The sequence below is a fragment of the Neisseria sp. P0016.S008 genome (genome assembly GCF_051957775.1).
In the GTDB taxonomy this organism is placed as follows: Bacteria; Pseudomonadota; Gammaproteobacteria; order Burkholderiales; family Neisseriaceae; genus Neisseria; species Neisseria flavescens_B.
In genome coordinates this window covers 57672-112811 of record NZ_JBQCWB010000001.1, presented here as the reverse complement: position 1 = coordinate 112811, position 55140 = coordinate 57672, and the positions used below count along the sequence as shown (strand labels likewise).

Below are 55140 nucleotides of genomic sequence, written 5' to 3'. Positions count from 1 at the left end.
CAATGCCTTAAAAGCCTTAGTCAAATCTGATTTGTTCCGACACAAAGTAGAACGAAAAAGAAAAGGCAAGGGTAGCTATAATAGGCAAGAAGCCAGAAAATGGCGGGATGGTTTTGATACTGTCCCGCCATTTTTATGTCTCAAACGTGGAAACTTTCACCACAGCCGCAGGAGTCTTTAACGTTTGGGTTTTCAAATTTGAAACCTTCCTGTAAGCCTTCTTTGGTGTAATCGACTTGTGTGCCGTCTAGATAAACCAAGCTTTTCGGGTCGATATAAACGCGCGCGCCGTGTTCTTCAAAAATCAGGTCATCCTCGTTCACTTCATCGACAAATTCAAGGTTGTATGCCATGCCTGAGCAGCCACTGGTTTTCACACCCAAGCGCACGCCTAAGCCTTTGCCGCGTTTGGTTAGGTAGCCGTTGATGTGTTTGGCTGCGTTTTCTGTGATGGTAATCATGCTTTTTTCCTCATTTCGCAATTATTTTCTGTTTTGCCTACTTTTTTATTTCAGACGGCCTCTTGACGCTCAGGCCGTCTGAAAACGCTGTCTTGCCCACTCTATTGCGGCGGCAATGGCAGCTTTTCCCTGGGGACTATTTTTCCAACAGGTAGAGCCGGTCAATTGTACGCCCTGTTCCAAAATATCGTCCAAATCTGCCGCCGCCAGTGTGGCAACATCATCCAAACCCATTTGCTGCAAACGCTGCAATATGGTTTTACCTATGCCTTTGACAGCAAGTAGGGATTGGACTTCTTCATCAGTAAAAGGCATATCGTCTTCTTTGATTTTGCAGGTGTAACGACTGAATATAAGCAGCAGCTTATTGCCCTCTCCCTAACCCTCTCCCGCGGGGAGAGGGGATAGATTGGTAGGTGGTCCCAAACTTGGTAGCAACTTCAAAACGATTAAGTTTCTGCATACTTGGTTTTGCCCCCACAAAAGAAGAGAGGAATAAACCACCAGATTTGCTTTTCTCGAAGACTTGCCAGGAATCTTGGGAGTACCTGCTGACAAAGGTTCGCTGAATCCGGTTATTTATTTTCCTGACGTTTGCGATAGTCGGCAACGGCTGCTTTTACTGCATCTTCAGCTAAAATGGAACAGTGGATTTTAACTGGAGGCAATTCCAATTCTTCAGCGATTTCACTGTTTTTGATTGCCAGCGCATCATCCAGGCTTTTGCCTTTGACCCACTCGGTAATCAGGCTGGACGAAGCGATGGCAGAACCGCAACCGTAAGTTTTGAATTTTGCATCTTCGATAATACCCTCATCGTTTACTTTGATTTGCAAACGCATTACGTCACCGCAGGCCGGTGCGCCGACCATGCCGGTACCGACAGATTCGTCGTTTTTGTCGAAAGTACCGACGTTGCGGGGATTTTCGTAGTGGTCGATTACTTTATCGCTGTATGCCATGATGTGGTTTCCTTTGTGTTTTTAGTGGTGTAAATGGTTTGTTTACGAATATTCAGACGGCCTGAAGTTTAGATTTTGCACGCGCCGCCTTCGCAGCCGTCATCATTCTCTGAATCAACGCCGCCTTCTACGGTAACGCCGTCAAAATCTTCGAGCAGGTTGTCGAGATTGTCGAGGTCGAGATCTTGTTCGTCCATAGTTTATGTCTTTAATTTGAAAGTTATGCCTTAGTGAGCTAGGAGATTAAATGAGATCTCTATATATAGGTCGTCTGAAAGGTTTTATTGATTTTCAGACGGCCTTTTATAAATGCGGATTAATGCGCCGCCCATTCAATCGAGTTCAAATCGATACCTTCTTTAAACATTTCCCACAGCGGCGACAGTTCGCGCAGTTTGCCGATTTTGGATTTAATCAGTTCGGCTGCGAATTGCACTTCTTCTTCGGTGGTCATGCGGCCGAAGGTGATGCGCAGGGAGGAATGTGCCAATTCGTCGTTGCGGCCGAGTGCGCGTAAAACGTAGCTTGGTTCAAGGCTTGCGGAAGTACAGGCGGAGCCGCTGGATACGGCGAGTTCTTTGACCGCCATAATCAGGCTTTCGCCTTCGACGAAGTTGAAGCTGACGTTCAGGTTGTTTGGAGCGCGGTGTTCGAGGTCGCCGTTGATGTAGACTTCTTCGATGCCTTCGATACCTTTGAGGAAGATATCGCGCAGTTTCAGGTAGTGCGCAGTGTCTTGTGCCAATTCTTCTTTGGCAATGCGGAAGGCTTCGCCCATGCCGACGATTTGATGGGTCGGCAATGTGCCGGAACGGAAACCGCGTTCGTGGCCGCCGCCGTGCATTTGGGCTTCGAGGCGGACGCGTGGTTTACGGCGTACATACAGGGCGCCGATGCCTTTAGGGCCGTATACTTTGTGGCCGGACATAGACAGCAAATCAACTTTGGCGGCTTCAACGTCGACAGGCACTTTGCCGCATGCTTGTGCTGCGTCAACGTGGAAAATGATTTTGCGTTCGCGGCAGATTTCGCCGATGGCAGGAATATCTTGAACCACGCCGATTTCGTTGTTTACCCACATGACGGAAACGAGGATGGTGTCTTCGCGGATGGCGGCTTTCAGTACCTCTAAATCAACCAAACCGTTTTCTTGTACGTCCAGATAAGTTACTTCATAACCTTGGCGTTCGAGTTCGCGCATGGTATCGAGTACGGCTTTGTGCTCGGTTTTCACGGTGATGAGGTGGTTGCCTTTAGATTTGTAGAAATGCGCTGCGCCTTTGATGGCGAGGTTGTTGGACTCGGTTGCGCCGCTGGTAAAAACGATTTCTTTAGAGTCGGCGTTAATCAGGGCGGCTATGTCTGAACGTGCTTTTTCTACAGCTTCTTCTGCTTCCCAGCCGAAGCTGTGGCTGTTGGAGGCTGGGTTGCCGAAAATATCGGACAGGTAGGGAATCATTTTTTCGGCAACGCGGCGGTCGACGGGAGTAGTGGCGGCGTAGTCGAGGTATACGGGGGTTTTGACGGTCATGGTTTGCTCTTTCGTTTGGTCATCTGCCTGCGGTCTTTGCCGCAAGTCGGTTTAATGAATGTGTGTAAAGGTAACGACATGACTGCTGTCGCTGCAGTTTTTTTGTTCAATGATGCTTTGCAGCGTAACGCCGCTGAGGTAATCATTGATGGTTTTGTTTAAGTTTTCCCAAAGGTCGTGGGTCAGGCAGGGGGCGCCGTGGTTGCAGTTTGCTTTGCTGCCGCACTGCGTGGCATCCAGTCGGTCTTCGGCTGCGGAGATGATTTGTGCAATATTGATTTGCTCGGCGGGAGCGGCAAGGATATAGCCTCCGCCGGGGCCGCGTAGGCTTTCAACCAATCCGGCACGGCGCAGTTTGCTGAATAATTGTTCGAGGTAGGAAAGCGATATGCTTTGTCGTTCGCTGATGGCACTGAGTTTGACAGCGCCGGTTTGCGCGTTCATCGCCAAATCTATCATGGCGGTTACTGCAAATCGCCCTTTGGTAGTCAGTCTCATGGTGTGGTTGCCTGTGTGGGGCGTTTTTATTAGTGGGGAGAATTGTCTAATATCTGAGTGTTTCAGTCAAGTATGTGGCGGTTCGGTTTGATTGTTTGTTTAAATGGTGGCATTGGCTGATTTTTAAATCGGAAAATATTTTCTTTATTTTTCTGTAATTTGGATTTGAGGTCGTCTGAAAAAAGGCTATCAACCCTACAAATTTCAGGGTTAAAATGTTTTGATTTAATATTGATAGTAATATAGATTATCAAAATTATTCTTAAAATTTAGTTGTTTTGATGGAGTAAAATAATGAGGTGTTTGAAATGTTCAGACGGCCTTGATCGTCCATCTTTACCTTAACAGAGGCAATCAACAATGAAATCTGATTTAAGCAAAATAACCTGTATCGAAGACTTGCGCCTTGTTGCCAAACGTAAAATGCCGCGTATGTTTTATGACTATATTGACTCAGGCTCTTGGACGGAAACCACTTATCGTGAAAATACTTCGGATTTTAAAGACATCCGTTTCCGCCAAAAAGTATTGGTTGATATGGAGGGACGCAGCCTTGAGACCAAAATGATCGGTCAGGATGTGAAAATGCCGGTGGCGATTGCGCCGACAGGTTTCACGGGCATGGCGCACGCCGACGGTGAAATCTTGGCGGCGCGGGCGGCGGAAAAATTCGGTATCCCGTTTACGCTGTCGACCATGTCCATTTGTTCGATTGAAGATGTGGCTGAAAACACCAGCTCGCCGTTTTGGTTTCAGCTTTATGTGATGCGTGACCGCGAGTTTATGGAGAACCTGATTAAGCGTGCAAAAGATGCTAATTGTTCGGCTTTGGTATTGACCGCTGATTTGCAGGTTTTGGGTCAGCGCCATAAAGACATTAAAAACGGCCTGTCTGCGCCGCCGAAACCAACCATTGCCAATTTAATCAATTTGGCGACTAAACCGGAATGGTGTATGAAAATGTTGAACACGGAACGCCGCACCTTCCGCAATATTGTTGGTCATGCGAAAAACGTGGGTGATTTGTCTTCGCTGTCTTCATGGACTTCCGAACAATTCGACCCGCGCCTGAGCTGGGACGATGTGGCACGCATTAAGGATTTGTGGGGCGGCAAGCTGATTATCAAAGGCATTATGGAACCTGAAGATGCGGAAAAAGCAGCGAAAAGCGGCGCGGACGCATTGGTTGTTTCCAATCATGGCGGCCGTCAGCTTGACGATACTGTGTCTGCCATTAAGGCTTTGCCTGATGTGGTCAGCGCGGTGGGTAGCGACATCGAGGTTTGGATGGACAGCGGTATCCGCAGCGGTCAGGATATTTTGAAGGCTTGGGCTTTGGGTGCGAAAGGTACGATGATTGGCCGGGCATTCCTGTATGGTTTGGGTGCGTATGGTGAAGAAGGCGTAACCCGTGCGCTGGAAATCCTGTATAAAGAAATGGATATTTCCATGGCGTTTACCGGTCATCGCAATATTCAAGATGTGGATTCCAGCATTTTGCGTTCTACACATTGGGCTCAAGATGAATTTTAATTTCTGAACATAAGATAAGGCCGTCTGAAAATCTGTTTTCAGACGGCCTTTTTATAGACGGCTATTTCTCGTTTTTGCGATACCATTCAATGAAGGCATCGGGCTTGACAAAGCCTAATAAGGCTTCGCTATGACTGCCGTCGGCGCGGACAACAAACACACCCGGAGGGCCGAAGAGGCCGTATTCTTTCAGTAAGGCCTGATGTTCGGGAGTATTGGCGGTCACGTCGATTTGGAAGAAGCGCTGCATATCGACTGCTTCATGTACCTGCGGTTGGTTGAGCGTGTAGGCGGCCATTTCTTTGCAGGATACGCACCAGTCGGCGTAGAAATCAATCAGCACGGGCTTGCTTGGATCGGCTTTCAAGGCGGCATCCATAGCGGCTTTGAGTTCGGCAACGTCGGTAAACATCTTGCCGTGGTCGGTTTCTTGGCCGGCTTCGGATGGTGGAACCAGCGTTAAGAAGTGGTGCAGGGTGGTGGTTTGTTTATTGAAGCTTTGCCAGCCAAACCATGAGCCGCCAATCAGCAGTAAAAAGCCCAATACGGCGGCAACTGTTTTCAGACGGCCTTTTTGTTTGCCGGATTTCGCCAAAAGCATAAGGGCGGGAACAATCATCAGCAAGGTGTAGAGGCTGACTACTGCGAAATAAGGCAGATGCGGTGTGGCAAGGTATACGGCAACGGCCAGCAGAATGAAGCCGAATGCGTATTTGATGCCGTTCATCCAGTCGCCTGCTTTAGGTAGGATATGGCCGCCGAATGTGCCGATGATGATGAGCGGTACGCCGGTACCGAGTGCCAAGACATAAAGGGCAAGACCGCCCAGTACGGCATCGCCGGTTTGGCCGATATAGCCCAAAGCAAATGCCAGCGGAGGCGCAACGCAAGGGCCGACAATCAGAGCGGACAAAATACCCATGATGAAGACGGAAATGATTTTGCCGCCGGAGAGTTTGTTGCTTTGGTTTTGGAAATAGGATTGGACGGAGTTTGGCAGCTGGATATTGAAGAGGCCGAACATGGACATCGCCAGTACCACCATCAACGCGGCGGCGGCAAGTACGACCCACGGCTGTTGCAGCCATACGGTCAACAGCGCGCCGGTCAAACCGGCAATCACGCCGACCAAGGTATAGGTCAATGCCAAACCTTGTACATACACCATAGACAAGGTGAACGCGCGGCCTTTACCGGCTTTTTTATCGCCCACGACAATGCTGGAAACAATCGGCAGGAGCGGATACATACAGGCGGTAAAGCTTAAGCCCAAACCTGCGACAAAAAACGCCAACAGGTTGGCGTTTAAAGTATCCCAAGAGAGCTTGAAGCGGCTGCTGTCGGGATTGTTTGTACTGGGTTGCGTGGGCATTTGGCCGTCTGAAGAGGCGGACGGTTGCAAGAATCGGTCTTTGGCAGAAACCGGCTCGTCGCTTTGCGGCTGGTAAACCCCGTTGCCTTTTACGTCAAACTCGGTGTCCACAGGCGGATAACACACACCCACTTCGGCACAGCCTTGATAAGTCAGCGTCAGTTTGTATTGCGGCGCGGCTTGTTTGTAAGGCAGGTCAACCTGTGCGGTATGGTGGTAAACCGTTTGTTTGCCGAAGAATTCGTCTTCTTTTTCTTCGCCTTTACTGAATTTGGGTTCGCCCAAGACTTTGTCAGGATTGGTCGCTGCAACGATTTTGGACTGGTACATATAGTAGCCGTCAGCGATCTTGAACTGAACGCTGATGCCTTGATCAGTTACATTGACTTGAGGCACAAAGGCTTGCTCTGGAGGCAGCAAATCATTGGCATCTACTGCGAATGCGAAGCTGCTCAAGCCTAAAAATGCAATGAGGAAATAAAGGAATTTTTTCATAGTATCTACGGAGATGCCGTTGAGGAACCGTCATTATAAATGATGGACAAAACAAGCGGCTTAATTTATGTTAAATATTGCGAGAGAAATCTAATGCTTTTGAATTATATCGAAATAGGGTTGGCCATATATGACCGATAGTCTCATGTTATCGTTCAATCTATGCCAAAGGCCGTCTGAAATTTTCAGACGGCCTTTGTTTCTCTTAGGCTCGGCTTTAAGGATAAGCGATATAAGCGTAAGCGGAATGGTTGTGTATCGATTCAAAGTTTTCGCTTTCGACGACGAACGACTCGATGCGTTTGTCGGCAATCAGTACAGTAGCCACATCGCGAACCATGTCTTCGACAAACTTTGGATTTTCGTATGCTTTTTCCGTTACATACTTCTCGTCAGGGCGTTTGAGCAAACCGTAGAGCTGGCAGCTTGCCTGTGCTTCGACGTAATCGATGATTTCTTCGATGCCTACATCCGCGTTTGCAATCAGGCTGACGGTCACATGAGAACGTTGGTTATGCGCGCCGTATTGGGAAATTTCTTTGGAACACGGACACAATGAAGTAACCGGAACCATTACTTTCAGACTGTGGCTGTATGTACCGTTTTTGATTTCGCCGGTCAGGGTGACATCATAGTCGAGCAGCGATTGGATACCGGAGACAGGCGCACTTTTCTTGCGAAAAAATGGGAAGGAAACGCTGATTTTGCCGGAATGCGAATCCAACAGGGCAACCATATCGGCTGTCAGCTTGTGCAGCGTATCGAAATCCAAAGCATCGGTTTGTTTTTCCATCAGGGCGACAAAGCGCGACATATGCGTGCCTTTTTGGTCGGCAGGCAGGAAAACCGTCATGGTCAGGCGGGCGACGGTGGATTGTTCGCCTTCTTTGCTTTTGAGGGAGATTGGAAAGCGCAGGTCTTTGATGCCGACCTGATTAATCGGCAGGTTGCGTAAATCGCGGCTGGATTGCACGTCTGCAATGGCGTTCATGCGTGGTATGTCCTTCATGATAGGATTGTTGAGATGCGTGTGGAGGGAATCGGCTCGTGTCGGCCGATTTGCAAATGCGAGATTATATCACTTGCTTTATCCGCCTGCATTGATTGTTTCTATTTTTCAGATAGTGATAAAATCTTCGGTTATTCACATCTACATAGGCAGAGACCAAATGAAATTCGCCACGAAAGCCATTCATTCCAGCTACGATTGCGACGAACACAACCGCGCGCTGATGCCGCCGATTTATCAAAACAGTATGTTTGCATTGCACGAGATTGGCGAAAATGTGCCTTACCGCTACTCGCGCCTGAGCAACCCGACCCGTCAGGTATTGGAAGATACCGTTGCCGATTTGGAGCACGGTGCGGCCGGCTTTGCGTTTTCCAGCGGTATGGCGGGGATTGATGCCGTATGGCGTACTTTCCTGCGCCCGGGAGATACCATTGTTGCTGTCGCCGATATTTACGGCGGCGCTTATGATTTATTGGTCGATGTTTATCAAAAATGGGGTGTGAACGTTGTTTTTGCCGATTTGGGCAATCCGGATAATCTGGACGAGCTGCTCAAAGCGCACAATGTCAAACTGGTTTGGCTGGAAACGCCGTCCAATCCGCTTTTGAGATTGGTAGACATTAAAGCCCTTGCAGCGAAAGCCAAAGCAGCCGGTGCGCTGGTCGGCATCGACAACACCTTTGCTACGCCGTATCTTCAACAGCCGTTGGATATGGGTTGCGATTTTGTGTTCCATTCCGCTACCAAATATTTGTGCGGCCATTCCGACGTACTGATGGGCGTAGTCGTTGCCAAAACCAAAGAGCTGGCTCAGCCTTTGCACGACATGATGGTGCATACCGGCGCGATTGCAGGGCCGATGGACTGCTGGCTGGTGTTGCGCGGTATCAAAACGCTGGCTCTGCGCATGAACGCCCATTGCCAAAACGCACTCGAAATCGCACGCCGTTTGGAAGCTCATCCTGCCATAGAAAAAGTGTTCTACCCCGGCCTGCCGTCGCACGAACATTATGAACTCGCCCAAGCACAAATGCCCAAAGGCATCGGCGGCGTGGTGACGGTTTATCTCAAAAACGACACGCGTGAAGCAGCCAATAGCGTGATTAAAAACATGAAACTGGTCAAAATGGCTTCCAGCCTCGGCGGAGTTGAAAGTTTGGTCAATCATTGCTATTCCCAATCCCACAGCGGCGTGCCGCATGATGTGAAAATGGAAATGGGCATCAAAGTCGGCCTGCTGCGTTTCTCTGTAGGTATTGAAGACGTTGACGATATTTGGAACGATATTTCCAAAGCATTGGATACGACTTTGTAAATAAGGCTTATTGGTAGCTGAAATGCTAGCAATCATTATGGAGTGCAAATTGAAAACAAAATCTAAAAAACTTTTTAGGCTTGTTACCTTATTTGTAGCGGCATTCTCCATCTCTACGCCTACGGTAATGTACTTCAGTACAGGCGAAGCGACATTAAATCTTTTTGTTGAGGGTTTTTGGATAATTGGATTACTCCAATCACTCGTTTTTGTTACCATTGTAGACTATTACACCGAATCTAAACACGCAAGTAAGTATTTTTCTGCTACAGTTAAAACAAACATGAGACAAACCAATGGCAAATGGCGGCCTGTTGATATGCCTATTGGTGGTTGGAATTCCAAGATTCAAGGTAATGATCCATTTGCGGAATTTCATGACGAATTTTTTGAAAAAGAAATGAGACAAAACGATCCATTTTACGCTCATGAAGTTGATAACATTTGGCATGGAACGCACTTAGACTCGAGTTCTGAGGAGTATTGGAAATAAAAAAATGGTTAAATTATCTATGTCTCTAATACCTTACCAATTGAAAGGCCGTCTGAAAGTGAATGGTTTTTCAGACGGCCTTTAGTAATACATAAGGAATAGATATGAAAACATTATTCGGTGCATTGATGAGTATGGTGGCTTTGGTAGCTTGTACATCTCCTTCAGTATCTCAGCCTGAACAAGCCTCTAGAGCTCAGGTGCAAACTCAACAAACGGCGCAACCGACTCTAGCCGCCAAATGGCGTGTTGTCGCTTTCAATAAATTCACCGAAAAAGATTTGTCCGGTACTGATGCCTATCTGGATTTGAGCGAGATGCCTAAGGCGTATGGCAAGATGGGGTGTAACGGTATGATGTTCCAAGCCAATACGATTGGTTCGGACAAAATTGATTTTGGCCATATTGCGGTAAGCATGATGCTGTGTGAAGACATGAAGCTGGAAGATGCGTTTTTACGTCGGCAAGGTATTTGGAACTATCGTTTTGATGGTAACGATTTGATTTTAGAGCAAAAAGGCATCAGTATCCGTTTACGCCGTGAATAATCTTAAAGGCCGTCTGAAAATAAATATTTCAGACGGCCTTTTGAATCTTTATAATAAGCCCTATTTGAAACTGATATCGAATATCAAGGAAACCTATTATGGCAGCTTCTCCAGAAGCCAAGTTTACCGAAGAAAAAGTCTTGTGGATCAAACACCATACGCCTAAGTTGATGACTTTTGCCATCAGCCGCCCCGAGTCCTACCGTTTTTCGGCAGGGCAGTTTTCTCGCCTTGGTTTCCGTGACGGCGAGGGCTTTATTTGGCGCGCGTATTCTGTCGTGTCTGCCGAATACGCCGATACGCTTGAGTATTTCGCGGTGTTAATCGAAGGTGGTCCGATGTCGGCGCGTTTTGCCGCGATGAAAGAAGGCGATACTATTTTGCTGGATAAAACGGCTACCGGTTTCCTCTTGCCCGAGCGTTTCCCCGACGGCAAAGATTTGGTCATGCTCTGCACGGGTTCCGGCATTGCGCCTTTCCTCTCCATTATCGAGCAGCCTGAAATTTGGCAGCGTTTCGACCGTTTGGTTTTGGCGCATTCCGTCTCTTACGCCGACGAGTTGATTTTCAACCAGCGCCTTGCCGATTTGAAAGAGCATCCGCTGATTGAAGAATATTTCCATAAATTCACTTTTGTTCCGGTTACCACGCGTGAGGAAACGGAAGGTGCATTGAGCGGTAAACGGATTCCCGAATTGCTGAAGAATGGCGGCTTGGAAGAGAAAGTCGGCTTCAAATTCACCAAAGCCGATACGCGCTTTATGGTCTGCGGCAATCCGGCAATGGTTAAAGACACTTTCCAAGCCCTGATGGATTTGGGCTACGCCATGCACCGCAACCGCATCCCTGGCGAAATCATGATGGAAAATGGTTTTTAACAGATAAATGGTCAAAGGCCGTCTGAAAGTTTCAGACGGCCTTCAATATTAAATATAAACCGAAAATCAGAGAAAATATGAATATCAAACAATTTATCCAAGCCTTGCCCAAAGCCGAGCTGCACGTCCATATCGAAGGGACGTTCGAGCCGGAGTTGATGTTTGAAATCGCCAAACGCAACCACATAGCGATTCCTTATGAAAATGTCGATGCGGTACGGCAGGCTTATGATTTTCATAATTTGCAGTCGTTTTTGGATATTTATTATGCCGGTGCCGGCGTATTGCTGCACGAGGCGGATTTTTACGATTTGACCCGCGCGTATCTTGAGCGTTGCCACGAAGACAATGTCGTGCATACGGAAATATTTTTCGATCCGCAAACCCATACTGCGCGTGGCGTGGCGTTTGAAACCGTGATTAACGGCATTGTCCGAGCCTACCGTGAAGCCGGGCAGCAATGGGGCATAAGTACGCGTTTGATTATGTGTTTCCTGCGGCATTTGTCGGAAGAAAGCGCATTTGAAACCTTAAATCAGGCTTTGCCTTATAAAGAACACATTATCGGTGTAGGCTTGGATTCGAGTGAGTTGGGGCATCCGCCGTCCAAGTTTGAGCGTGTGTTTGCGCAGGCGCGGGCAGAGGGTTTATTGACGGTGGCACATGCCGGAGAAGAAGGCCCGCCGGAATATGTTTATGAGGCTTTGGACTTGCTGCATGTCCGCCGTATCGATCATGGCGTACGGGCGGAAGAAGATGAAGCATTGATGGCGCGTTTGATTGCAGAGCAAATGCCGTTGACCGTTTGCCCGTTGAGTAATTTGAAATTGAAAGTATTTCCGGAGATGGCAAAACACAATTTGCGTCGTATGTTGCAACGCGGCGTGTTGGTAACCGTCAATTCCGATGATCCAGCATATTTCGGCGGCTATATGAACCGCAATTTTGAAGCGCTTGTCGAGGCTTTGGATTTGAGTGCGGAAGAAATCAAAACCTTGTGCGCCAATTCGTTCCGCGCTTCGTTTTTGAGCGAGGCGGAAAAGAAAGAATGGATACGGAAGATTGAAAGTTTTGATGTTGAATAACGATAAAAGGCCGTCTGAAAAAGTTTCAGACGGCCTTTTATGATGGCGGTTAATAGTCGACTTTGATTTTAGGCGTTTCCTGCGCGGCTTTGTATTCTTCTTCCAATTCAAAGCGCAGTGGATATAAATTCAATTTTTCCATCAGCAGGCGGTCGCCGTCTTCGTCCGGATTGCCCGTGGTCAGCAGCTTGTCGCCGTAGAAAATCGAGTTTGCGCCAGCCATGAAACACATGGCCTGCATGGATTCCGGCATATTGCTGCGCCCTGCGGACAGGCGGACGTAGCTGTGCGGCATAGTAATCCGCGCCACAGCGATGGTGCGGACAAATTCCGTCCAGTCCAAATCTTCGGCATCGGCCAGCGGCGTGCCTTCTACTTTAACCAACTGGTTAATCGGCACGCTTTCAGGCTGCGGGTCGAGGTTGGCAAGGCTGGCAATCAGGCCTGCGCGTTCGGCACGGGTTTCGTTCATGCCGACGATGCCGCCGCAGCAGACTTTCAAACCGGCATTGCGGACTTTGCCCAAAGTATCCATGCGGTCTTCGTGTTTTCGCGTGTGAATGATGTCGTTGTAGCGTTCGGGGTCGGTGTCGAGGTTGTGGTTGTAGTAGTCCAGGCCGGCTTTTTTGAAGTCTTCAGCCATGCCGTCCTCGAGCATGCCGAAGGTGCCGCACACTTCCATGCCTAAGCCTTTTACCGCGCTGATGATTTCGGAAACGACAGCCACGTCTTTGGGTTTGGGGCCGCGCCATGCCGCGCCCATACAGAAACGGCTGGCGCCGCGCGATTGGGCAATTTTGGCTTTTTCGACGATTTCGTCCACATCCATCATCTGCTCTTTGCCCAGATTGGTGTTGTGGTGTGCCGATTGCGGGCAGTAGGCGCAGTCTTCGGGACAACCGCCGGTTTTGATGGAGAGCAGGGTAGAGAGTTGAATTTCGCGCGGGTTGAAGTTTTGGCGGTGGATTTCGGCGGCTTGGAAAACGAGGTCGAGGAAAGGCAGTCCAAACAAAGCCTCGACATCGCATTTTTTCCAATAACGCGCAGTCGGATGCGGCTTGCGCTCGGTTTGACGGCGCAAGGCTACGGGAGATACGGTCATAGTGTGTTCTTTCGTGTTTACAGCGACGCAGTGTCGCTGACGGCTTGACTGCCGGCGCAATGACGGCAGCAGCAGGTTTGAAATCAATATAAAAGGCCGTCTGAAACGGCGCAGCAAGTGTAACGCTTTTGATAATGTAGAGCAAATGTTTCAGACGGCCTGAAATATGGTTTGCCCGGGTTTGCTATAATCGCATTTTTAATTTTTCCGTTTTCTTATGAACGCGCCCAAAGCCTTCGCCGTACTCGGCCCGACCGCCGGCGGTAAAACCGCACTGGCCTTAAATATTGCCCAATCGTTGCCGGTGGAAATCATCAGTTTGGATTCCGCGCTGGTGTATCGCGGCATGGACATCGGCACGGCCAAGCCGACTGCCGAAGAGCTTGCCGCCGTACCGCATCATCTGATTGATATTATCTCGCCGCTGGAAAGTTACAGCGCGGCGGATTTTGTCGGCGATTGCGTGCGCTTGGTGAACGAAATACATGCGCGCGGTCGCTATCCGCTGATTGTCGGCGGTACGATGATGTATTTCCACGCGCTGACGGAAGGTTTGAACGATTTGCCCAGTGCGGATGCGGCGGTGCGCGCACAGCTTCAGGCGGAAAAGAACGAACACGGTCTGGCAGGCCTGTATCGCCGTTTGCAGGAAGTTGACCCGATGACGGCAGGCCGTCTGAAAGCCAATGACAGCCAGCGTATTGAGCGCGCTTTGGAAGTCTATCTTTTGACCGGCAAGCCTTTGAGCGAACATTTCACGGAGCAGAAGCAGGCTGCGCCTTTATTGGGTTTATGCACGGTTGCCCTGATTCCTGAAGACCGTCATTTGTTACACCGCCAAATCGAAAAACGCTTTTTAAATATGCTGGAACACGGTTTCCTAGATGAAATGCACGGCTTACGCCGTGATTATCCGCAGCTGCATGCCAATATGCCGTCCATGCGCTGCGTGGGCTACCGTCAGGCTTGGGATTATCTCGAAGGCGAAACCGATTATAACACCTTTGTCGAAAAAGGCATTGTCGCCACACGCCAGCTTGCGAAACGCCAGTTGACCTGGTTGCGAAAAATTCCTTTGGCGCATACGTTAGATCCTTACGCAGACAGTGATTATGTTCAGACGGCCTTAGCCTTGGCGCGTCAGCATTTTCAGGAATAATCCATGCTGACCACGCCACCACTTGCGCCTAAAACATTGGCCGTGCTAAAAGAATTGGGTATTTGTATACTGGAAGATTTACAGGAAATCGGCGCAGTCCGCGCATTTCTATTGCTGAAAGCGTCGGGTTTGACCGTAACCAAAAGCACTTTGTGGCAACTGGATGCGTTGGTTTCAGGTGTGGACGTCCGGCATATTTCCGAGGAGAGAAAAACGGAGCTGGGCGAGGCTTTGAAAAACCATCCGCCTGTTGCCGTTTTCCCTTCGCAAAGCGATATGGAAGCCTTTATGCGGCTGGCGATAGAACAGGCCAGACAATCGGCGGCATTGAGCGAAGTGCCCGTTGGCGCGGTCATCGTATATCAAGGCAAGGCAATTGCAGCGGCACACAATACCTGCATTGGCGACCATAATGTCAGCCACCATGCCGAAATCAACGCGCTTGCTGCCGCCGGCAAAGCCTTGCAAAACTACCGCTTGGAAGATTGCGATGTGTACATCACCCTAGAACCTTGCACCATGTGCGCCTCTGCCTTGATACAGGCACGGGTCGGGCGCGTGATTTATGGTGCGGCCGAACCCAAAACCGGTGCGGCAGGCAGCGTGGTTGATTTGTTTGCCGACAAACGTCTGAACAAGCATACCGCAATTTTGGGCGGCATATTGGCAGAAGAATGCCAAAGCGTATTGCAGGATTTCTTTGCGGCCAAACGGAAGGCTGTCTGAATTTCAGACGGCCTGTCAGCAAAAATACTTTATTTTAAATTTTTGGATTTCCCATGTCAGTCAATCATTACGAAAATTTCCCAGTCGGCTCCATTGTGCTACCGCGCCGTTTGCGCAAGCCGGTTCACGCCGTTTACGCTTTTGCACGGACGGCGGACGATATTGCCGACGAAGGCAATGCCGAAGCAGCCGAACGCTTGCACCAACTGGACGAACTGAAGGCAGAGTTAGACCGCATTGCACAAGGCGGAAAACCGCAAACGGCTTTGATGCAGCGTTTATATAACGAAGCTATTGTGCCGTTTCAATTGCCGTTGCAGCCGTTTTATGATTTGCTGGCGGCGTTCAGTCAGGATGTGGTCAAAACCCGTTATGAAAACTTTGGCGAATTGATTGCCTATTGCCGTTTGTCCGCCAATCCGGTGGGGCGCATTATGCTGCATTTGTACGGGCAAACCGATGAAGTAAGCATGGCGCAAAGCGACGGCATTTGCACTGCTTTGCAGCTGATTAATTTCTGGCAGGACGTTGCGGTAGATTGGCAGAAAGGTCGCGTGTACATCCCTCAGGAAGATTTGCAGAAGTTTAAAGTTAGTGAAGAGCAGATTGCGGCCGGCAAAGCCGACTTTGCTTTTCAACGGCTGATGGCGCATGAGTGCCAACGTGCTTTTCAAATGCTGAAGGCCGGATCGCCGTTGGGCAAAACCCTCAAAGGACGAATCGGTTTTGAGCTACGCATGATTATTGTCGGCGGCCAGTTGATTTTGCAGAAGCTGGACGGTTGTAAATATGATGTGTTTAACCAGCGGCCGCTATTGGATAAAAAAGACTGGATGATTATCATCAAACGGGCTTTGCTGAAGAAATAAAAAAAGGCCGTCTGAACTTAATGTTTCAGACGGCCTTGATGTTTTCGATTAGCGGTTTTTCAAACGGCTGATGCGGTTGTCCAAAGAAGGATGGGTGCTGAACCAAGAGTCTTTGGCATCGCTGGCAATGCCCATTGCCGTCATGGTTTGCGGCAAATCGCTGGGGTTGCCTTTCAAGCGTTGCAGGGCGGCAATCATTTTCGGCGCGCCCACCAGTTTTGCAGCACCCGCATCGGCACGGTATTCGCGTTGGCGGCTGAACCACATCACAATAATGCTGGCAAGGAAGCCGAATACAACCTGCAAGACCATGCTGACCATGAAATATGTGCTTTGAGAAGTGCTGCCGTCATTGTTTCGCGCCACCATGCTGGAAACGATACGCGCCAAGAAGACGACAAAAGTATTCACAATACCTTGAATCAGCGTCAGCGTCACCATATCGCCGTTGCCGACGTGCGCCATTTCATGCGCCAAAACGGCTTCGACTTCATCGCGGGTCATGTGGTCGAGCAGGCCGGTGCTGACAGCGACGAGCGAGCTGTTTTTGGTGGCTCCGGTTGCAAAGGCGTTAGGCTCGGGCGAGTTGTAAATGGCGACTTCCGGCGTTTTCAGATTCCATTGGCGGGCTTGCGCTTCAACGGTTGCCAACAGCCAAGCTTCTTCTTCGCTTTGGGGCTGGTCGATGACGACGGCCCCAACCGAATGTTTGGCAATGGTTTTCGACATCAGCAGGGAGACAATTGAGCCGCTGAAGCCGACGACTGCGGAATAAGCCAACAGGCTGCCGACTTGGTCGGTACTGTTGATGCCCAAGATGGCCAAAATAACTCGGATTACAACCAGAACTGCGATATTGGTTGCGATAAATAAGAAAATGCGTTTCACCGATTATTCCTTTTTAGTGTGGTTTGTGAGGTAATTTTTATATGGGCGCATTGTCTCAAAAACTCTATGGAGATGAAACAGCGCAATAGGCAAAGGTATGCAAATTCAAAGCAATTGAAGCAAAGGCCGTCTGAAAAAGCAGTATTTATGATTAAAAACAGCTTTTCAGACGGCCTGATTGCAAACAGATATTATTTTCCGAATTCTTTCAGCCAGTCTCGCGCTACTAAAAATTGATTTAGTGCGGCTTCTGGAGAACCTTCCTCCGGCACATATTGATACTCAAAGCGTACCAAAGGCGGCATGGACATCAAAATACTTTCCGTACGGCCGCCGCTTTGCAGGCCGAACAGCGTGCCTCTGTCCCAAACCAAGTTAAATTCGACATAGCGTCCGCGACGGTAGAGTTGGAAATCGCGTTCACGTTCTCCATAAGGCGTGTTTTTACGTTTGGCCACAATTGGCAGATACGCTGCGATATAGCCTTCCCCGACTGCCTTGATAAAATTCAAGCAGGTATCGAAATCCCAGCGGTTTAAATCGTCAAAAAACAGGCCACCCACGCCGCGTGTTTCATTACGGTGTTTCAAATAGAAATATTTGTCACACCATTGTTTGAATTCAGTATAAACCGATTCTCCAAATGGCGCGCATACGTCCCGCGCCACTGTGTGCCAATGCACGATATCTTCTTCAAAAGGATAAAACGGCGTCAAATCAAAGCCGCCGCCAAACCACCAAACCGGCTCGGCATTTTCAGGATAGGCAATAAAAAAGCGCACATTGGCATGGCTGGTCGGGACATAAGGATTTTTCGGATGAATGACCAGCGACACGCCCATGGCTTCAAACGCAGCGCCTGCCAATTCAGGACGATGGGCCGTGGCAGAAGCCGGCATTTTTGTTCCCTTTACATGCGAAAAATTCACACCTGCCTGTTCGAATACTGCGCCGTTTTTCAATACGCGGGTTTCGCCGATACCCAGTTTTCCCGTCCATGCTTCATGCACAAATTTGGCTTCGCCATCTTCTTGCTCCAGCGCGGCGCAGATTTGGTTTTGTAGGGTTTTGAGGAGGGTTAGAACGGATTCTGTGTGCATGATATTTCCTTGAAGGTGTTTTGTTATGGACAAATTTTTGCACAGGCCTATCTTGTAACCAAGCTTCATTCATCAGCAATAGATTGAAAGGTATCGATGATGTGGCGATACCTTTCAGACGGCCTTGATTTATTCAGTAAAAAAGGTATGTGCGCCCAAATAATTTTTGGCGTAGAACGGGGTGGAAAGTTTTTCGGTTTTGATGGTTTTGCCGCTGCTAGGGGCGTGGATGAATTCGCCGTTGCCGATGTAGAGGCCGACATGGGAATATTTGTGTGCGCCGCCGGTATTGAAAAAGACCAGATCGCCGGCTTTTAATTTGTCATCGGAAATTTTACGGCTGGCTGCGGCCATATCGCGCGCGGTGCGTGGCAGATTGACGTTGAGGGCGTTTTTATAGACGAATTGGATCATGCCGCTGCAGTCAAAGCCTGTGGCTGTGGTGCTGCCGCCCCATTTGTAGGGCGTGCCGATCAGGCCTAGGCTGTGAAGCATCAATTCCTGCGAACCTTGGGTGCGGTCGATATGGGAAATACGGACGGGTTGGACTTTTCTGGCGGTTGTTTGCGGCTTGTGGGATTTGTGTTTGCCGGTGGTGCCGCAAGAGGCCAACAATAGGCAGGCGGTACAAACAAATAGGGTTTTGCAGATGAGTCGAGACATGATGAATTCCTCCGGCCGCATGATTTATGTTTTCAGACGGCCTCTATAATAATCCTTCTATGGGCAGGATGGACAGGATTTTTGAAGTAACTCGTTTCCAGAACTTGGCTTCGGGCTCGTGTGCGTAAGTTCGTTTTTCGCTTGGGTCATACCAGTATAGTTTGTTGTAATTGCCAAGCGTTACCTGATAGGCGTAGCTTGGGGTGGTCGTTACGAGGGTGCGCTGCATTTGGCCTGCGATTTCGGGACTTTCGATGACGACACCCATTTCGGTATTGAGGCGTGCGGAGCGTGGGTCGAGGTTGAATGAGCCGATGAAAATGCGTTTCTCGTCCACGATGAATGTTTTGGCGTGCAAGCTGGTAGCTGAGCTACCGGTTAAGCCGCGGTCTTTGGAGGTCGGAACGGCGTGGTTGGGCTGGAGCTCATAGAGTTTGACCCCAGCTTTAAGCAAGGGCTTGCGGTATTTGACGTAGCCGGAATGGACGGCGGCAACGTCGGTTGCTTGGAGCGAATTGGTCAAAACGGTAACGTCCACGCCGTTGTGAATCAGCTTTTCTATGGCCTTAACGCCCGATTTTGTGGGCACAAAATAGGGGGAGACAAGGTAAACGCTTTTTTCGGGTTGCTTGAGGGCGTCTTGCAGGCGTTCAGAAATAGGCGGTTTGTGCCGGTCGCGGTCTAAGCCTTTGGCCGGGTCATCGCTGATCAGGCGTGTGCTGACGCTTTGCCACTCCATAAGGTTGCTCTGCATTTTTTGATAGAGGTTGGAGTGTTCGATGCTTTGACGGTAGCGGATGAGCGTTTGATTTTTATCTTGGTCGGTGTAATCAAGCTCTGCCAATCCTTTTTGCAGGTTTCCTCGTTTGATGATGCTTGTTGCGTTATAAGCGGAATGGCTTGCCCAATAGCGGTCGAAGTCTTGGGAAACTTCGGTTACGACGCGGCCTGTGGCGAGGATATCGAGGTCGGCAAAGATGGTATCGTCGTTGACCTTAAAATATTCGTCGCCGATATTGCGTCCACCCAAAATGGTGGCACGGTTGTCGGCGGTAAACGATTTGTTGTGCATTCGGCGGTTAAGTCGCGGAAAGTCGGCAACGTAGCCGAGTGCACGCCATTTTCTGAAAATAAAGGGATTAAACAGACGGACTTCGATATTGGGATGATTGTCGAGTGCCAGCAGGAGATCATCCATGCCGTTGGTGTTGTTGTCGTCCAGAAGCAAACGCACACGGACACCGCGTTCGGCCGCGCGATGAATCAGGTTGAACAGAAGCTTGCCGGAGATGTCGTTATGCCAGATATAGTACTGCAAATCGAGGGTATGGTCGGCGGATTCAATCAGGGCGGCACGGGCGACAAAGGCTTCATGGGCATCGTTCAGCAGATAGATATGGGAAACATCAGTCTTGGGGGATATAGAAGGAATGCCTAATGCGCTGTCCAGCCGCGGCGTTGCAGGTATGTCAAGATAACTGCTTTGGGTGCGTTCGTCCAATGATGGCAAAAACGCGGCGCAACCGCCCAATAGCAGGGTATAAAGAAAGGGAAGATGAAATTTCATGAGAAACCGGTACAAACAATCCCTACCTAAATGAAATTTAGGCAGGGATTGAATTGAAATTAGGTTGCTTGAATCAGCTTAGAAGGCAACATAATTTGCCGGATTGACCGGTTTGCCGTTTTGACGGATTTCAAAGTGCAACTGGGTGCGAGATGCATCGGTATTACCCATGTGCGCAATGGTTTGACCGCGTTTAACGGTTTGGTTTTCATTAACCAGTAGGCGTTGGTTGTGGCCGTATGCGCTCAAGAATGAGGAGTTGTGTTGGATGATGACCAAGTTGCCGTAACCGCGCAAGCCTGAGCCTGCATAAACGACTTTACCGTCTGCCGCTGCAACAACAGGCTGGCCTTGCGTACCGGCGATATCCACACCTTTGTTGCTGCCGCCGAAGTTGGTAATAACGTTACCGGTAGTCGGACGCTGCCATGTGATGCCGCTTACGTTGCGGCTGCTGCCGGTAGATACGGTTGGTGTATTGGCAGGAGTGCTTGGGGTTGGAGCAGTGGTTGTCGTTGTTGGAGTAGAAGGTTTGCTTGCAGAAGCTGCAGGTGCAACGTAGCCTTCAGGTTTCACACGCAGGGTTTGACCAATGCTGATGGTGTTGTCGGCCAAGTTATTCCATGCACGCAGATTGTCTTGGGTAATGTTGTAGCGTTTGGAGATGTTGTAAACGGTATCGCCACGAACAACAGTATGTGTCGCTGCATTAATATCAACAGGTGCATAAGAAGGCGTGTAAGTGCCGGTGCTGCCGCTGTTGTACGTTGGAGCAGGTGTACTTGCCGGCGGAGTGTATGGAGCATCTGCCGCTGGGCTGGTGTTGGTATTGTAAGGCGCTGCACCGTAAGGATTGTCAGCGGTAGAGCTTGTTGTTGAACCACCGCTTTGTGTGCCGACGACTACAGGAGCTGGTTGTTGGCTGGCACAGGCTGCAAGTAATAAAACCAAAGCTGCCGATCCGGCATAAGATACACTTTTTTTCAACATGTTAATGACTTTCGTATTCGGGTAATTGTTCTCGTCGGGGCATATCATAATAAAAATATGCTTGTTTCTCAAGTGTTCGGCTGTTAGGGACTGTTAAGGCACAGGGATTTCTGACCAAAAGGAAGCGATTTGCTCCATTTGTCCGTAGGCAGTCAAATCGACTTGCAGGGGGGTAATCGTAATGAAGCCGGACGCGCATTCGCCAAAGTCGGTACCTTCTTCGCTGTCGGAAACATCGCCGACCGGCCCAATCCAATAAATTTGTTCGCCACGTGGATTATACATGGGAACAATGCTTTGTTCATGATGGCGACGACCAAGCCGTGTAATTTTTATGCCTTGGATATCCTCAGGTGCGACGGCAGGGATATTGATGTTCCATAAGATGGGTTCGGAAATAGGGCGTTTGAGAAAGTAGGAAAGCAGTATCCAAGCGGCCTTCTCCGCGGTTTCCCAATAACGGCCGCTGGAGTCGGCAAGCGAGAAAGCAATGGCAGGGATGCCCATCAGGTAGGCTTCCGTCGCGGCGGCAACCGTACCGGAATAAAGCGTATCATCACCCATGTTTGCGCCGTTGTTAATGCCGGACAAGACTAAGTTGGGTTTGAAATCGGCAAGGGCGTGTTGGCCGACATGAATGCAGTCAGTGGGCGTACCATTCACATAGTAAAACCCGTTTTCCGCCTGTTTCAGTTGTAAAGGACGGTCTAAAGTCAGGGAATTGCTGACGCCGCTGCGATCGCGTTCGGGCGCAACCACCCTGACATTGGCAAATTCTGCACACACTCTTGCCAAAACTGCCAAACCGGGCGCAAGATAACCATCGTCGTTTGAGATTAATATGTTCATGTGACAATATTGTGTCTATCGGTAAGATGGGCGGTATTGTACTGGTTTGCTTGAGCGATTGTCCACGAATCGGCAACGTTTGGGCGGAAAGGATAATAATGAAACATTATGAGTTAGACCCTAAAGCTTTATTGGGCGGCGTGATTGCTTCAGACGGCAATCAGGAGATTGTTCAGCTTTCACTGCAGAAAAATAATGAAATTCCGGCCTATGAGGCGGATGCGATTATTTTGCTTTTGGTTTTAAACGGCAAAGCCGAAATCAAAACGGTGGACGAAGTTTTGCAGACTGAAGGCTTGCAAGTTATCCGTCTTGAACCGATGGAAGCACACAGCATTCGTGCGTTGGCCGATAACACCAATATTTTGGTTATCAAACAATTGATTCATGAAACCGGTCTCAGCAAACGTTTGAGATTTGGAAGTTGCTGCCTGTAATGCAATAAAGGCCGTCTGAAAAGTTTCAGACGGCCTTTTTAAAATCAACCAGATTTATTTCAAACCTTTTTTCACCAAGTCTTCATAACCGCCATGGTTGGTTACGTTGGTGTAGCCGGCTTTTTTCAGCTCAGTCAGCGCGGCTTCTGCACGGCGACCGCTGCGGCAGTAGAGGTTTACCGGTGCATTTTTATCCGGGCTCACGGATTTGATGCGGTCAACGATTTGGTCATGTGGAATATTGAGTGCACCTTGCAAATGGCCTTCTTGAAATTCTTCGGCAGAGCGGACATCAATCCAAACGCCTTTTGCTTTTGCAGGCTGTGCCGCGCTTTTTTCAACTTTAGGCATAGAGGCAGCGGAAGCAGCCAAAGGAGTGGCAACAGCGGCGGCAAAAAGTACGGCGGTCAGCAGTTTCTTCATGGTTCAATCTCCTATTAGACAGAAAACAATATGATAACTTTATCAGTTTAGCATTTCATCAGGCCGTCTGAAAGGGGAGTCGGCTTTCAGACGGCCTGATTTTACAAACCGATTAGCGTTGGGTTTCTACTGCTTCCAAAGCGCGTAAAGCGTATGTATAAGCGGCACCTGCATTCAGGGCGATAGCGGTGGCCAATGCGCCGGCGATTTCGCTTTCGGTTGCACCCGCTTTAGCTGCAGCGGCCGCATGCACGCTGATGCAGCTTTCGCAACGTGTGGTAATGGCAACGGCAATGGCGATCAGTTCGCGTGTTTTGGCATCCAATGCTTCGGCAGCGGCTGCTTGATCCAGTGCGCCGTAGGCTTGCAGCATTTTAGGATGGTTTTTACCCAGTTCGCCGAATGATTTTTTTACCAAGGCGGTATGTTCAGGCCAGTCTTTAAACATGATATGTCCTTTCTTAATGTGAGTGAATAAGATAAAAAATCCTATCCGTTTGTGTTTGGTGTGTGTATTATTGCAATAATTGGAAGATTTTAATCGTCAAAACATCTCATTTATTGGTAAAAAACACTATGGATATTTTGGATAGGCTAGTCGAATTGGCGCAGGTAAAAGGCAGCGTGGATGTTCAATGTCTGTTTCGTGGGGAGTGGTATGTGCGGCATGAACCAAAGCGCGCGCATGGTTTGGTGCATATCGTAACTGCCGGTTCGGGTTATATCCGAATTGATGGGGAGCAAGAGGCCAGGCTGCTGAGTGCGGGGGATATCATTTTTTTCCCGCGCAGCGTAGGGCATACTTTGAGCAGTGACAGCAGTTGTGAAAATCTTGGCGTCAACGTGCTGACGAGTGAAAAAGGCGCATTTAAAGTCAAGCAGAGTCATGCAGGAGGCAATGCGGCTTTGCATCTTTTCTGCGCGCGGTTTGAATATGAAGCGCAGGCGGATATTATGGCAGGGCTGCCTGATATGGTTTTGCTGAATATCAACCATCCATCTTTGCAGTATTTGGTGGCATTGTTGCAATATGAGAGCGGTCAGGCTTTGTCCGGCTCGGTAGCGGTTGTGAATGCATTGGCTTCGGTGTTGTTGGTATTTCTACTTCGAGCCAGCCTGGAGAAAAATGGGGAAGCGCAATTAAGCGGTTTGCTGAATGGTTGGCAGGATAAACGCTTGCGGAATCTGCTTCAGGCAGTAGTGGATAAGCCGGAAGAAGAATGGAATATCGAGAAAATGACCGCGATTGCCAACTTATCTCGCGCCCAGTTAATGCGGGTATTTAAGCAGCAGACAGGAACAAGCCCGCACGCCTTTGTTAACAGTATCCGCTTGCAACAGGGGGCATTATTGTTGAAACAGACGGCGGATTCGGTTTTATCGGTTGCGCTCTCGGTGGGTTTTCAATCGGAAACGCATTTTGGCAAGGCATTTAAAAAGCAATATGGGATATCGCCGGGACAATATCGTAAGAATGATCGTACTGATGAAGCGGCAGTACAAGCGGAAGAAATGCCGATTTACTTTATTTGAACAGATGATAAAAGGCCGTCTGAAAGTGTAAAAATGAAATCTAAGATTTCCGAAACACTTTTCAGACGGCCTTAATTTTAAAACGTATCAATCAAACAGAATTAGTCCAGTTTTTTGAAATGACGGCGACGTTCCAATTCGCTCAGATAACGTTTACGCAGGCGGATGGATTGTGGCGTAATTTCAACCAGTTCGTCATCGTCGATGAACTCAACCGCACCTTCCAAAGTCAATTTGATTGGCGTAGTCAGGCGCACGGCTTCATCTGTACCGCTGGCACGGACGTTGGTCAGTTTTTTACCTTTCAGAGGGTTTACCACCAAGTCGTTGTCGCGGCTGTGAATACCAATAATCATGCCTTCGTAGACTTTATCGTTTGGAGAAACGAACATACGGCCGCGGTCTTCCAAGTTCCACAGGGCGTAAGCAACGGCTTCACCTTGCTCTTGAGAAACCAGTACGCCGTTGTGACGGCCGGGCATATCGGGTTTAACCGGTGCGTAGTCGTCAAAAACGTGGCTCATCAAGCCAGTACCGCGGGTCAAGGTCAGGAATTCGCCTTGGAAACCGATCAGGCCTCGTGCTGGAATGTGGTACTCCAAGCGGGTACGGCCATTGCCGTCGCTTTCCATATTGGTCAATTCGCCACGGCGGCGGCCAAGCTCTTCCATAACGGCACCTTGGTTTTCATCAGGTACGTCCACGGTCAGATTTTCGTAAGGCTCGCATTTTTGACCATTGATTTCACGGAATACCACGCGCGGTTTGCCGACTGCCAATTCAAAGCCTTCGCGGCGCATGTTTTCCAACAAAATGGTCAGGTGCAATTCGCCACGGCCGGAAACGCGGAATACATCAGCGTCGGCAGTATCTTCAACACGCAGGGCAACGTTGGTCAGCAATTCTTTTTGCAGACGGTCGCGGATTTGGCGAGAAGTCACGAATTTGCCTTCAGTACCGGCCAAAGGAGAAGTGTTGACCATAAAGTCCATGGTCAGGGTCGGCTCGTCCACACTCAACATAGGTAAGCCTTTAGGATTGTCTTTGTCGGTAATGGTTACGCCGATACCGATGTCTTCGATACCGGAAATAATCACGATGTCGCCGGCTTCGGCTTCTTCCAAAGGTACGCGTTCCAAGCCTTGGAAACCTAACAGTTGGTTGATACGGCCCTGGGCAACTTGTTCTTCATGATTCATGACGGCAACGACTTGGCCGGGTTTGATGCGGCCGTTCAGGATGCGGCCGATACCAAGGCGGCCGGTGTAGTTGTCGTAGTCCAGTTGGGAAATTTGAAGTTGCAGCGTTGCGTCTGCGTTACCGCTTGGAGGAGGCGTGTATTTCAAAATGGTCTCGAACAGAGGGCGCATATCGCTGCTCTCGTCGTTTTCATCCAATTTGGCAAAGCCGGACAGACCTGAAGCATAGACGATAGGGAAGTCCAATTGTTCGTCGGTTGCGCCCAAGTTGTCGAACAATTCGAATGTTTGGTCGATAACCCAGCTTGGACGGGCAGACGGTTTGTCGATTTTGTTGATGACAACGATAGGTTTCAGACCCAAAGCCAAGGCTTTTTTGGTCACGAAACGGGTTTGCGGCATAGGGCCTTCTTGTGCGTCAACCAACAGTACGACGCAGTCAACCATGCCCAATACACGTTCCACTTCGCCACCAAAATCGGCGTGTCCCGGGGTATCTACGATGTTGATGTGGTAGCCTTCGTATTCGATGGCGGTATTTTTAGCGAGAATGGTAATGCCGCGTTCTTTTTCAAGATCGTTGCTGTCCATTACGCGCTCTTCTACTTGCTGGTTGGAACGGAATGTACCGGACTGACGCAGCAATTGGTCAACTAATGTGGTTTTGCCATGGTCGACGTGGGCGATGATGGCAATATTGCGGATTTGTTTCATGATGATTTATGTGTTTCAGCTAGGTGCTTAAAAAAAAGATAACTGGTAATTATAACACGATTCCTAAATGTTGACGGAGCAGAAGATTCAAAAAAAATGAGGCAAAAGCAGTTGAGAATAATTCATAATTAAATTTGATTGATTTTGTTGGATTATTTGCTTTTATTTATGGTTAACGAATGTAAATGTTTTTGAATGATGCAATGGATTCTTAATACCAATGTCAAAAAATTGTTATTAAAAACAGGGAGTTAATTTTTCAGACGGCCTTTTAGACGGGTTAAATTTTTTGATAATTGTTTGTATTTTAAATAGAAAATTTGTCAAAAGTGCTACTTATGCATACAATTACCTCATTCCATAACAACACACGAATCTTCATTTCGTGATCGTCAACTTTTAAAAGAAAGAGAAAGAATTATGCAAGGCAACCAAGCAGTTATTGATTACATGAACGAATTATTGTCTGGCGAGTTGGCTGCTCGCGACCAATATTTTATCCACTCTCGCATGTACTCTGAATGGGGTTACACCAAACTGTTCGAACGTTTGAACCACGAGATGGAAGAAGAAACCACTCACGCCGAAGACTTCATCCGTCGTATCCTGATGTTGGGCGGTACTCCTAAAATGACTCGTGCCGAACTGAACATCGGTACTGACGTAATCTCTTGTCTGAAAGCAGACTTGAACACTGAATACGAAGTACGCGATGCGTTGAAAAAAGGCATCAAATTGTGCGAAGAAGCTCAAGACTACGTTACCCGCGATTTGATGGTTGCCCAACTGAAAGACACTGAAGAAGATCACGCTCACTGGTTGGAACAACAACTGCGTCTGATCGAATTGGTCGGCGAAGGCAACTACTACCAAAGCCAACTGTAATCTAGCGTATAACATATAAGGAGCTGAATATGAAAGGCGATCGCTTAGTTATTCGCGAGCTGAACAAAAACTTGGGCTTGCTTTTGGTTACCATCAACCAATACTTCCTGCATGCCCGCATTTTGAAAAACTGGGGCTTTGAAGAATTGGGCGAACATTTCTTCAAACAGTCCATCCGTGAAATGAAATCCGCAGACGATTTGATCGAGCGTATTTTATTCTTGGAAGGCCTGCCTAATCTGCAAGAGTTGGGTAAACTGTTGATCGGTGAATCTACCGAAGAAATCATTGCCTGCGATCTGAAAAAAGAGTATGAAAAACATGATGCTCTGGTTGCAGCCATCGCTCTTGCAGAAGAGCAACAAGACTATGTCAGCCGTGATTTGTTGGAAAAACAAAAAGACATCAACGAAGAACACATCGACTGGCTTGAAACTCAGCAGGAATTGATTGGCAAAGTTGGTTTGCCAAACTACCTGCAAACAGCGGCGCAAGAGGACTAAAACACAAACCACTGCCAAATATAGCAGTCCCTGCTCCCATCAACGGCATATCTTTACGGATATGCCGTTTTCTTTTATGGAAATACTTAAAGGCCGTCTGAATGTTCAGACGGCCTTGATTTTATATCGTTTTCAAACGGTATAGATAAGTAGTTTCCTTGTTTCTGGCAAACGCCAAAGGATCGGATTCATCTATTGCTTTTTTGTGTTGCGGTTTGGTTTTCAAAATATCGACTACATTGAGTGAGGCCGTCTGAAAGCATTGGTTTAGAAAGTCTTTATCGCGCAAATGCAAGTGTTCTGCCAAGTCGGAAATAATCAGCCAAGCTTCGCCGTTTGGATTTAAGTGCTTGCGTACGCCGTTGAGGAATGCAGTCAGCATGGCATGATTGGGGTCGTAAAGGGCGGTCTCAATAGCGGAGGTCGGTTTTGCCGGCAGCCAAGGCGGATTGCAGACGATAAGGTCGGCGCAACTTTCTGGAAATAAATCAATCGATTGGATGTTGACGGCTTTATTCAAGCTTAGGCGTTCGAGGTTTGCTGTGGCGCAGGTAATTGCTTTGGGGTTGGTGTCTGTGGCAATGATGTCGGGTATACCTCGCTTGGCCAAAATTGCGGCAATAACACCTGAGCCGGTGCCGATGTCAAAGGCCGTCTGAATATTGGGAGCGAGTGGTGCTTGGGCGATTAAATCCAAATATTCGCCACGCAGTGGAGAGAATACGCCGAAAGGAACATGGATTTTTCCGTCTAGCTGTGGAATGTCTATGCCTTTTTTGTGCCACTCGTGTGCACCGATAAAACCCAGTAATTGATTCAGCGGTAAGAGAAACGGTTTGTCGTTTGGTGTGTCGTAAACATCGTACAGGGCGGCGTAGATGTCGGGTGCGCGTGCATTGTCCAGTTGAAAATTCGGTTGGATTTCAACGGCAAGCATATTGAGCAAACGGCTTTGCTGAGCCTGTTTCATACGGTGGGCGTGAAAGGCCGTCTGAATATCGGTAGGCGTGTCTTTCTTTTTTTCAGACGGCCTGCGGATACGTTTTTTCATTGCGGCCAAGACTTGTTTGGCATTGTGAAAATCGCCAGTCCAAACAGTTGCAGTTTGTGCGTGGGCATTTTTTAAAATTTCTGCAGCGCCTGCTTCTTGTATGTAAACCGCCTGCTTGGGCGGCTTTTGTGTGCTTTCGTTGCGCCATTCGATGTCGGAGCGGTTGGTTGGGATGGTGTGGGGCATAATGTGTTTCAAATCGGGGAAATAGGGGATTAGTTTACTATATTTAGGGTGTATTCGGTTTGAGAGGAGCTTTTAATAGCCTAAATTAGACAAAATGTATAAAAATTTCTCAATTTTCAAAATTTATACCAATATTTTGATAAAAATAGATTGTCGTTTTGTCTAAAATGAGTATAATGCAAAACTAGAACACAATAATCTTAATCAGATTTGGACAAGGAACATCATGCAATTAGACATTGACCGTTTGGTTGCCTATTTTGGCGGCGTAAACGCGCTGGCCGAAGCCCTGAAACAGCACGACCCGGAAAATGCTGCAACCACAGCGGCTATCTACAAATGGCGTACACGCGGTTCCCTGCCTCTGGCTCAGTTGCAAAAACTGACTGCTTTGGCGGAAGCGCAAGGCAGACCGCTTGATTTGAATGCTTTTTTACAAAAAAACGAATCTCTGGAGAGAACAGAAATGACACAGACCAATCGTGTAATTATTTTTGACACTACCATGCGCGATGGCGAGCAGTCGCCCGGTGCATCCATGACCAAAGAGGAGAAAATCCGTATTGCCCGCCAGTTGGAAAAGATGGGTGTCGATGTGATTGAGGCAGGTTTTGCAGCAGCCAGTCCGGGCGATTTTGAATCGGTTAATGCGATTGCCAAAATCATTACCAAATCTACAGTTTGCTCATTGGCGCGTGCCGTTGAAAACGATGTGCGTAAGGCAGGCGAAGCCGTTTCCCCCGCTCCGAAAAAACGCATCCATACCTTCATTGCCACCAGCCCCATCCATATGGAGCACAAACTGAAAATGAAGCCGCAGCAGGTCATCGATGCGGCGGTCAAAGCGGTGAAAATTGCCAAAGAATACACTGACGATGTGGAGTTTTCTGCCGAAGACGCAGTGCGTTCGGATTTGGACTTCCTTGCCAAAATCTTTACGGCGGTTATCGAAGCGGGGGCGACTACTATCAACATTCCTGATACTGTCGGCTACTCCATCCCTTCCGTATGGTACGAGCGTATCAGCAACATCATCAAAAGCGTTCCCAATGGCGACAAAGTAGTTTGGTCGACCCACTGCCATAATGACTTGGGTATGGCGGTTGCTAACTCATTAGCTGCTGTTCAGGCAGGTGTGCGTCAGGTGGAATGTACCATCAACGGTTTGGGAGAACGCGCAGGCAATGCCAGCCTTGAAGAAATCGTGATGGCGTTGAAAGTGCGTCATGATTTGTTTGGCTTGGAAACCGGCATCGATACCACGCAAATCGTGCCGGTTTCCAAACTGGTATCTACTATCACCGGCTATCCGATTCAGCCAAACAAAGCAGTAGTCGGCGCAAACGCCTTTGCGCACGAATCAGGCATCCACCAAGACGGCGTGTTGAAACACCCTGAAACCTATGAAATCATGACTGCCGAATCAGTCGGCTGGTCAACCAACCGCTTGACTTTGGGCAAATTGTCCGGCCGTAATGCTTTCAAAACCAAGCTGGCAGATTTGGGCATCGAGTTGGAAAGCGAAGAGGCGTTGAATGCGGCATTCGCACGCTTCAAAGAGCTGGCGGATAAGAAACGCGAAATCTTTGATGAAGACTTGCACGCTTTGGTGTCTGATGAAATGGGCAGCCTGAATGCTGAAAGCTACAAATTCATCTCTCAAAAAATCAGCACTGAAACTGGTGAAGAGCCTCGTGCCAATATCGTGTTCAGTATTCGCGGCGAAGAAAAACACGCTACCGCTACCGGTTCCGGCCCTGTTGACGCGATCTTTAAAGCCATTGAAAGCGTGGCTCAAAGTGGCGCGACCTTGCAGATTTACTCTGTTAACGCGGTGACGCAAGGTACCGAAAGTCAAGGTGAAACTTCTGTTCGCCTGCAACGTGGCGATCGTGTGGTCAACGGTCAAGGCGCAGATACCGACGTGTTGGTGGCGACTGCCAAAGCTTATTTGTCTGCACTGAGTAAATTGGAATTTGGTCAAGCCAAGCCTAAAGCGCAAGGTAGCGGCATGATTTGATTTATTGAAAAATAAAGGCCGTCTGAAATCGTAGTGATGCGTTTCAGACGGCCTTTTTTATTTGGTCAAAAAATAGTTTGTTTATTGAAGTTTAAGCAGTCGGTCTCGTTCGACAGACAATACGCCGTTTACTTTCTTGAAATAGGCAATAGCATCTTCAATATTGGTCTTAGAAGATGGACGGATAGCAATGCTGTTCAGGTTTTTGTATTCGTAAACCAAAGTTGCGCCCGAGGTTTTCACTGCTTTTAGCAATGGCGCAGAACCGATTTGGGCATCATAGAAGATAATCAGATTACCGGTTGTATCTTGGGCTTGCTGTTGAGATAGGGTGGCAGTTGATTGAGCAGAAGTGCTTGGACTTTGGCAGGCACAAAGCAGGGTGGAGAGTAGGACGAATGCTAGGGTTTTCATGGCATTAATTCAATTTGATAAAAGAAAAAAGGCCGTCTGAACAATCGTAAAACGAAATCAAATTTTCTCTTTACAACTTTCAGACGGCCTTAGTTCCTTATGCTTCAGGCAATTCCATGGCTAGAACGGTTTGTTCTTGTTTGGCACGGAAAGCGGCCAATTTTTCAGCCAATTCAGGGTTTTCGTTGGCCAAAAGTGAAATGGCAAACAGCGCTGCATTGGCTGCACCGGCTTCGCCAATGGCAAATGTAGCAACAGGGACGCCTTTGGGCATTTGCACAATCGAAAGCAGGGAGTCTTCGCCGCGCAGATATTTGCTGGGAACGGGAACGCCCAAGACGGGAACCGTGGTTTTGGCAGCGACCATGCCCGGCAAATGCGCCGCGCCGCCTGCGCCGGCAATGATGGCTTTGATGCCGCGTTCGCGTGCGGTTTCGGCGTATCCAAACATCAAATCAGGTGTACGGTGTGCAGAGACGACACGCGCTTCGTATTCAACGCCGAATTCTTTGAGAAATTGTGCTGCCTGCTGCATCACCGGCCAATCGCTGTTGCTGCCCATAATAATGCCGACTTGGATCATGAGGAGTTCCTTTTGCTTAAATGGATTAAGGGTAAAAAATATTCAGACGGCCTTGGGGATGACAAGGCCGTCTGAACGTTTATCTTTGTTTAATGCTGATGGAAGCGCGTTTTGCCGCTTCGCTGTTGGGGAAGCTTTGTATCAGTTTGCGCCATGTGCTGCGGGCGATGTCTTTTTGTTGCAGTTTGTATTGGCACTGGCCGATGCTGTACATGGCATCAGGAGCTTGCGGGCTGTTGCGGAATCGGTTGGCGTAGCGGTTGCCGATTTCGATAACAGATTCGCAGTTGCCCAGACGTTGTTGGCTTTGTAGAAGCAGATACATATTGCGGCGGGCAATTTCGCTACCGTTGCCGCCGTCAGCCTCTTTCAAAATGGCCACTGCGGCAGAGAAGTTATTGCGCTGATAGTATTTTTGCGCCTGATTATAAAGGCGCAATTCGTTTTGCGAAGCCGAGTCTGTTTCAGACGGCACGCTGCCACCATTGGCCAAATAGTTCATTTTTAGCTTGCGGTCGTCCAATCGCTGGGCTTTGGGGTTGGAAGCCGAAGTAGTCGGACGCTTGATGGTTCGTTGTTGTTCCAATGTGTGCAAGCGTTGATTTAATTCTTCAACCGTACGTTCCAGTCGGGCAATTTGTATACCTAAGTGGTCAATCTGGGTTTGTTCGTCTAAACGCGGATAAGGAATATTTTTCTCATGTAAAGGCTCACGCGGAATATCCGGCAGGACAAAGTTGGGATTGTCGGCAGGTTGGGGAGGATGGGAAACGGCGCATGATGCGGTCAATAGAGTAAGCGGCAAAAGAAACAGGGAATGTGATAATGTTTTCATCGGATTGTGTCGTTTTATTTTTTTAGTAGCAGTGTCAAACCGTCGCCGATAGGCAGGGTAATGGGAATAATGCGTGTATCGTGCGGCAGATTTTGGTTGAAATGGCGCAGGATATCCAAGCTGGGCGGATCGTTTTCGGCAGCTTCATTCATGACGCGTCCTCCCAACAAGATATTGTCGATGGCAATCACGCCGCCGCTTCGTACCAGTTGCAAACAGCGTTCAAAATATTGCGGCGTAGGCGGTTTGTCGGCATCGATAAGTGCCAAGTCGTAGCTTTCCGATTCTCCTTGCGCAATCAAATCGTCCAAAGTCAGCAAAGCCGGTTGCAGATGAAGCGAGATTTTATGCGCTACGCCTGCTGCCTGCCATGTTTCGCGGGCAATATCGGTAAAGGTTATATTGATGTCGCAAGCCGTGATTTTGCCGTCTTTGGGGAGGGCAAGCGCCATGGCGGTGCTGCTGTAACCGGTAAAGACGCCAACTTCCAAATATTTTTTGGCATTCAATAATTTGGCTAACCACACTAACATGGCTGCCTGCTCTTGGGCGATAGCCATCTTTCCCAGACGATGTGATTGGGTACGCTCGCGCAATGCGGTCAAAACGGGATGTTCGGATTGACCGATGCTGTTGAGGTAATGTTGTAATGCCGGATCGGTATTGTGCGTGTTGGTCGTCATGCCGATGCGGGATTAGTCTTGATAGTAGGTGTATGGTTTTTTGTTGACTTTGGCCGCTTCAAATTCGGCCTGTTCAGTCGGATTGAGGGTAACATCCCACAGCAAATGGCGGTTTTCGAGGCGTTGCGCTTCCATTTCGGGATTGTCTTCCATGAGCTTGTCGAGGAATTGGGTAGCTTCGGATTTGTAGTGGTACATGATGTTCTGCCTGAATCGTTGTCAGACCGTCATTATAGCCGATATTTTTTGCCAATACGCTAATTAATCGAACTTCCATAAGGTATAATGGCACGTCTTTTTTAGGCCGTCTGAAGCCTTTGCACAATGTTTTGCCCCTTCTGCGGCAGAATATTGTGCAAAGGCTTAAGCCAGACAAGTTTCAGACGGCCTTTTTTATTGTGAAAAGAGCTGCTTATGTTAAAAAAATGGCTGCATAAAGTGTTGCCTAAAAAACACGTCAAATCGTTGCCCGAAAAGGAAATTATCCCGCTTGAGCAACACGGTATCCGCGCGGATATGTTGAGCTTTGCCGCGGAGAAAATTGCCAAACGCCTGCATGAAGCCGGTTTTCAGGCTTATGTTGTGGGCGGTGCCGTTCGGGATTTGTTGCTCGGGGTCGAGCCCAAAGACTTTGATATTGCAACCGATGCCACGCCGGAGCAAATCTGCAAAGTATTCCGCCGCAGTCGCATTATTGGCCGCCGTTTCCAAATCGTTCATGTGATGATCGGCCCTGAAACCATTGAAGTCACGACGTTCCGTGGTGGCGATAAGGTTCAGCAAAATGCGCAAGGCCGCATTATGAAGGACAATACTTACGGCAGCATTGAAGAAGATGCCATGCGCCGCGACTTTACTTGTAATGCGTTGTATTACGACCCGATTAAAGAGGAGATTTGGGACTTCCATCAGGGTGTGGCTGATGTTGCTGATAAAAAATTGGTGATGATAGGCGATCCTGCCGAACGCTATCAGGAAGATCCTGTCCGTATTCTTCGTGCCGTACGTTTATCGGGCAAGTTGGGCTTTGAAGTGGAAGAGCAAACGGCGTTGCCGATTGCCGAATATGCAGGCCGTCTGAAAAATGAGCCGGTGGCCCGTCTTTTTGATGAAATTCTGAAAATCCTGTTTTCCGGTCATTCCCGCGCCTGTTTGAAACGGTTAAACGAGTTGGGTATTCCCGAAGGCATCCATCCGCTTTTAGATGCCTTGAAAACTGCCGAAGCGGCCGACAAACGTATGATTATGTTGGCCTTGAAAAATACCGACGAGCGTATTCGTGCGGATAAGTCCGTTTCCGTTGGTTTCGTATTGGCGGCGGTATTGTGGCCGACACTAAATGCTATGTGGCAACGCAATCTAAGCTATGGACAAAAACCTGTCCCAGCATTGATGGATGCGATGAACACGATGCGTGATACAGTAGAGAAAGGTTGGGGCGTACCGCAACGATTTTCTGCGACCATGCGTGAAATCTGGCAATTTCAGCCGCAATTCGACAATATGCGCGGCGCACGCCCGTATCGCCTGCTATCACAAGCACGTTTCCGAGCCGCTTATGATTTCCTAATTTTACGTAGCGAGGTTGGCGAGGTTGATAAAGAGATGGCTTCTTGGTGGACAACTTTCCAACATGCCGATGAGGAAACACGCCAGCAAATGACTGCGGCCAATGATCACAAACGTCAGAAACAAAGTGGATCAACTGATGGCAAACCCAAACGTCGTCGTCGCCGTCCGAAAAAGAAAACCACTGAGGCCGAATAAATTATCAAAATGAATTTAAGGCCGTCTGAAAACATTAAATCTTTTGAGATTTGGTTTTCAGACGGCCTTTTTGTATTCCAATAAAAAACCGCAGGTCTTTCAACCTGCGGTTTACTTTTACGATTTGTTTTCTTCGCTGTCGAGGAAGCTGCGGAGGCGGTCGCTACGAGTTGGGTGGCGCAGCTTGCGCAGGGCCTTGGCTTCGATTTGACGGATACGTTCACGGGTTACGTCAAATTGTTTGCCGACTTCTTCCAAAGTGTGGTCGGTATTCATATCGATACCGAAACGCATACGCAAAACTTTGGCTTCACGCGGCGTCAGGCTCTCGAGGATTTCTTTGGTTACTTCGTGCAGGCTGGTGTACATCGCAGCTTCTGCCGGCGCAACGTTGTTGGCATCCTCGATGAAGTCGCCCAAGTGCGAATCGTCATCATCGCCAATCGGCGTTTCCATGGAAATCGGCTCTTTGGCGATTTTCATGATTTTGCGGATTTTGTCTTCCGGCATTTCCATCAGCTCGGCCAGTTTGGCAGAATCAGGCTCTTCACCGGTTTCTTGCAGGTATTGGCGCGAGATACGGTTCATTTTGTTGATGGTTTCAATCATGTGAACCGGAATACGGATGGTACGCGCTTGGTCGGCGATAGAACGGGTAATCGCTTGACGAATCCACCATGTGGCGTAAGTTGAGAACTTGTAGCCGCGGCGGTATTCGAATTTGTCCACCGCTTTCATCAGACCGATATTGCCTTCTTGAATCAAATCAAGGAACTGCAAGCCGCGGTTGGTATATTTTTTGGCAATGGAAATAACCAAACGCAAGTTAGCCTGAATCATTTCCTGTTTGGCGGCTGAGGTTTCTTTCTCACTCAACACCATGTTTTTGTTGATTTCTTTCAACTCTTCGATGGAAATGCGGGTTTCGGCTTCCATATTTGCCAACTCGGTTTGTTTTTCGAGGATGGCGTGGCGGAAACGATCCAACGCGTTTGCCCATACACGGCCTTTGGCTACTTCTTCTTCTACCCATTTCAAATCAGTAATGGCGGGCAGGAAGTTTTTGATGAAGTAGTCGCGTTCCATGCGGACGCGGTCGATACAGATGTCGCGGATTTCACGCTCGAGTTTGCGGATGTTTTCAACGCGGCTGCGCAGGCTGCTACTCAGGTTTTCGATTTGACGTGTGGCAAAACGGACTTCCAACAGTTTGTTGGCAATGGCATCGCGGTGTTTCAGGTAGTTGGCGTGCTGACTACCGTGTTTTTCCAACTGCTTGATCATTTTGCCGTATTCGCTCTCGATAAAGGCGAAGTGTTCCAAAACTTTTTGTTTCAGTTCGGCCAAATGGGCGGCGGATATGGCTTCAGAGTCACTACCTGAATCGTCTTCATCTTCATCGTCGCCATCTTCATCATCGCTAACGGCTTCGCCTTCTTCGTCATCTGGTTTGGCATTTTCCAAGTGACCTAAGCCCAATTCGTTCAATAAGACTTCATTAGGGTCGATGATGGCTTCAACGACTTCATCCACACGGATTTCATCGTTGCGGACTTGCTCGATCAACGCCAGAATTTCGGCAATCGAACCTGGGCAGGCGGAGATTGCCTGCACCATGTTTTTCAGTGCATTTTCGATTTTTTTGGCGATGATGATTTCGTCTTCGCGTGTCAACAAATCGACTTGGCCCATTTCACGCATATACATACGCACAGGGTCGGTTGTGCGGCCGAATTCTGAATCTGCGCTGGAGAGTGCTGCTTCGGCTTCTTCAACGGCATCGTCGTCGGTTATGGCGGCGGCATTGTCGCTCAAGAGGATATCTTCAGCATCAGGAGCCTGCTCGGTTACCTGGATACCCAAACCGGAAATCATGCTGACGATGTTGTCGATTTGCTCGGCGTCGGACATATCGTCGGGTAGCGCGTCGTTAATTTCGGAATAAGTGATGTAGCCGCGTTCTTTACCCATAATAATGAGTTGACGCAGACGGGCGCGCTGTTCTTCGATACTCAAGGGACGGTTGTCATCTTGGTCTTGGTATTCTTCGTAGTTTTGGTTTTTAGACATGGATTGCTCTCTAGGTTGATAGGATGCCGACGGTTTACGGTGATGTGGCCGTACCTGAAGGCGGAGCAGAGCTTTTTGTTGTGAAATCAGATTTCACTTTAATACTCTGATGTCGTCTGAAAATATTACAGATGGAGTGTTCTGCGTGTCATGTTTCGCAGCGTGTGTTTAGATTGTTCAGACGGCCTGAGGGGTTAGTTTTGCTTTGCCGTCAAAAGTGACAGCAAGAGTCTTTTTTCATTTTCGGTCAAACCGGTTTGAATACTTTTTTGCTTTAAAGTTTCGATTTGACTGTATTTTAATTCATTTAACAACTTTTTCATGCCGATTTGGAAACTTTCGCAATCTTCTTCGTTATCCCCTTCCATTTCTTCAGAATGAAGGGTCGATAAAAAGATTTGATTGACGGTTTCCTCATAGGGCGAACCGCGCATATATTCCAGTACTTGTGCAGTTGCTGGAGTCGTATCGTGATGCTTGATGGTTTCGGCCAAATTGGCAAGGCAGGCAAAGTCGCCGCTTAAAGCCAGATAATCGGGCAGGTCTATATATGAAGCCCAAGCCGGATTTATCAAGAGGCTACGTATCTGTCTTTGAACCAGTGTCAGCATGGTTGGCTGTTTGACAGAAATAGGCGGCAGTTTGTAACTTTTCTGTTTGACGTGCCGCTTTGGCGCTTCTTGTCCGAGTAACTGGGCGAGGTTGTCCGGGTCAATGCCCACCAGTTCGCTGAGTTTTTGTTTCAGAAGATAGCCCAATGCCGGCGCAGTAATCTGAGCCAAAAGCGGAGAACTGGTTTTGACTAATTCTGCTTTGCCTTCTTGCGTATTGAGGTTGAGGCCGTCTGAAAGATGTTCCCAAAAGTATTCGGATAGGGGCTTGCTTTGGTTTAACAAGGCATCTTCAAATTGGGTCTTGCCATAGGCGCGGATGTAGCTGTCTGGGTCGTGTTCTTCGGGTAAGAATAAAAAATGCAGCGATTTATCGTCTTTTAATTGTGGCAACGCATTTTCCAGCGCGCGCCAAGCCGCTTTACGTCCCGCGCTGTCGCCATCAAAACAAAAATAAATACTGTCTGCCTGACGCATTAGGATTTTAACGTGTTCCGCCGTGGTTGCCGTACCCAAAGCCGCTACGCCATAGCCGACGCCGAACTGTGCCAGCGCGACCACGTCCATATAGCCTTCGACCACCAAAATCCGTCCGGCCTCTTTTACGGCGGCACGCCCTTCATATAGTCCGTAAAGGTTTTTCCCTTTGTCGAACAAAGGCGTATCAGGCGAGTTTAAATATTTCGGTTTCGAGTCGTCCAACACCCTACCGCCAAAACCAATTACCTGCCCACGCGGATTACGGATAGGGAACATAATCCGATGACGGAAGCGGTCGTAATGTTTGCCTTCGTTGTCGATGACCATGCCCGTATCCACCAACGCAGTATTCGGATAGGGTTGGAACACTTGTGCCAAAGGTTGCCAACCGTCAGGCGCATAGCCCAAACCATAATGCGCGATGACTTCCGCACTCAAGCCGCGCTTGTCCAAATAAGCCTTCGCCGCCGGATTGAATTTCAATTGTTGCGCATAAAAATCCGCTGCCGCCGCTGTTGTTTCTTCCAAAGTTTGTTGCTTTTTTTTACGTTCGGCACGGATTTCGGGATTGTCTTCCTGCCCGCGAACTTTAGGTACCGTCATACCGACGCGATCAGCCAAAAACTGCACCGCCTCCGGAAACGACAGCCCCTGATGTTCCATCACAAAACCAATCGCCGAACCATGAGCCCCGCAACTGAAGCAATGGTAAAACTGCTTGGTCGGGCTAACCGAAAACGACGGCGTTTTTTCCTTGTGAAACGGACAGCAGGCCATATAGTTCGCCCCACCTTTCTTCAGCGGAACCTGCTCGTCGATAATATCGACAATATCGACTTTGGACAAAAGCTCGTCAATGAAATCAGATGGAATCATGGCTCGGCAGAAGAGGATGGACGAAAAATATTTCAGACGGCCTTATAAACAGACAAAGGCCGTCTGAAAATGGAATTTTGGATGAGGGTTGAGATGAATTTCGTATTATAGCAAATTGTTGTAATACATGTGTCTTATCCTTTTGAGGTAGAGTATTAATAATCGTATTTCATTCGTTATTAAGATAGATATGATTTAGCTAAAGCAAAGGCCGTCTGTAAGATATTCAGACGGCCTTTGCTATTGGCTTATTTTGCGATTTAGTTGCGCTTTCATGGTATGAATATGATAATGAACGTATATCCTCGGTTTTAGAAAGGTCGTTTCTCATGAAAGATTTTGCCCGTTTGCTCAATCATCCCGATATTTCCTTTTCTCCGATTCCAGATGCCATTAGAGTTGATAACCCTGCAACAGGTGAGGTTTTGGCGTTTGTCCGTAAAACTGATTCAGACGGCCTGAAGCTTTTGATTCAAAAGGCGGAGGCGGTACAAAAATTATGGGCGGCAAAAACTGCGTTGGAACGCGCTGATGTGTTGTGGCGTTGGTATTTTTTGATTAAAGAAAATAAAGAAGAGCTGGCGCGTATCATGACGATGGAGCAGGGTAAAAGTCTGACTGAGGCGCGTGGCGAGATTGATTATGCGGCTTCGTTTGTGCGCTGGTTTGCGGAAGAGGCGCGACGGATTGACGGCGATGTGCTGACGAGTGTGAAAGCGTCGCAAAAACTGGTTGTATTGAAACAGCCTGTCGGCGTTACCGCCGCGATTACGCCGTGGAATTTCCCATCTGCGATGATTGCACGCAAGGCTGCGCCTGCTTTGGCAGTGGGCTGCGCGATGATTGTCAAACCTGCATCGCTCACGCCTTTGAGTGCGTATGCGTTGGCCGTACTGGCTTATGAAGCGGGCGTGCCACAGGATTTGTTGCCTGTTGTCAGTGGTAGCGCTTCGGAAATCAGTCATGAATTTGCCACAAATCCGACCGTGCGCAAAATCAGCTTTACCGGCTCAACCGAAGTCGGTGCGAAAATTTTTGCCGACAGCGCGGCGGACATTAAAAAACTCAGCTTGGAACTGGGCGGCAATGCGCCGTTTATCGTGTTTGACGATGCCGATTTGGACAAAGCTGTCGAAGGCGCGCTTGCCAGCAAGTTCCGTAACAGCGGCCAGACCTGCGTCTGCACCAACCGCGTTTACGCTCAGTCCGGCATTTACGACGAATTTTGCCGCAAATTAAGCGAAAAAGTAGCCGCGCTCAAATTGGGCAACGGCTTGGATGAAGGCGTCAACCAAGGGCCGCTGATTGAGGAAAAAGCGGTGGAGAAAGTCGAGCAGCACATCGCCGACGCGCTCTCAAAAGGCGCGGTCTGCCTGACCGGCGGCAAACGCAGCGCGTTGGGCGGAACGTTTTTCGAACCGACCGTCTTAAGCGGCGTAACGGCACAAATGGCGGTGGCGCGCGAAGAAACCTTCGGGCCGTTGTGTCCCGTGTTCTGCTTTGAAACCGAAGCCGAGGTCATCGAGGCTGCGAACAATACGGAATACGGTCTGGCAGCTTACCTTTATACGACTGATACCGCCCGCCAGTGGCGCGTCGGCGAAGCCTTGGAATACGGCATGGTCGGCATCAATACGGGCTTAATCAGTAATGAAGTGGCACCGTTTGGCGGCGTGAAACGCAGCGGTTTGGGACGTGAAGGCAGCAAATATGGTGCGGATGAATATTTGGAACTGAAATATTTGTGCATTGATGTAGCGGAATAAGGCTGCACGGTAAAGGTTGTCTGAAATTTGATTTCAGACGGCCTTTTTCAAACGCAGAAAACTTACTAATCAATCTTATATCATTATTAATTATTTGCATAAAAAACAAAAATTAAAGAACTATATTAAAAAACAAAAGTCATAGTTCTATGATTGGTATTACTTCCACAAAAAAATGGTAATGTGAATGTTTAAGAAAATTTTAGTTCTGTTTTGCGTAGCTTTCATCGGCGCATGCAGTTCCTTTGATGGGAACGGTTTGACAAATGGCTCATATTCTCAAGGGAAACGGCTTGACCCGAATTGTGATCATTATGCTGTCGGCGGTAGTGGTGGCGGTTGTAAACCGTCAGGTCAATGGCATCTTAAAGATAAACAAGGGCAAAGAGTGCCATTCTAGTTTTTAAAAATGATTGTAGAACGGGCATTTAATTATTTAGGCCGTCTGAAATTTGGTTTTCAGACGGCCTTTGTTTTAGAGTAAATCCTGGATGGCTGAACGTTCTTCTTCCAATTCGGCCAGCGTAGCGGCAATACGTTTTTGGCTGAATTCGTCCGACAAATCTAAGCCTTGGACGATGCGGTAGCTGCCTTCGTCACAAATGACGGGGAAGCCGAAAATCAAACCTTCGGGAATGCCGTAAGAGCCATCGGATGGAACGCCCATGGTTATCCATTTGCCACTGCTGCCAAGCAACCAGTCGCGCAGGTGGTAGATGGCGGCATTGGCGGCAGAGGCTGCAGATGATGAACCGCGCGCAGCGATAATGGCGGCACCGCGTCCGGCGATTTTCGGCATGAAGAGTTCGGTATTCCAGTCGGGTTCGGTAATCATGTCTTGGACGGACTCGCCGTTGCTGGTGGCGTAGCGGTAGTCGGCGTACATGGTTGGGCTGTGGTTGCCCCAAACGCACATTTGCTCGATGGAAGTAATCGGGCGGTTGATTTTTTCGGCAATTTGGCTGACGGCGCGATGGTGGTCGAGACGCATCAGCGCGGTGAAATTTTCCGGCGGGATGTCGGGTGCGGATTTCATGGCGATGTAGGCGTTGGTATTGGCCGGGTTGCCGACGACGAGGACTTTAACGTTGCGATTGGCAACTTTGTTCAACGCCGCGCCTTGTACTTTGAAAATTTCGCCATTGGCGTGCAGCAAATCGGCGCGCTCCATGCCTTGGGTACGCGGGCGCGCACCAATCAAGAGGGCGATGTCGGCATCTTTGAAGGCGACTTCGGGGTCGTCTGTGGCGAAGATGTCGGCAAGGAGCGGGAAGGCACAATCCTGCATTTCCATAATCACGCCGCGCAATGCCTGTTGCGCCTGCGGCAGGTCGAGCAACTGCAGGATAACGGGTTGGTCGCGTCCGAGCATGATGCCGCCGGCGATACGGAAGAGGGTGGCGTAGGCGATTTGGCCTGCCGCGCCGGTAACGGCGATTCGGACGGGTGGCTTGAGAGTCATATTTTTCCTTTTGAAGTCGTTGTTTTACTTGATTTTCGGATTATAGCAGTATTATGCGGAGAATGATGTAGTAAGGCCGTCTGAAATTTGATTTTCAGACGGCCTGAAGTGTTTGAAAAAATTATTCGCCGTTTTTCTTTTCAGCTTGTTCTTCTGCTGCTTCATAGGCTTCGACGATTTTCTGCACCAAAGGATGGCGGACAACGTCTTCGCTGGTGAAGGTGTGGAAATACAGGCCTTCTACATCGCGCAGTTTTTCGCGTGCATCTTTTAAGCCGGATTTGATGTTGCGCGGCAGGTCGATTTGGCTGATGTCGCCGGTAATGACTGCTTTGGCACCGAAGCCGATACGGGTCAGAAACATTTTCATTTGTTCGGGCGTGGTGTTTTGCGCTTCGTCCAAAATGACATACGCGCCATTTAAGGTGCGGCCGCGCATATAGGCCAGCGGCGCAATTTCAATCAAACCTTTTTCCATCAGTTTGGTTACGCGGTCGAAGCCCATTAAATCGTAAAGCGCATCGTAAAGCGGTCGCAGGTAGGGATCGACTTTTTGTGCCAAATCGCCCGGCAGGAAGCCTAATTTTTCGCCTGCTTCGACTGCAGGGCGAACCAAAACAATGCGTTCGATTTGATGTTTTTCCATGGCATCGACTGCGGCGGCAACGGCAAGATAGGTCTTACCCGTACCGGCAGGGCCTAAGCCGAACACGACATCGTGGTTGAGCAAGGCGCGGATATAGCCGTTTTGGCGCGGGGTGCGGCCGCCGATGCTGCCGCGTTTGGTGCGGAAATAGTATTGTTGGTCATGGTGTTTTTCTTCGTGTTTTTCATCTGCGGTTTTTGCTTCAACGGCCGCGAGGCTGATAGCGTTGTCGTCCAAGTCGCCTTTTTCTGCGGCTTCGGCAAGCGACAGCAAGGCACGACGGCCGGCGTGTGCCAGTTCGCCCATGAAGGTGAAATGTTCGAAGCGGCGGCTGATTTGGATATCAAGGGCTTTGCCTAAGGCTTCGAGATTGCTGTCGAGCGCGCCGCACAGGCGTTGCAACACGGTATTGTCAATTTCTTCAAACTGCAGATGGACGGTGTGGGTCATATCGGTTTCCGTAAATAAATCTAATTTTTCCGTATTATACCCTTGTTCAGACGGCCTGCTTTATAATACGTCGCTTCTTTTTAATAAACCGTTTCAATCAAAATGAATCACACTGCTACTCCTCAATCGGAATTTCTGCGCGGTATCAAAGAATGCTCCCCCATGTTGATCGGCTTGTTGCCGTGGGCGCTGATTTTGGGCATGCAGGGTGGGCAGAAAGGCATGAGTTGGCTGGAAATGCTGCTGATGACGGGCATGAACTTTGCCGGCGGCTCGGAGTTTGCCGCGGTCAATCTGTGGGCAGACCCGTTGCCGATTCTGCTGATTGCAACGGTTACGTTTATGATTAATTCGCGCCATATCCTGATGGGTGCGGCGATTGCGCCGTATATGAGGGATATGCCGCTGAAAAAGGCGATGCCTGCGCTGTTTGTAATGTGCGATGAAAGCTGGGCGATGGCCTTGTCTGAAATTCAAAAACGCAAGGCGCTTGGTTTGCCTGCATTCAATATGCCGTTTTATGCGGGCGTGTGTTTTATTTTGTATGTAACGTGGATTGGTTTTGCAGCATTTGGCGCGGCAGTCGGCCCGATGTTCGGCGATGTGGCGGCATGGGGCTTCGGCATGGCGTTTCCTGCGGTGTTTTTGGTGTTGCTGCGCGGGATGTGGAAGAGCTTTGCGGCTTCACGCCCTTGGTTTGTCAGCCTGATTGTGGCGTGTGTAACCTATTTGACCGTGGATGGCGCATGGTATGTTCCGGCTGGAACGTTGTCAGGCTTGTTGGCGGCGTATTTGTGGGGAGAGCAAAAATGAAGGATTTGTTGTCGCTGCAATCGTTTCTGCTGTTTTTAAGCATGTTGGCCGTTACTTATTCAACCCGATTAATCGGCTTTTTTACATTGCGCAACCGTACATTGAGCCGTCGCGCGCAAGTGGTTATGGAGGCTGCGCCGGGCTGTGTGTTGATTTCTGTGATTGCGCCTTATTTTGTATCGGACAAACCGCATGAGCTGATAGCCATTGCTTTGACGGTATTGGCCGCCAGCCGGTTTTCGATGTTGGTAACGGTATTAATCGGCGTTGGCACTTCGGGCATACTCGGTTATTTGATGAAATAAAAAATTTTCAGACGGCCTTACTTGTTATAATGGCCGTCTGAATTTTTTGATAAAGCAAAAACATGGCAAACCAACGACTCATCTATGGCTTTCACGCCGTCAATGCCCGTTTGTGGCAAAACCCGAAATCGATTACCGAACTCTATATCCAAGAGGGCAAATCCGATGCGCGCACCCGCGATGTATTGGATAAAGCGGCCTCTGAAAACGTACGCGTGCATTTTGCCGATGCCGACCGCCTGAATGCCATCAGCAAAGGGGCGCGCCATCAGGGCGTGGTCGGGTTTATCGATGCTTCCAAAAACCACGTTCACTTGGAAGATGTGTTGGAAAACCTGAGTGAACCGCCGTTTTTGCTGGTATTAGACGGCATTACCGACCCGCACAACCTCGGCGCGTGTCTGCGTACTGCCGATGCGATGGGCGTACATGCCGTGATTGCGCCCAAAGACAAAAGCGCCGGCCTGAATGCGACTGTCAGCAAAGTTGCCTGTGGCGCGGCGGAAACCGTGCCGTATATTACCGTAACCAATCTTGCCCGTACTTTGCGTGAGCTGAAAGAATACGGCATTTGGATTGTTGGTACGGACATGGGCGGCGACTCTGACCTTTACCACTGCGATTTGCCCGACAGCGTGGCTTGGGTAATGGGCAACGAAGGCGAAGGCATGCGCCGCCTGACGCGAGAACATTGCGATATGCTGGTATCGATTCCGATGTTTGGCACAGTCGAAAGCATGAACGTTTCCGTCAGCGCAGGCATGGTATTGAGCGAAACCCGCCGTCAACGCGTGTTGAAATCGGAAAAATAAAAAGTTTAATTAAAAGGCCGTCTGAATGTTTTTCAGACGGCCTTTTTCAGGTTTTATTCTTTAACTAAAGGACCTGATTTCTTTTCGCTACCGGCGGCAATGCGTACCAATTGGAGAAATTCCGATTTCAGCTCAAACGGATCATCGCCTTGGACTTTCTGTACCATTTTTTCAATGTCGCTCCAACCCAGTTTGCCGTTGTATTCACCGCCGCGCAGAGCTTGCGCGTAAGAGGCTGCAGCCAGGGCGAGCAGGGTGTCTTTATTGGCTTGCTCCAGCGGTTTGCTGCCAACGGGAATTGCTTGTTCCATCAGCTTGCTGTCTTTTTCCCCAGGCAGTTTGTAGCGTACTTTGACAAAGGCGTATTCGTTTTTACTGCCTTTGGCAACAGGGGCTTTTTGATAGCGTGATTCGTTCAGCCAGCCGTTTTTGCCTGCCGGAATGATTTCATAGATGGCGGTCACGCTGTGGCCTGAGCCGATATCGCCCGCATCTACTTTGTCATTGTTGAAGTCTTCATTGCGCAGGGTACGGTTGGTGTAGCCGACCAAGCGGTATTCTTTGACAGTAGCAGGATTGAACTCGACTTGGATTTTGACATCTTGCGCAACGGTGGCAAGCGTGGAAGTCAGTTGTTGTTGCAAAACTTTTTTCGCTTCTTTTTCGTTGTCGATGTAGCTGTAATTGCCGTCGCCTGCATCGGCAATTTGTTCCATCATGTCTTCGTTGTAATTGTCCGTACCGAATCCTAGCGTGCTGAGTGAAACACCGGTTTTACGTTTTTCGGCAACCATGGATTTGAGCGTTTCGGTATCAGATACACCAACGTTAAAGTCACCATCGGTCGCCAGCAGGATACGGTTGATGCCGTTGGGTATAAAGGCTTTTTGCGCTTGCTCGTAGGCCATGCGTAAAGCGGATTCGCCCGAAGTCGAGCCTTCTGCTTTCAGTTTGTCGATGGCCTTCAGGATGGTTTCTTTATCAGCACCTGATGTGGGCGGAAGCACCAGCTCTTCGCCTGATGAATAGGTAATCAGGGTAACTTTGTCCTGAGGACGTAATTGTTGGGTCAAGATCCGTAGCGTTTTTTGAACCAGCGGAAGTTTGTTTTCTGTATTCATACTGCCGGATACGTCCACAAGGAATACCAGATTGGCAGGCGGCAGATCTTTCTTTGCCGTGTCTTGTGCTTGGATACCGATTTTGATCAGCTTGGCTTCCGGTTGCCATGGAGAATCAATGGTTTCGGTATGAACGGCAAATGGACGGCCGTCAGTAGGCAGCAGATAGTTATAAGGGAAGTAATTGATGATTTCCTCAATGCGCACGGCATCTTTGGGCGGCTGTTCTCCATTGTTCAGAAATCGGCGGACGTTGGCGTAGCTGCCGGTATCGACATCGATGCTGAATGTAGAAACAGGCTCTTGGGCAACGGATTTGACCGGTTGGTCGGGTTGTTCTTGGTAGCGTTCAGTGTTTTCTGCAAGAGACAGATTTTCTTCAGCAACGGCAGCAGCAGGCAATGCTGAGCCTGGTGCGCCATGAAGATTTTCGGTTGACGAGTCTGATCGGTCGAGTGGGCCGGAACACGCTGTCAAAGCTGCTAAAGTGAGTATGGAAACGGTTTTCAGGAAGAAACGGGGCATGATTTAAGCTCCTGGGAAATATCACATGCTGATTGTTAAAAGTGTTATTGGCAGTGTATTGGTAGATTCAACGCTGGCGCTGAGTCACTTTTTTTAAGTTTTAGTGTGTGAACAGTGGGTTAAGTTTAAATCAGAACAAGGCGGAGCAATGCAGTACTGGTCTAAACTTAACCCACTATTTTTATGACTTGGGCAAGATTTTGTCGGGCTGAGACGATTTTGTAAAGGCCTCAGCCCCGATTTACCTTACATTAACTTTTCTTCCGGCGACGTTCGCCCGGCAGCAGCATATCCGCCCATTTGATGATGTTGGCGACTTCTGCCGGATTGAGTTCGTAGAACTGGCCGCGTTTGAGGCGGTTTGGCAGGCCGATGGGGCCGAAGCCTACGCGGACGAGGCGGCTGACGGTCAGGCCTTGGCTTTCAAAAATACGGCGTACTTCGCGGTTGCGGCCTTCTTTGATGACGACGTTGTACCATTTGTTTACGCCTTCGCCGCCTTGTTCGTAGATGCGTTCGACTTTTGCCAAACCGTCTTCGAGCATGACGCCTTCTTCGGTCAGGACGCGCATTTGTTCGGTGGTCAACTCGCCTAATACGCGCACAGCGTATTCGCGTTCGACTTCAAAGCTGGGGTGGGCAAAGCGTTGAACCAGCTCGCCGGAAGTGGTCAGGATCAAAAGGCCGCTGGTATTGATGTCCAAACGGCCGATGGCTACCCAGCGGCTGCTGGCTGCTTGTGGCAGGCGGTCGAAAATGCTGACGCGTCCTTGCGGGTCGTCGCGGGAAACGATTTCGCCTTCTTGTTTGTAGTAGAGGATGATGCGTGGCAGGCGGTCTGCCCATTTGAGTTTGATGATACTGCCTTTGACGGTAACGTGGTCGTCGGGCGTGACTTTTTCGCCCAGTTGGGCTACGCGGCCGTTAACCGTTACCCAGCCGTTGCTGATCCATTCTTCCATTTCGCGGCGTGAGCCGACGCCGGAGGCGGCCAGGACTTTTTGCAGGCGCTCGGGTTCGAAGCGTGAAAGGTCGCTGCGACGTTCTTTCAAATCGCGGGCGTGCTCCATGATTTTTTGGTTGGGGTTGCGGACAACCAGTTTTTTGGCTTTGGCGGCACGTTGTTTAGGCGCGGTATTTTGAGCTTTGGGGCCGTCTGAAACTTTTTGGCCGTAAGGTTTGCCTGATGTTTTGCGTTCGTCGTCTGGACGCTTTTTATTGGTAAAGGATTTGGCCGGTTTGGAAGGTTTTTTGGCGGTAGACGATACGCCGTCGCGCCATTGGCGTTTGCTGGAAGGCTGTTTGGACATGATTTTTCCTAACTCGCTTGAAAAAGCGGTTCTTCTGCGGCGGTTGCGGCAGGGGTTGGATTGGGGGAAAAGGCCGTCTGAAAATCAAATTCAGACGGCCTGCCGATGAAAGGTTGTATTGTAACTCAACCAGTAAATTTTTGTTTGAAAATCCGAAAATTATGGCGAAAGGCGTTCGCGTATCCAGTTGCCGTCAACCAGGCGGTATTGGATACGGTCGTGCAGGCGGCTGGGGCGGCCTTGCCAAAATTCGATACGGTCGGGAATGACGAGGTATCCGCCCCAATGCGGCGGGCGGGGAACATGCAGGGGGTGTTTGACACTGACGGCCGCGGCCTTGGCCACTAATACGGCTTTGCTGGAAATTACTTCGCTTTGCGCGCTTGCCCATGCGCCGATACGGCTGGTATACGGGCGGCTTTCAAAATATTCGTCCGAAGCGGCGGCGTCGAGTTTTTCAATGCGTCCTTCAACGCGTACTTGGCGTTCGAGTTCCGGCCAGAAAAAGGTCATGGCGGCAAAAGGGTGTGCCGTATAGGAGCGGCCTTTGCGGCTGTGGTAATTGGTAAAGAAGACAAAGCCTTTGGGGTTGACTTCTTTCAGCAATACCATGCGGCTGTTTGGCCTGCCGTCTTCGCCCACGGCGGCAACGTTGACCGCGGTCGGCTCGTTGACTTCAGCGTGAATCGCTTCGTTCAGCCATTGCTCGAATTGGACAATAGGGTCGGCGTGGCATTCGGCTTCCGACAGCTCGCGTTTGCTGTAATCTTCGCGGATATTGTGCAGATCCATGATTTTCCTCCTTAGGTCTGACTGAATCATACTCCGTTTTTTCAGACGGCCTCAAGGGCATTTGTGTATAATCGTAGCCCTTTCCAATATAGAACAATACGGAGTCCTGTCATGCAAACCGAAGTCGAACTGAAAATCTTAAATCCGAAAATGGCCGATTTCCTGCCTGCTTATGCAACGCCCGGTTCTGCCGGTTTGGACTTGCGTGCCTGCTTGGATGAAGTCGTTGTATTGCAGCCGGGCGATGTGTATCTCGTTCCAACCGGTTTGGCGGTGCATTTGGCCAACCCTGCTTACGCAGCCGTTTTATTGCCGCGTTCCGGCTTGGGTCATAAACACGGTATTGTTTTGGGCAATTTGGTCGGTTTGATTGACTCGGATTATCAAGGAGAATTGAAGGTTTCTCTGTGGAACCGTGGTAAAGAAGCGTTTACCATCGAGCCGATGGAGCGTATCGCGCAAATGGTGATTGTGCCGGTTGTCCAAGCCGCGTTTAAAGTTGTGGACGAGTTTGCCGCCAGTGAGCGCGGTGAAGGCGGATTCGGCAGCACCGGCAAAGCCTGATGATTTAAAAGGCCGTCTATAACAGGGGAAATTGAAATATTTGATTTCGGTTTGCCGCGGTTCAGATGGCCTTTTTGCTGAGCTAACCTTTGCATAATTACACACAAGATTGCATTTTTATATCTTGCCTGCATGGCCGACGCACCCAATAATACAGGCCGTCTGAAACCTTTACGGAGCGTTGTTATGTCCCGTCCCTCACTTTTTCTGCCTTTATTTTTGATTATCTTTGGTGCGATTTGGTTTTTACGCGCTACTGATATTTTGCCTGCGACATCGACAATGATTGCCGGCGCATTAATTATTTTGGGCTTTGTCGTATTGATTATGGACGGCATTAACAAACAGTCCATCGTTTCCGGTCCGATGTTGGTTTATATCGGTACAGCCATTTATCTGCACATGAGTTACTGGATTTACCTCTCGCCGTTATTGGCCATCGGCATGGTTGTGTTGGGTTGCCTGCTGTTGCTCTCGCGCAGCGATATGATTCCTGAGAAACACACAAAATAGAAAGATGAGAGATTTGGGTTTTGCCCTATAAAGGCCGTCTGAACAATGGTATAATCCGCCGTTTCAGACGGCCTTTTTTATTGTGGTTTAAATTTGAAATTTACCCTCCCGGTCGCACCGTTTTCTTACATTTTGCAAAGTTTCCGCCATGACCCAAGACAAAATCCTTATTCTCGACTTCGGCTCGCAAGTTACCCAGCTGATCGCCCGCCGCGTGCGCGAAGCCCACGTTTACTGCGAACTGCATTCGTTCGACATGCCTTTGGAAGAAATCAAAGCTTTCAACCCGAAAGGTATTATCCTCTCCGGTGGTCCTAATTCCGTTTACGAATCCGACTATCAAGCCGATACCGGTATTTTTGATTTGGGCATTCCGGTTTTGGGCATCTGCTACGGCATGCAATTTATGGCGCACCACTTGGGCGGCGAAGTTACCCCGGGAAACCAACGCGAATTCGGTTATGCACAGGTTAAAACCATTGACAGCGAGCTGACACGCGGCATTCAAGACGATGCGCCAAACACGCTCGACGTTTGGATGAGCCATGGCGATAAAGTTTCCAAACTGCCTACCGGCTTCTCTGTCATCGGCGACACACCATCTTGCCCTATTGCCATGATGGAAAACGCTGAGAAACAATTCTACGGCATCCAATTTCACCCTGAAGTGACCCATACCAAACAAGGCCGCGCGCTGTTGAACCGCTTTGTCTTGGATATTTGCGGTGCACAACCAAGCTGGACCATGCCGAACTACATCGAAGAAGCTGTTGCCAAAATCCGCGAACAGGTTGGCAACGACGAAGTAATTTTGGGTTTGTCCGGCGGCGTGGACTCTTCCGTAGCGGCCGCGCTGATTCACCGTGCCATCGGCGATCAACTGACCTGCGTATTTGTTGACCACGGTTTGTTGCGTTTGAACGAAGGCAAAATGGTGATGGATATGTTTGCCCGCAACTTGGGCGTACGCGTGATTCACGTTGACGCCGAAGAGCAGTTTTTGGCGAAACTGGCCGGCGTGACCGATCCGGAGAAAAAACGCAAAATCATCGGTGCGGAATTTATTGAAGTATTTGACGCTGAAGAGAAAAAACTCACTAACGCCAAATGGTTGGCGCAAGGTACGATTTACCCTGACGTAATCGAATCCGCAGGCGCAAAAACCAAAAAAGCCCACGCCATCAAATCCCACCACAACGTCGGCGGCCTGCCTGAAAACATGAAGCTCAAGCTGCTTGAGCCTTTGCGCGATTTGTTCAAAGACGAAGTACGCGAATTGGGCGTCGCTTTGGGCCTGCCGCGCGAAATGGTGTACCGCCATCCGTTCCCCGGCCCGGGTTTGGGCGTGCGTATCTTGGGCGAAGTGAAAAAAGAATACGCCGACTTGCTCCGTCAAGCAGACGATATTTTCATTCAAGAATTGCGCAATACTACCGATGAAAACGGCACATCTTGGTACGACCTAACCAGCCAAGCCTTCGCCGTATTCCTGCCTGTGAAATCCGTCGGCGTGATGGGCGACGGCCGCACATACGATTACGTCGTTGCCTTGCGTGCCGTGATTACCAGCGACTTTATGACTGCGCACTGGGCTGAGCTGCCATACTCGCTGCTCGGCCGCGTGTCCAACCGCATCATCAATGAAGTCAAAGGCATCAACCGCGTGGTTTATGATGTCAGTGGCAAACCGCCTGCCACGATTGAATGGGAATAATCCCTAAATAATAAAGGCCGTCTGAACAGATATTGTTCAGACGGCCTTATTCTTTAGGAACTAAGCCCAATTAAAATTGATTTTTTAATTCACGCAGGGCTGCGAAGACTTCGAGTTCGCTGTTTAATTTTCGTCCGCTCAATTCTTCGGCGCGTGCCTGAACTTGGGGCAGGTGTACGCGGAAAAACGGATTGACTTTGCGTTCGTGCGCCAGGCTGACAGGCAGTGTCGGCGTGTGTTCGGCTGCGGCCAAGGCCGTCTGAATGTCGGTGTTGTCCGGCTCGATATGCTGGGCAAAGCGCAGATTGGAGGCGGTGTATTCATGCGCCGGATAAAACAGCGTTTCTTCGGGCAGCTGGTTGAATCGGTGGAGGCTGTCGTAAAGCTGCTCGATTGTGCCGGTAAATACGCGGCCGCAACCGGCGGAGAACAAGGTATCGCCGCAGAAAACGTGCAGGCCGTCTGAATTTTCCAGCAGATAGCTGATGTGGCGGTCGGTATGGCCGGGGGTTGCCCAAACGGTAACCAAACCTTCGCCAAACGGGAACTGCGTACCTGCGGTAACGGTATGCGTCGCTACGTCGATGTCGCTTTCGCCATAGATCGGGGATTCTAAAAAGCCGTGGAATAGGCTTTTTGCGCCGCCGGTATGGTCGGGGTGCGGATGGGTAATCCATGTTTGCGCCAGCATCAGGCGGTTGTGGACGAGGAATTTCAAAACGGGCGTGGCATCGGACGGATCGACGCAGGCGGCATGGTTGCCTTCTTGAATCATCCAGATGTAGTTGTCGTTTAGGGCTTGGATTGGCGTGATTTTCATATGCTTTCTTCTGCTTGGGGGTTTCAGACGGCCTCTAAATAATCTTTGATATTCGGGCTTTGGCCGAACACGGCTTCATGGGCTTGATGGATGCACAGTTGGTTAAACAGCAATCTTTGGGTTTGGTTGCCGTCGATAATCCGCACTTGGCCTTGCAGTTTGGGCGCGTCGTGATGAAAGGTATTTTTAAACGCGTGCCAACGGTCGGTTTGCAGATGGACGACGGCAAACATATCGTGCGAAATATTAACGCCGACACTGAATAGCTTGGCCGAGGCTTGCAGGCAGAAACTGCTGTCGCCAAACAGGCACAGCCCCGTATTTTCCAGATAGCGGAACAATTCGATTTTCACGGCTTCGGGTTCGGCAAAGATGTTGCAAAATAGCCGTTCAAACAACGACGGCTGCGTCACGCCTTCGCTCAACATACCGTAAAGCCCGCCCAGCCAATCGACATAGCCGAGAAAGGTGAAACGGTAGTCCTGCATAATGGCTTCGATGCGCTTGGGATCGCGTTTGCTGATCAAGCGGACAAATTCAAAACCGACTTCCGGCAGCCGCGCCCGAAGTGTTTGGTGCAGGCGGTGGGCAAACAGGTTTTTATGGTTGTGCGGATTGCGCAGAATGCCGAGGAACTTCAGCCGCAATATCCGCCACAAGGCATCCGGTACTTTGATGGTATCGGCATTTGCCGTAGTTGTTTTCAGACGGCCTGCAGGTAAGGTGCGCAGGTGGTTGCAAGCCTCTTCGTAGCCGCTTTCATGACGGTTGAACCAGCTTTCCAGATTGTATTGGTTGGCGGAGTCTTCGACAAAGGTCAGTGTATAGAGGTTTTTCGCCGCCAAATTGCCGATGATGTTGACGCTTATCGCTTCGCTGCGGTTTTGTTCTTTAACGCGGGCTTTTTCGCCAGTATGGAACATAGACAGCGGCAAGCGATAAACGTTTTGGTTTTGCGGGCTGACCTGCGGATTATGCGCATGTTGCCGCTGCTCGGTTTGGGCAATGAAGTGGTGTTCCTTCGTCGGATTCGCGGTCAACAGGGCGTAAGGCTTTTCTCCGCATTCGGAAAATTCGCAATCGCTGAGGATAAAGGCTTGTCGAGTCATAATGTCGGGAAAGGCCGTCTGAATATGTCGATTATAGCTGATGGGGAGCTAAGGGGGATTATGATTATACGGAATGATGCTTCTGCTTGCAGAATACGCTAATAGAATGCCGATAATGGGAATCCAAAAAACACTTCGCCGCCGTCATTCCCGCGCAGGCGGGAATCCAGAAGTTTGGATTCACAGTAGTCTTTAAATATTTCTGAAATGCAGAGGTCTGGATTCTCGCCTGCGCGGGAATGACGGCGGTTGGTTAGTATTCGTATACAAAAGGACGCAAAAAGGTCGTCTGAAAACAAATATAGTGGGGTTCGCTAAATCGTTTTCAGACGACCTTAAATCAACGGACTGTTCAACACTATTTATTCTTCTTTTTGGAAAACATGGTTGCGGTGATACTTGAAATATTTTTCGCTTTCAGGTTCGATTTTTAATTTCATATCGCGAGAAATTCCAAGCCGCTCTTGATTTTCCGGATCGATTTTTGGACTGATTTTTATCGTACCGTCGGTATCAAACGTAATCAGACCGCTATCGAATAATGCGTCGATATTGGGTGCGAGCATCAGACCATTGGAGGGATCTAAACGCTCTTCATTGTTGCACTTGCTCCAAGGTTTAATATGGCTGGCAATAAGTAAAGACTGAATATCTAGACCTGTTAGCGGGCAGCTCGGATATAGTTTGAGTAGGTCTTGTCGGAATTGATCTTGCCCTCTGCGGACTTTTATTAAGATTTTTAGTTCGGTTTGCTTTTCTGGGCTAGTTTCGGAGGCTAAACGGTTTTTGAGTTCAGCTATATTTTTTCCTAAGTGCGGGATAGAATTCGTGTAAAAATTTTGCTCTTCAGTCAGCCAAGCTGTCTTTTCTTCGTCTAATTCCTTTTTAAAACAAGTTTTACATCTGTTTTCTCTATCGTATTCACTCCAACTCCACTCACTGAGTTTCTTACGGGAGTTGGAACAAACTTTAAAATAATCTGCATCGTTTGTCGTCCAATTTTTGTCTTTTCGTTCAGTAGGAAAGCTGTTACAGCCACCACTAGCTTTGTG

At 49.1% G+C, this 55140-nt stretch carries 58 protein-coding genes (2 of these 58 running past the window's edge); 24 read left to right on the top strand and 34 right to left on the bottom strand.

From position 1 onward, the window contains the following. A protein-coding gene (locus ACTHS8_RS00560; RefSeq protein ID WP_440372674.1) for an alternative ribosome-rescue factor A crosses the window boundary here: on the top strand, positions 1-181 show its 3' portion. The gene continues 41 nt to the left of window position 1, outside the view; 181 of the gene's 222 nt are visible here — the last part of the coding sequence; the start codon falls outside the window, past its left edge; its stop codon occupies positions 179-181. Here ACTHS8_RS00560 and iscA read toward each other — a convergent pair. The 6 genes from iscA to iscR form a co-directional block, all read right to left on the bottom strand. After that, the gene (gene iscA / locus ACTHS8_RS00555; RefSeq protein WP_063075834.1) at positions 141-461 is read right to left on the bottom strand and encodes an iron-sulfur cluster assembly protein IscA; all 321 of its coding nucleotides are present in this window, start codon (positions 459-461) and stop codon (positions 141-143) included. The two genes, ACTHS8_RS00560 and iscA, sit on opposite strands and share 41 nt — an antisense overlap. A gap of 69 nt (positions 462-530) precedes the next feature. Continuing rightward, positions 531-776, bottom strand: coding sequence for a recombinase RecA (locus tag ACTHS8_RS00550; RefSeq protein ID WP_440372673.1), 246 nt, complete (start codon positions 774-776; stop codon positions 531-533). Between the two features lie 260 nt (positions 777-1036). Beyond that, positions 1037-1423, bottom strand: a complete 387-nt coding sequence (iscU, locus tag ACTHS8_RS00545; protein ID WP_003674559.1) for a Fe-S cluster assembly scaffold IscU — start codon at positions 1421-1423, stop codon at positions 1037-1039. A 68-nt stretch (positions 1424-1491) separates the two neighbouring features. Then, positions 1492-1620 (bottom strand): hypothetical protein, encoded by a 129-nt coding sequence (locus ACTHS8_RS00540; protein ID WP_016687545.1) that lies wholly within the window; start codon positions 1618-1620, stop codon positions 1492-1494. A 119-nt stretch (positions 1621-1739) separates the two neighbouring features. Then, the gene (locus tag ACTHS8_RS00535) at positions 1740-2954 is read right to left on the bottom strand and encodes an IscS subfamily cysteine desulfurase (protein ID WP_063075833.1); all 1215 of its coding nucleotides are present in this window, start codon (positions 2952-2954) and stop codon (positions 1740-1742) included. Positions 2955-3005: 51 nt separating this feature from the next. Further along, entirely contained in the window at positions 3006-3452 is a 447-nt protein-coding gene (gene iscR / locus ACTHS8_RS00530) for a Fe-S cluster assembly transcriptional regulator IscR (RefSeq protein ID WP_003680774.1), read from the bottom strand. Between the two features lie 360 nt (positions 3453-3812). On the opposite strand from iscR, the gene ACTHS8_RS00525 reads away from it, so the two are divergent. Beyond that, positions 3813-4985: an alpha-hydroxy acid oxidase gene (locus ACTHS8_RS00525; RefSeq protein ID WP_063075832.1), complete on the top strand. Its 1173-nt coding sequence runs from the start codon at positions 3813-3815 to the stop codon at positions 4983-4985. 61 nt (positions 4986-5046) lie between these two features. Here the strand turns inward: ACTHS8_RS00525 and dsbD are convergent, their stop codons facing one another. Then, a complete protein-coding gene (gene dsbD / locus ACTHS8_RS00520) occupies positions 5047-6852 on the bottom strand; it encodes a protein-disulfide reductase DsbD (RefSeq protein ID WP_063075831.1) in 1806 nt (601 codons plus the stop codon). Between the two features lie 217 nt (positions 6853-7069). Next, on the bottom strand, positions 7070-7843 hold the full coding sequence (gene folE2 / locus ACTHS8_RS00515; protein WP_003685690.1) for a GTP cyclohydrolase FolE2: 774 nt from the start codon (positions 7841-7843) through the stop codon (positions 7070-7072). A gap of 178 nt (positions 7844-8021) precedes the next feature. Here folE2 and ACTHS8_RS00510 point away from each other — a divergent pair, with 178 nt between their 5' ends. From ACTHS8_RS00510 to ACTHS8_RS00490, 5 genes are all read left to right on the top strand, one after another. Beyond that, positions 8022-9179: a trans-sulfuration enzyme family protein gene (locus ACTHS8_RS00510; protein ID WP_049344451.1), complete on the top strand. Its 1158-nt coding sequence runs from the start codon at positions 8022-8024 to the stop codon at positions 9177-9179. Positions 9180-9201: 22 nt separating this feature from the next. After that, positions 9202-9672, top strand: a complete 471-nt coding sequence (locus ACTHS8_RS00505; RefSeq protein ID WP_440372672.1) for a protein Exp2 — start codon at positions 9202-9204, stop codon at positions 9670-9672. Between the two features lie 104 nt (positions 9673-9776). Further along, positions 9777-10220, top strand: coding sequence for an META domain-containing protein (locus tag ACTHS8_RS00500; RefSeq protein WP_440372671.1), 444 nt, complete (start codon positions 9777-9779; stop codon positions 10218-10220). A gap of 98 nt (positions 10221-10318) precedes the next feature. Further along, entirely contained in the window at positions 10319-11098 is a 780-nt protein-coding gene (locus ACTHS8_RS00495) for a ferredoxin--NADP reductase (protein ID WP_070608885.1), read from the top strand. Positions 11099-11175: 77 nt separating this feature from the next. Further along, the gene (locus tag ACTHS8_RS00490) at positions 11176-12183 is read left to right on the top strand and encodes an adenosine deaminase (RefSeq protein WP_440372670.1); all 1008 of its coding nucleotides are present in this window, start codon (positions 11176-11178) and stop codon (positions 12181-12183) included. 49 nt (positions 12184-12232) lie between these two features. Here the strand turns inward: ACTHS8_RS00490 and bioB are convergent, their stop codons facing one another. After that, positions 12233-13285 (bottom strand): biotin synthase BioB, encoded by a 1053-nt coding sequence (bioB, locus tag ACTHS8_RS00485; protein WP_004519884.1) that lies wholly within the window; start codon positions 13283-13285, stop codon positions 12233-12235. A 217-nt stretch (positions 13286-13502) separates the two neighbouring features. On the opposite strand from bioB, the gene miaA reads away from it, so the two are divergent. From miaA to hpnC, 3 genes are read left to right on the top strand one after another with little or no spacing between them, the layout of a single operon-like run. Continuing rightward, positions 13503-14444 (top strand): tRNA (adenosine(37)-N6)-dimethylallyltransferase MiaA, encoded by a 942-nt coding sequence (miaA, locus tag ACTHS8_RS00480; protein ID WP_440372669.1) that lies wholly within the window; start codon positions 13503-13505, stop codon positions 14442-14444. Between the two features lie 3 nt (positions 14445-14447). Further along, on the top strand, positions 14448-15170 hold the full coding sequence (gene tadA / locus ACTHS8_RS00475) for a tRNA adenosine(34) deaminase TadA (protein ID WP_440372668.1): 723 nt from the start codon (positions 14448-14450) through the stop codon (positions 15168-15170). Positions 15171-15223: 53 nt separating this feature from the next. Then, positions 15224-16039, top strand: a complete 816-nt coding sequence (hpnC, locus tag ACTHS8_RS00470) for a squalene synthase HpnC (protein WP_440372667.1) — start codon at positions 15224-15226, stop codon at positions 16037-16039. Between the two features lie 48 nt (positions 16040-16087). Here the strand turns inward: hpnC and htpX are convergent, their stop codons facing one another. From htpX to surE, 6 genes are all read right to left on the bottom strand, one after another. Beyond that, a complete protein-coding gene (gene htpX, locus ACTHS8_RS00465) occupies positions 16088-16927 on the bottom strand; it encodes a protease HtpX (protein ID WP_440372666.1) in 840 nt (279 codons plus the stop codon). A 191-nt stretch (positions 16928-17118) separates the two neighbouring features. Further along, the gene (gene hemF / locus ACTHS8_RS00460) at positions 17119-18027 is read right to left on the bottom strand and encodes an oxygen-dependent coproporphyrinogen oxidase (RefSeq protein ID WP_440372665.1); all 909 of its coding nucleotides are present in this window, start codon (positions 18025-18027) and stop codon (positions 17119-17121) included. A gap of 129 nt (positions 18028-18156) precedes the next feature. Then, positions 18157-18690 (bottom strand): C40 family peptidase, encoded by a 534-nt coding sequence (locus ACTHS8_RS00455; protein WP_308881277.1) that lies wholly within the window; start codon positions 18688-18690, stop codon positions 18157-18159. Between the two features lie 43 nt (positions 18691-18733). Further along, positions 18734-20257, bottom strand: coding sequence for a phospholipase D family protein (locus tag ACTHS8_RS00450; protein WP_440372664.1), 1524 nt, complete (start codon positions 20255-20257; stop codon positions 18734-18736). A gap of 78 nt (positions 20258-20335) precedes the next feature. Next, positions 20336-21247, bottom strand: a complete 912-nt coding sequence (locus tag ACTHS8_RS00445; RefSeq protein ID WP_440372663.1) for a peptidoglycan DD-metalloendopeptidase family protein — start codon at positions 21245-21247, stop codon at positions 20336-20338. Between the two features lie 93 nt (positions 21248-21340). After that, the gene (gene surE, locus ACTHS8_RS00440) at positions 21341-22096 is read right to left on the bottom strand and encodes a 5'/3'-nucleotidase SurE (protein WP_440372662.1); all 756 of its coding nucleotides are present in this window, start codon (positions 22094-22096) and stop codon (positions 21341-21343) included. A 98-nt stretch (positions 22097-22194) separates the two neighbouring features. On the opposite strand from surE, the gene ACTHS8_RS00435 reads away from it, so the two are divergent. Then, positions 22195-22533, top strand: a complete 339-nt coding sequence (locus ACTHS8_RS00435) for a hypothetical protein (protein WP_004520298.1) — start codon at positions 22195-22197, stop codon at positions 22531-22533. A 54-nt stretch (positions 22534-22587) separates the two neighbouring features. On the opposite strand, the gene ACTHS8_RS00430 is transcribed toward ACTHS8_RS00435, so the two are convergent. Both ACTHS8_RS00430 and ACTHS8_RS00425 read right to left on the bottom strand, forming a co-directional pair. After that, complete coding sequence (locus tag ACTHS8_RS00430; protein ID WP_440372661.1) at positions 22588-22956, bottom strand: rhodanese-like domain-containing protein; 369 nt, start codon at positions 22954-22956, stop codon at positions 22588-22590. A 112-nt stretch (positions 22957-23068) separates the two neighbouring features. Further along, on the bottom strand, positions 23069-23404 hold the full coding sequence (locus ACTHS8_RS00425; RefSeq protein WP_003680742.1) for a carboxymuconolactone decarboxylase family protein: 336 nt from the start codon (positions 23402-23404) through the stop codon (positions 23069-23071). A 128-nt stretch (positions 23405-23532) separates the two neighbouring features. Between ACTHS8_RS00425 and ACTHS8_RS00420 the strand changes: the two genes are divergently transcribed. After that, a complete protein-coding gene (locus tag ACTHS8_RS00420) occupies positions 23533-24489 on the top strand; it encodes a cupin domain-containing protein (RefSeq protein WP_440372660.1) in 957 nt (318 codons plus the stop codon). Between the two features lie 101 nt (positions 24490-24590). Here the strand turns inward: ACTHS8_RS00420 and typA are convergent, their stop codons facing one another. Then, positions 24591-26402, bottom strand: a complete 1812-nt coding sequence (typA, locus tag ACTHS8_RS00415; RefSeq protein ID WP_440372659.1) for a translational GTPase TypA — start codon at positions 26400-26402, stop codon at positions 24591-24593. Between the two features lie 420 nt (positions 26403-26822). Between typA and bfr (ACTHS8_RS00410) the strand changes: the two genes are divergently transcribed. Both bfr (ACTHS8_RS00410) and bfr (ACTHS8_RS00405) read left to right on the top strand, forming a co-directional pair. Further along, positions 26823-27287: a bacterioferritin gene (bfr, locus tag ACTHS8_RS00410; RefSeq protein ID WP_003686357.1), complete on the top strand. Its 465-nt coding sequence runs from the start codon at positions 26823-26825 to the stop codon at positions 27285-27287. Between the two features lie 29 nt (positions 27288-27316). Next, positions 27317-27790, top strand: coding sequence for a bacterioferritin (gene bfr, locus ACTHS8_RS00405; RefSeq protein WP_003686403.1), 474 nt, complete (start codon positions 27317-27319; stop codon positions 27788-27790). 121 nt (positions 27791-27911) lie between these two features. Here bfr (ACTHS8_RS00405) and ACTHS8_RS00400 read toward each other — a convergent pair whose 3' ends face one another. After that, complete coding sequence (locus ACTHS8_RS00400; RefSeq protein WP_440372658.1) at positions 27912-29027, bottom strand: methyltransferase; 1116 nt, start codon at positions 29025-29027, stop codon at positions 27912-27914. A 226-nt stretch (positions 29028-29253) separates the two neighbouring features. Here ACTHS8_RS00400 and ACTHS8_RS00395 point away from each other — a divergent pair, with 226 nt between their 5' ends. Next, positions 29254-31047: a 2-isopropylmalate synthase gene (locus tag ACTHS8_RS00395; RefSeq protein ID WP_250590039.1), complete on the top strand. Its 1794-nt coding sequence runs from the start codon at positions 29254-29256 to the stop codon at positions 31045-31047. An 81-nt stretch (positions 31048-31128) separates the two neighbouring features. Here ACTHS8_RS00395 and ACTHS8_RS00390 read toward each other — a convergent pair whose 3' ends face one another. From ACTHS8_RS00390 to ACTHS8_RS00370, 5 genes are all read right to left on the bottom strand, one after another. Next, the gene (locus tag ACTHS8_RS00390; protein ID WP_063075812.1) at positions 31129-31461 is read right to left on the bottom strand and encodes a hypothetical protein; all 333 of its coding nucleotides are present in this window, start codon (positions 31459-31461) and stop codon (positions 31129-31131) included. Between the two features lie 97 nt (positions 31462-31558). Beyond that, positions 31559-32044: a 5-(carboxyamino)imidazole ribonucleotide mutase gene (gene purE, locus ACTHS8_RS00385; protein WP_063075811.1), complete on the bottom strand. Its 486-nt coding sequence runs from the start codon at positions 32042-32044 to the stop codon at positions 31559-31561. Between the two features lie 79 nt (positions 32045-32123). Next, complete coding sequence (locus ACTHS8_RS00380; RefSeq protein WP_063075907.1) at positions 32124-32879, bottom strand: tetratricopeptide repeat protein; 756 nt, start codon at positions 32877-32879, stop codon at positions 32124-32126. A gap of 14 nt (positions 32880-32893) precedes the next feature. Then, entirely contained in the window at positions 32894-33562 is a 669-nt protein-coding gene (locus tag ACTHS8_RS00375) for a class I SAM-dependent methyltransferase (protein WP_440372657.1), read from the bottom strand. A gap of 12 nt (positions 33563-33574) precedes the next feature. Beyond that, on the bottom strand, positions 33575-33760 hold the full coding sequence (locus ACTHS8_RS00370; protein ID WP_003680728.1) for a DUF3460 family protein: 186 nt from the start codon (positions 33758-33760) through the stop codon (positions 33575-33577). A gap of 216 nt (positions 33761-33976) precedes the next feature. On the opposite strand from ACTHS8_RS00370, the gene ACTHS8_RS00365 reads away from it, so the two are divergent. Beyond that, the gene (locus ACTHS8_RS00365; protein WP_440372656.1) at positions 33977-35329 is read left to right on the top strand and encodes a polynucleotide adenylyltransferase PcnB; all 1353 of its coding nucleotides are present in this window, start codon (positions 33977-33979) and stop codon (positions 35327-35329) included. 117 nt (positions 35330-35446) lie between these two features. On the opposite strand, the gene rpoD is transcribed toward ACTHS8_RS00365, so the two are convergent. Further along, complete coding sequence (rpoD, locus tag ACTHS8_RS00360; RefSeq protein WP_440372655.1) at positions 35447-37399, bottom strand: RNA polymerase sigma factor RpoD; 1953 nt, start codon at positions 37397-37399, stop codon at positions 35447-35449. A gap of 194 nt (positions 37400-37593) precedes the next feature. Continuing rightward, a complete protein-coding gene (gene dnaG, locus ACTHS8_RS00355) occupies positions 37594-39366 on the bottom strand; it encodes a DNA primase (RefSeq protein ID WP_107723327.1) in 1773 nt (590 codons plus the stop codon). A gap of 329 nt (positions 39367-39695) precedes the next feature. Between dnaG and ACTHS8_RS00350 the strand changes: the two genes are divergently transcribed. Then, positions 39696-41132 carry an NAD-dependent succinate-semialdehyde dehydrogenase gene (locus ACTHS8_RS00350; protein WP_314590079.1) on the top strand — a complete coding sequence of 479 codons (1437 nt, stop codon included), beginning with the start codon at positions 39696-39698 and terminating at the stop codon, positions 41130-41132. Between the two features lie 266 nt (positions 41133-41398). Then, a complete protein-coding gene (locus tag ACTHS8_RS00345) occupies positions 41399-41539 on the top strand; it encodes a hypothetical protein (RefSeq protein ID WP_314590076.1) in 141 nt (46 codons plus the stop codon). Between the two features lie 68 nt (positions 41540-41607). Here ACTHS8_RS00345 and ACTHS8_RS00340 read toward each other — a convergent pair whose 3' ends face one another. Together ACTHS8_RS00340 and ACTHS8_RS00335 are read right to left on the bottom strand one after the other, a co-directional pair. After that, the gene (locus ACTHS8_RS00340) at positions 41608-42594 is read right to left on the bottom strand and encodes a malate dehydrogenase (protein ID WP_440372654.1); all 987 of its coding nucleotides are present in this window, start codon (positions 42592-42594) and stop codon (positions 41608-41610) included. Between the two features lie 121 nt (positions 42595-42715). Beyond that, positions 42716-43690, bottom strand: a complete 975-nt coding sequence (locus ACTHS8_RS00335; RefSeq protein ID WP_004520317.1) for a PhoH family protein — start codon at positions 43688-43690, stop codon at positions 42716-42718. A gap of 102 nt (positions 43691-43792) precedes the next feature. Between ACTHS8_RS00335 and ACTHS8_RS00330 the strand changes: the two genes are divergently transcribed. The 3 genes from ACTHS8_RS00330 to rlmB all read left to right on the top strand — a co-directional run bounded on the left by ACTHS8_RS00330 (position 43793) and on the right by rlmB (position 45620). Continuing rightward, positions 43793-44503: an AzlC family ABC transporter permease gene (locus ACTHS8_RS00330; protein WP_254322025.1), complete on the top strand. Its 711-nt coding sequence runs from the start codon at positions 43793-43795 to the stop codon at positions 44501-44503. Next, positions 44500-44808, top strand: a complete 309-nt coding sequence (locus tag ACTHS8_RS00325; protein WP_314590071.1) for an AzlD family protein — start codon at positions 44500-44502, stop codon at positions 44806-44808. The genes ACTHS8_RS00330 and ACTHS8_RS00325 overlap by 4 nt, the downstream gene beginning before the upstream one ends. Before the next feature lie 62 nt (positions 44809-44870). Continuing rightward, a complete protein-coding gene (gene rlmB / locus ACTHS8_RS00320) occupies positions 44871-45620 on the top strand; it encodes a 23S rRNA (guanosine(2251)-2'-O)-methyltransferase RlmB (RefSeq protein WP_004520319.1) in 750 nt (249 codons plus the stop codon). 53 nt (positions 45621-45673) lie between these two features. Here the strand turns inward: rlmB and ACTHS8_RS00315 are convergent, their stop codons facing one another. The 3 genes from ACTHS8_RS00315 to pdxH all read right to left on the bottom strand — a co-directional run bounded on the left by ACTHS8_RS00315 (position 45674) and on the right by pdxH (position 49368). Then, on the bottom strand, positions 45674-47266 hold the full coding sequence (locus tag ACTHS8_RS00315; protein ID WP_314590068.1) for a VWA domain-containing protein: 1593 nt from the start codon (positions 47264-47266) through the stop codon (positions 45674-45676). Positions 47267-47517: 251 nt separating this feature from the next. Beyond that, positions 47518-48576: a pseudouridine synthase gene (locus ACTHS8_RS00310; protein ID WP_440372653.1), complete on the bottom strand. Its 1059-nt coding sequence runs from the start codon at positions 48574-48576 to the stop codon at positions 47518-47520. 159 nt (positions 48577-48735) lie between these two features. Then, positions 48736-49368: a pyridoxamine 5'-phosphate oxidase gene (gene pdxH, locus ACTHS8_RS00305; protein ID WP_137040735.1), complete on the bottom strand. Its 633-nt coding sequence runs from the start codon at positions 49366-49368 to the stop codon at positions 48736-48738. 111 nt (positions 49369-49479) lie between these two features. Here pdxH and dut point away from each other — a divergent pair, with 111 nt between their 5' ends. From dut to guaA, 3 genes are all read left to right on the top strand, one after another. Then, on the top strand, positions 49480-49932 hold the full coding sequence (gene dut, locus ACTHS8_RS00300) for a dUTP diphosphatase (protein ID WP_440372652.1): 453 nt from the start codon (positions 49480-49482) through the stop codon (positions 49930-49932). Positions 49933-50118: 186 nt separating this feature from the next. Next, positions 50119-50445 carry a hypothetical protein gene (locus ACTHS8_RS00295; protein ID WP_254346550.1) on the top strand — a complete coding sequence of 109 codons (327 nt, stop codon included), beginning with the start codon at positions 50119-50121 and terminating at the stop codon, positions 50443-50445. A 148-nt stretch (positions 50446-50593) separates the two neighbouring features. Then, positions 50594-52159: a glutamine-hydrolyzing GMP synthase gene (gene guaA / locus ACTHS8_RS00290; protein WP_250600435.1), complete on the top strand. Its 1566-nt coding sequence runs from the start codon at positions 50594-50596 to the stop codon at positions 52157-52159. Positions 52160-52229: 70 nt separating this feature from the next. Here guaA and gloB read toward each other — a convergent pair whose 3' ends face one another. The 3 genes from gloB to ACTHS8_RS00275 all read right to left on the bottom strand — a co-directional run. After that, complete coding sequence (gloB, locus tag ACTHS8_RS00285; RefSeq protein WP_440372651.1) at positions 52230-52979, bottom strand: hydroxyacylglutathione hydrolase; 750 nt, start codon at positions 52977-52979, stop codon at positions 52230-52232. Positions 52980-53002: 23 nt separating this feature from the next. After that, positions 53003-54088, bottom strand: a complete 1086-nt coding sequence (locus ACTHS8_RS00280; protein WP_440372650.1) for a hypothetical protein — start codon at positions 54086-54088, stop codon at positions 53003-53005. 362 nt (positions 54089-54450) lie between these two features. Then, on the bottom strand, positions 54451-55140 hold the 3' portion of the coding sequence (locus tag ACTHS8_RS00275; protein WP_440372649.1) for an HNH endonuclease. Its footprint extends 129 nt past the window's final position; the window shows 690 of its 819 coding nt (coding positions 130-819); its start codon lies off the right edge, out of view; its stop codon occupies positions 54451-54453.

Excerpts from the sequence above, each read along its gene's own strand:
- iscA (WP_063075834.1), bottom strand. The coding sequence starts at position 461 with ATGATTACCATCACAGAAAACGCAGCCAAACACATCAACGGCTACCTA.
- ACTHS8_RS00550 (WP_440372673.1), bottom strand. The coding sequence starts at position 776 with ATGCCTTTTACTGATGAAGAAGTCCAATCCCTACTTGCTGTCAAAGGC.
- iscU (WP_003674559.1), bottom strand. The coding sequence starts at position 1,423 with ATGGCATACAGCGATAAAGTAATCGACCACTACGAAAATCCCCGCAAC.
- ACTHS8_RS00540 (WP_016687545.1), bottom strand. The coding sequence starts at position 1,620 with ATGGACGAACAAGATCTCGACCTCGACAATCTCGACAACCTGCTCGAA.
- ACTHS8_RS00535 (WP_063075833.1), bottom strand. The coding sequence starts at position 2,954 with ATGACCGTCAAAACCCCCGTATACCTCGACTACGCCGCCACTACTCCC.
- iscR (WP_003680774.1), bottom strand. The coding sequence starts at position 3,452 with ATGAGACTGACTACCAAAGGGCGATTTGCAGTAACCGCCATGATAGAT.
- ACTHS8_RS00525 (WP_063075832.1), top strand. The coding sequence starts at position 3,813 with ATGAAATCTGATTTAAGCAAAATAACCTGTATCGAAGACTTGCGCCTT.
- dsbD (WP_063075831.1), bottom strand. The coding sequence starts at position 6,852 with ATGAAAAAATTCCTTTATTTCCTCATTGCATTTTTAGGCTTGAGCAGC.
- folE2 (WP_003685690.1), bottom strand. The coding sequence starts at position 7,843 with ATGAACGCCATTGCAGACGTGCAATCCAGCCGCGATTTACGCAACCTG.
- ACTHS8_RS00510 (WP_049344451.1), top strand. The coding sequence starts at position 8,022 with ATGAAATTCGCCACGAAAGCCATTCATTCCAGCTACGATTGCGACGAA.
- ACTHS8_RS00505 (WP_440372672.1), top strand. The coding sequence starts at position 9,202 with ATGCTAGCAATCATTATGGAGTGCAAATTGAAAACAAAATCTAAAAAA.
- ACTHS8_RS00500 (WP_440372671.1), top strand. The coding sequence starts at position 9,777 with ATGAAAACATTATTCGGTGCATTGATGAGTATGGTGGCTTTGGTAGCT.
- ACTHS8_RS00495 (WP_070608885.1), top strand. The coding sequence starts at position 10,319 with ATGGCAGCTTCTCCAGAAGCCAAGTTTACCGAAGAAAAAGTCTTGTGG.
- ACTHS8_RS00490 (WP_440372670.1), top strand. The coding sequence starts at position 11,176 with ATGAATATCAAACAATTTATCCAAGCCTTGCCCAAAGCCGAGCTGCAC.
- bioB (WP_004519884.1), bottom strand. The coding sequence starts at position 13,285 with ATGACCGTATCTCCCGTAGCCTTGCGCCGTCAAACCGAGCGCAAGCCG.
- miaA (WP_440372669.1), top strand. The coding sequence starts at position 13,503 with ATGAACGCGCCCAAAGCCTTCGCCGTACTCGGCCCGACCGCCGGCGGT.
- tadA (WP_440372668.1), top strand. The coding sequence starts at position 14,448 with ATGCTGACCACGCCACCACTTGCGCCTAAAACATTGGCCGTGCTAAAA.
- hpnC (WP_440372667.1), top strand. The coding sequence starts at position 15,224 with ATGTCAGTCAATCATTACGAAAATTTCCCAGTCGGCTCCATTGTGCTA.
- hemF (WP_440372665.1), bottom strand. The coding sequence starts at position 18,027 with ATGCACACAGAATCCGTTCTAACCCTCCTCAAAACCCTACAAAACCAA.
- ACTHS8_RS00455 (WP_308881277.1), bottom strand. The coding sequence starts at position 18,690 with ATGTCTCGACTCATCTGCAAAACCCTATTTGTTTGTACCGCCTGCCTA.
- ACTHS8_RS00450 (WP_440372664.1), bottom strand. The coding sequence starts at position 20,257 with ATGAAATTTCATCTTCCCTTTCTTTATACCCTGCTATTGGGCGGTTGC.
- ACTHS8_RS00445 (WP_440372663.1), bottom strand. The coding sequence starts at position 21,247 with ATGTTGAAAAAAAGTGTATCTTATGCCGGATCGGCAGCTTTGGTTTTA.
- surE (WP_440372662.1), bottom strand. The coding sequence starts at position 22,096 with ATGAACATATTAATCTCAAACGACGATGGTTATCTTGCGCCCGGTTTG.
- ACTHS8_RS00435 (WP_004520298.1), top strand. The coding sequence starts at position 22,195 with ATGAAACATTATGAGTTAGACCCTAAAGCTTTATTGGGCGGCGTGATT.
- ACTHS8_RS00430 (WP_440372661.1), bottom strand. The coding sequence starts at position 22,956 with ATGAAGAAACTGCTGACCGCCGTACTTTTTGCCGCCGCTGTTGCCACT.
- ACTHS8_RS00425 (WP_003680742.1), bottom strand. The coding sequence starts at position 23,404 with ATGTTTAAAGACTGGCCTGAACATACCGCCTTGGTAAAAAAATCATTC.
- ACTHS8_RS00420 (WP_440372660.1), top strand. The coding sequence starts at position 23,533 with ATGGATATTTTGGATAGGCTAGTCGAATTGGCGCAGGTAAAAGGCAGC.
- typA (WP_440372659.1), bottom strand. The coding sequence starts at position 26,402 with ATGAAACAAATCCGCAATATTGCCATCATCGCCCACGTCGACCATGGC.
- bfr (WP_003686357.1), top strand. The coding sequence starts at position 26,823 with ATGCAAGGCAACCAAGCAGTTATTGATTACATGAACGAATTATTGTCT.
- bfr (WP_003686403.1), top strand. The coding sequence starts at position 27,317 with ATGAAAGGCGATCGCTTAGTTATTCGCGAGCTGAACAAAAACTTGGGC.
- ACTHS8_RS00400 (WP_440372658.1), bottom strand. The coding sequence starts at position 29,027 with ATGCCCCACACCATCCCAACCAACCGCTCCGACATCGAATGGCGCAAC.
- ACTHS8_RS00395 (WP_250590039.1), top strand. The coding sequence starts at position 29,254 with ATGCAATTAGACATTGACCGTTTGGTTGCCTATTTTGGCGGCGTAAAC.
- ACTHS8_RS00390 (WP_063075812.1), bottom strand. The coding sequence starts at position 31,461 with ATGAAAACCCTAGCATTCGTCCTACTCTCCACCCTGCTTTGTGCCTGC.
- purE (WP_063075811.1), bottom strand. The coding sequence starts at position 32,044 with ATGATCCAAGTCGGCATTATTATGGGCAGCAACAGCGATTGGCCGGTG.
- ACTHS8_RS00380 (WP_063075907.1), bottom strand. The coding sequence starts at position 32,879 with ATGAAAACATTATCACATTCCCTGTTTCTTTTGCCGCTTACTCTATTG.
- ACTHS8_RS00375 (WP_440372657.1), bottom strand. The coding sequence starts at position 33,562 with ATGACGACCAACACGCACAATACCGATCCGGCATTACAACATTACCTC.
- ACTHS8_RS00370 (WP_003680728.1), bottom strand. The coding sequence starts at position 33,760 with ATGTACCACTACAAATCCGAAGCTACCCAATTCCTCGACAAGCTCATG.
- ACTHS8_RS00365 (WP_440372656.1), top strand. The coding sequence starts at position 33,977 with ATGTTAAAAAAATGGCTGCATAAAGTGTTGCCTAAAAAACACGTCAAA.
- rpoD (WP_440372655.1), bottom strand. The coding sequence starts at position 37,399 with ATGTCTAAAAACCAAAACTACGAAGAATACCAAGACCAAGATGACAAC.
- dnaG (WP_107723327.1), bottom strand. The coding sequence starts at position 39,366 with ATGATTCCATCTGATTTCATTGACGAGCTTTTGTCCAAAGTCGATATT.
- ACTHS8_RS00350 (WP_314590079.1), top strand. The coding sequence starts at position 39,696 with ATGAAAGATTTTGCCCGTTTGCTCAATCATCCCGATATTTCCTTTTCT.
- ACTHS8_RS00345 (WP_314590076.1), top strand. The coding sequence starts at position 41,399 with ATGGCTCATATTCTCAAGGGAAACGGCTTGACCCGAATTGTGATCATT.
- ACTHS8_RS00340 (WP_440372654.1), bottom strand. The coding sequence starts at position 42,594 with ATGACTCTCAAGCCACCCGTCCGAATCGCCGTTACCGGCGCGGCAGGC.
- ACTHS8_RS00335 (WP_004520317.1), bottom strand. The coding sequence starts at position 43,690 with ATGACCCACACCGTCCATCTGCAGTTTGAAGAAATTGACAATACCGTG.
- ACTHS8_RS00330 (WP_254322025.1), top strand. The coding sequence starts at position 43,793 with ATGAATCACACTGCTACTCCTCAATCGGAATTTCTGCGCGGTATCAAA.
- ACTHS8_RS00325 (WP_314590071.1), top strand. The coding sequence starts at position 44,500 with ATGAAGGATTTGTTGTCGCTGCAATCGTTTCTGCTGTTTTTAAGCATG.
- rlmB (WP_004520319.1), top strand. The coding sequence starts at position 44,871 with ATGGCAAACCAACGACTCATCTATGGCTTTCACGCCGTCAATGCCCGT.
- ACTHS8_RS00315 (WP_314590068.1), bottom strand. The coding sequence starts at position 47,266 with ATGCCCCGTTTCTTCCTGAAAACCGTTTCCATACTCACTTTAGCAGCT.
- ACTHS8_RS00310 (WP_440372653.1), bottom strand. The coding sequence starts at position 48,576 with ATGTCCAAACAGCCTTCCAGCAAACGCCAATGGCGCGACGGCGTATCG.
- pdxH (WP_137040735.1), bottom strand. The coding sequence starts at position 49,368 with ATGGATCTGCACAATATCCGCGAAGATTACAGCAAACGCGAGCTGTCG.
- dut (WP_440372652.1), top strand. The coding sequence starts at position 49,480 with ATGCAAACCGAAGTCGAACTGAAAATCTTAAATCCGAAAATGGCCGAT.
- ACTHS8_RS00295 (WP_254346550.1), top strand. The coding sequence starts at position 50,119 with ATGTCCCGTCCCTCACTTTTTCTGCCTTTATTTTTGATTATCTTTGGT.
- guaA (WP_250600435.1), top strand. The coding sequence starts at position 50,594 with ATGACCCAAGACAAAATCCTTATTCTCGACTTCGGCTCGCAAGTTACC.
- gloB (WP_440372651.1), bottom strand. The coding sequence starts at position 52,979 with ATGAAAATCACGCCAATCCAAGCCCTAAACGACAACTACATCTGGATG.
- ACTHS8_RS00280 (WP_440372650.1), bottom strand. The coding sequence starts at position 54,088 with ATGACTCGACAAGCCTTTATCCTCAGCGATTGCGAATTTTCCGAATGC.